Raw genomic sequence first — 57,671 nt, forward strand, 5'->3', positions numbered from 1 at the left:
GTGGAACATTCACTCTGGCAAAGTTGCTTATCTGTTCTTGAAGAAGAGCTACCTGCCCAGCAATTTAGTATGTGGATAAGACCACTACAATGTGTTGTTGATAGCAACAGTATGACTTTATATGCTCCAAACCGTTTTGTTCTAGACTGGGTTCGTGAGAAATATATGGCTAGAATTACTCAGTTAGTAGCGCTTAAAGAGTCAAACCCTCCTGAACTAAGATTTGACGTAGGTAGCAAGCCTGTTAATTCTCAAAGTGTCCAAGCCGAGGTTGCCCACAACTTTGCTGCTAGTCACAATAAAAATTACGCACAAGCGTCTGCATCTAATGATGTTGTACCTAATATTCCTAAAACTACAAACGTAAGAGATAAGTATACTTTCGATAATTTTGTAGAAGGTAAATCTAACCAGCTAGCTCGTGCTGCAGCTTCTCAAGTTGCAGATAATCCAGGACAAGCATATAACCCTTTATTTATTTATGGTGGTACCGGATTAGGTAAAACCCATTTATTACATGCGGTTGGAAATGGTATTTTATTAAAAAATCCTAAAGCTAAGATTGCCTATATGCATTCTGAACGTTTCGTACAGGATATGGTTAAAGCGCTGCAAAATAATGAGATTGAAAAGTTTAAACAGTATTATCGCAGTGTTGATGCCTTATTAATTGATGACATTCAATTTTTTGCAAATAAAGAGAGAACTCAAGAGGAGTTTTTCCACACCTTCAACGCATTATTAGAAGGTAATCAGCAAATAATATTAACTAGTGATAGATATCCAAAAGAAATTACAGGCGTAGAGGACAGATTAAAATCCCGCTTTGGCTGGGGCTTAACTCTAGCCATAGAACCTCCTGAACTCGAAACAAGGGTGGCAATATTAAAGCGTAAAGCTCAAGAGAGTAATACTAATCTAGCTGATGAAGTTGCATTTTTTATTGCCAAACGTTTACGTTCAAATGTGCGTGAATTAGAAGGGGCTTTAAATAGAGTTATTGCTAACGCTAACTTTACTGGCCGCCCAATTACCATAGATTTTGTTCGAGAAGCGCTTCGAGATCTTTTAGCACTGCAAGATAAATTGGTAACCATCGATAATATTCAAAGAACAGTAGCCGAATATTATAAAATTAAAATTGCAGATATATTGTCAAAGCGTCGCAATAGATCTGTAGCTAGGCCAAGACAAATTGCTATGGCTTTAGCAAAAGAGTTAACCAATCATAGTTTACCTGAGATTGGTGATGCATTTGGTGGTCGTGATCACACAACAGTACTGCATGCATGTCGTAAAGTTAAGTCTTTGCGCGAAGAAACACATGATATAAAAGAAGATTATTCAAATCTAATAAGAACACTATCATCGTAATAGGACATTAAAGAATGAAATTTTCATTATCTAGGGACTTACTTTTAAAACCACTTTTATTGGTTTCAGGTGCAGTTGAACGGAAAAGCACTTTACCTATATTAGGTAATATTTTACTAGAGGTTAGTGGGCAATCACTTACTATGATAGCTACTGATTTAGAGCTTGAGATGGTTTCTTCTACTGAGATAACTAATGAAGGTTCTGATGGAAAAGTTACTGTTCCGGCTCGTAAGCTGTTGGATATATGTAAGAGCTTACCTGATGATGCTTCTATTCAATTTGAGCTAACAGGTGAATCAATCAGTATCGTTTCTGGCCGTAGTCGATATTCTTTAGCAACATTGCCAGCGGATGATTTTCCTAATATTGAACAGTGGCAGGGTGATGTTGAATTTAGTCTACAAAAATCACAGCTGTTACGTTTAATTGAAAGTACTCATTTTTCAATGGCCAACCAAGATGTTCGTTATTATTTAAACGGTATGTCAATAGAAACTGAAAATAATGAAATACGTTCGGTTGCGACAGATGGTCATCGTTTAGCTATTTGTAAGATCGTTAATGAAAGTTTAACGTTACCAGCTCGTCAAGTAATTGTACCGCGTAAAGGTATTTTAGAAATAATAAGATTACTAGATCCTATTGATGAAGATGTACAAGTATATCTTGGGCCAAATCACATACGAATTATTGATAATGATTTTTCATTCACCAGTAAGCTTGTTGATGGACGTTTTCCAGATTATCGTCGAGTTCTTCCTCGAAATGGTGACAAGGTACTTACTACGAATAAAGATAAGTTAAAGCAGGTTTTATCTCGAGCTTCAATTTTATCGAATGAAAAATTTAAAGGTGTGCGGTTAAACTTTGCTCCTAACGAATTAAAAATTACTGCTAATAACCCTGAACAAGAGCAAGCTGAAGAGTATCTAGAAATTGATTTTCCTTTTGATAGTTTAGAGATTGGTTTCAATGTAAGTTACATTCTTGATGTATTAAATGCTATTAAAGAAGATGGTGTTAAGTTTACGCTATCTGATGCTAATTCTAGTGTTGTACTAGAAGGTGAAGAATCTGGCGAAGCACTATATGTGATTATGCCTATGCGCCTGTAATCCGATGTCAGTTAATGAGTATTAGCAGCTTAACAACGAGTACATTTAGAAATTTAAGTTACAGCAGTGTTAAGTTTCATCCTGAATTAAACTTAATTACTGGTGATAATGGAAGTGGCAAAAGTAGTTTATTAGAAAGTTTGTTTTTTTTGGGACACGGAAAATCTTTTAGAACGACCAAAATTGAAAATTTAATTAGCAGTGAAAGTGATCACTTTGTTGTTAGTGTTAAAGACGATAACAACCATCAGTTTGGTGTTCGTCGTGATAATAGTGGCCAATTTGACATAAAGATAAATGGAGATTCTAAATTTAGATTATCCGATTTAGCTAAAAATATAGCTGTGCAAGTTATAACACCAGAAACATTTAGACTCTTTTTTGGTGGCCCTAAAGAACGAAGAAAGTTCGTTGATTTAGGATTGTTTCACGTGGAACATCAGTATGCTGATCTTTGGCGTGATTTTAGAAAGATACTTATACAGCGTAATGCTTGCCTAAAAAAAAGAATTGGTGGTGAGCAGTTTAACTATTGGAATGATTTATTTTGTCAGTACTCTCAAAAAATAGCCGATGTCAGAGTCGCTTATGTAGAGCAACTTTCTACTGAATTAAATAAATGGCTGACTATATTATTGCCTACACTATCTGAAAATATAGTGCTGTGTTACTCCCAGGGGTGGAGTAGTAAAAGAAAACTAGTTGAAGTTTTGAGTGAAAATTCAGAACGTGAAAGAAAATATGGGCATAGTTTATTTGGAGCTCATAAGTTTGATGTAAAATTTAATTATAAAAAAACTAACATTGAGCAAGTTTTATCTCGAGGCCAGCAAAAATTATTTTTGATGGCTTTGACAATAGCTCAGGCTAATTTAATTTTTAACAGCCAACAAATAGTACCAATAATCCTTATAGATGATATTGGAGCTGAGTTAGATATAAGTTCTCGAACTGCTCTAGCTCAGGCAATTGATAAGTTAAATTGTCAATTGTTTATAACGGCAATAGACAAAAATGCACTGGAACCAATAATTCCAGAACAACAAAATTATAAAATGTTTCACGTGGAACATGGCGTGATATCAGAAATAACGCAAGGCGATTAAAATGACTGTAGAAAATGAATACGACTCGGCGAGTATCAAAGTTTTAAAAGGCTTAGATGCAGTACGTAAAAGACCTGGTATGTATATCGGCGATACTGATGATGGTACTGGTTTACATCACATGGTTTTCGAGGTACTTGATAACTCTATCGATGAAGCATTAGCAGGTCATTGTAATGACATCACGGTAACTATTCACGGTGATAACTCGGTATCAGTTAAAGATGATGGCCGTGGTATTCCAACCGATATTCATCCAGAAGAGGGTGTATCTGCTGCGGAAGTTATTATGACAGTACTTCATGCAGGTGGTAAGTTTGGTGGTGAAGATTCTGGTTATAAAGTTTCTGGTGGTTTACATGGTGTAGGTATTTCGGTAGTAAATGCCTTAAGTTCTAAATTAGAATTAACAATCCGCAGAGCTGGCACTGTTCATGAGCAAACATATAATATGGGTGTTCCAGCTGAACCATTGAAAGAAATTGGTACTACAGATAAAACAGGTACTCAAGTACGCTTTTGGCCTAGTACTGAAACGTTCACCGGAACTGTTTTCCATTACGATATATTGGCAAAGCGTATTCGCGAATTATCATTCTTAAACTCGGGTGTTTCAATTCGTCTTAAAGATGAGCGTGATGGACGTGAAGATCACTTTTTCTATGAAGGTGGTATTCAAGCATTTGTTGATTATTTAAATACCAATAAAACACCTGTAAACGACCAAATTTTCTATTTTGATCTTACTCGTGATGATGGCATTGTGGTTGAAATTGCAATGCAGTGGAACGATGGATTCCAAGAAAATATACATTGTTTTACAAACAATATTCCACAAAGAGATGGTGGTACGCATTTAAGTGGTTTTAGAACTGCTTTAACTCGAACCTTAAATAGCCATATGACAAAAGAAGGTTTAAATAAAAAGGGTAAAGGTGGTACTGAAACTACTAACGCCAGTGGTGATGATGCTCGTGAAGGATTAACAGCAGTAATATCTGTTAAAGTACCTGATCCAAAGTTCTCTTCACAAACTAAAGATAAGTTAGTTTCTTCAGAAGTTAAAACAGCCGTTGAACAAGCAATGGGCGAAAAACTAGGTGAGTACTTATTAGAAAACCCTACTATTGCTAGAACCATTATCATGAAAATTATTGATGCATCACGTGCTCGTGAAGCTGCTCGTAAAGCTCGTGAAATGACTCGTCGTAAAGGTGTATTAGATATTGCAGGCTTACCTGGTAAACTTGCTGATTGTCAGGAAAAAGATCCTGCACTATCTGAACTATATATTGTGGAAGGGGACTCTGCTGGCGGATCAGCTAAGCAGGGGCGTAACCGTAAAAATCAGGCAATACTTCCACTTAAAGGTAAAATCCTTAACGTTGAAAAAGCCCGTTTTGATAAAATGATTTCTTCACAAGAGGTTGGCACGTTAATCACAGCTTTAGGTTGTGGTATAGGTCGAGATGAATATAACCCAGATAAAATGCGTTACCATTCAATTGTTATCATGACAGATGCCGATGTCGATGGATCTCATATCCGAACTTTATTATTAACTTTCTTCTATCGTCAAATGCCAGAAGTTATTGAGCGCGGTTATATCTACATTGCCCAACCACCACTTTATAAAGTTAAAAAAGGTAAACAAGAAAGATACTTGAAAGACGATGAACAAAAAGACGAGTATTTCACTATGCTTGCCCTTGATAATTCATCTATTCACGTAAATGAAGATGCTCCAGGTTTAGGGGGTCTTGCATTAGAAGGTTTATTTAATCAGTACCGTGATACGATGAAAATTATAAAGCGTGTATCTCGTCAAATACCAGAAACTCTGTTAAATCAGTTAGTTTATGCACCAGTTATTGGTAATGGAGATTTTTCTGATAAGTCAAAAGTTGAAACTTGGACGAAGGCTTTCGTAGAAATACTAGACGAAAGTGGTGACAAAGGCTCGTTGTATAGTGCAACTGTAGAGCATGATAACGAACGTAACATTTACTTTCCGTCTGTTACCGTGCGTATGCATGGCATAGATAATGTTCACAACTTTAGTTATGAACTTATTCATTCTTCTGAATTTAAAGCTATTATGGCCCTTAATGAAGCTATTAATGGCTTAATGGAAGATGGGGCATACGTTAAGCGTGGCGATAAAGTTATGCCTGTTAATTCATTCGTAGAGGCTCGTGCTTGGTTAATGAAAGAAGCAGAACGTGGTCAATACATTCAGCGCTATAAAGGTTTGGGTGAAATGAATCCAGAACAGCTTTGGGAAACTACAATGGATCCGGAAACACGTCGTATGTTGCAAGTAACCATTGAAGATGCAGTAGGCGCTGATCAGCTATTCACTACCTTAATGGGTGACCATGTTGAACCTCGTCGTAAATTTATCGATGATAATGCACTTAACGTTGAAAACTTAGATGTGTAGTTAAAATTTAAATACAAACCAAATTAAAACCAGCTTTCGAGCTGGTTTTTTTTACGGCTATAAAACATAAGCACACTGTTAATTAAGGAGGTCCCCATTGTCGCTTAAGCTCCTTGGGGATGACGTCATAATGTTTCTAAATATGGTTGAGTAACAACCTAGCTTGTTTATTTACTCCACGTCATTGCGGCGCAGGCCGCAACCCCCAAACTTGACAGCGAGCATACCTTAATAAACACATTTTATTAAATATCTATATTACAAAGTAGCTTATTGTAAATAGGGCTAGTCGATTAACTAAACAAAAGCTATAATTAGCGCAATTTTTTCACCTAATAGCAAATACGGTATTCATGAGCACATTTGATATCAAAACATTTCAAGGGCTGATACTTAAGTTACAGCAGTATTGGTCAGAGCAGGGTTGTGTAATTGTACAACCATTAGACTTAGAAGTTGGCGCTGGAACATTCCACCCAATGACATTCTTACGTTCAATTGGTCCTGAGCCAATGAGCAGTGCTTATGTACAACCTTGTCGTAGACCTACCGATGGGCGCTATGGTGAAAACCCTAACCGTTTACAACACTATTACCAATTTCAAGTAGTGTTGAAACCATCTCCAAAAAATATTCAGCAGTTATACCTTAACTCTTTAAAAGAAATCGGCATTGATACATTAGTACATGATGTAAGATTCGTTGAAGATAACTGGGAATCTCCAACCTTAGGTGCTTGGGGATTAGGCTGGGAAATATGGCTTAATGGTATGGAGATCACACAGTTTACTTACTTCCAACAAGTAGGTGGATTGGAATGTGCGCCTGTTACTGGTGAAATCACTTACGGCTTAGAACGCTTAGCTATGTATATTCAAAATGTAGATAGTATTTATGACTTGGTTTGGGCTGATGGTCCATTGGGTAAAGTATATTACCGTGATGTCTTCCATCAAAACGAAGTAGAGCAGTCCGCTTATAACTTTGAGCATGCCAATGTTGATGCACTATTTAATCAATTTGATGTGTGTGAAGCAGAAAGTGCAAAGTTAATTGAATTAGGACTAGCACTACCAGCGTACGAACAAGTAATGAAAGCATCACATGCATTTAACTTACTTGATGCTCGTCATGCAATCTCTGTTACTGAAAGACAACGTTATATATTAAGAGTACGTACTTTAGCAAAAGCATGTGCACAAGCATACTACGCATCGCGCGAAGAATTAGGTTTTCCAATGTGTCGTCAACAAGACCAGGAGAGTAAATAATGAATACCAATACTCTTCTTATTGAATTAGGTACCGAAGAATTACCACCAAAAGCATTAAAGAAGCTAGCAACAGCATTCTTTGATTCAATTACCGAGCAATTATCTTCAGCTTCGTTAAATTACGGTGAAGCAAAGTGGTTTGCTACCCCGCGCCGTTTAGCGGTACTGGTAAAAGACTTAGAGCAACAGCAAGCAGATAAGGTTGTTGAAAAGCGTGGCCCAGCAGTGAATGTTGCTTTCGATGCTGAAGGTAATGCTACAAAAGCTGCTCAAGGCTGGGCACGATCTAATGGTATTACTGTTGAACAAGCCGATCGTTTAACAACCGATAAAGGCGAATGGTTACTCCACAAAGCAACACAAAAGGGTCGATCTGTAACAGACTTAATTGAATCTATTGTAAAGACTGCTGTAACTAAACTTCCAATACCAAAACCTATGCGTTGGGGTAGTAGTAGAATTCAATTTATCCGTCCGGTGCATACGTTAACAATGATGTATGGCGAAGAGGTTATTGCCGGAGAAGTATTAGGCATTCAATCTGATAATCAACTACAAGGTCATCGTTTTCATTTTGATGGTAATATCGAATTACAAAGCGCAGATGAATATGAAGCAACTCTAAATAAAGCATACGTAATCGCTGACTACGAAATTCGTCGTAACAAGATAGTTACCGAAGTAAATGCTGCAGCGAATGCACTAAATGCAACTGCATTACTTGATGATGAGTTAGTTGATGAAGTGACTTCAATAAATGAATGGCCATCGGTACTTGTTGGTAGCTTTGATGAAGACTTCTTACAAGTTCCAGCTGAACCTCTTATATATTCGATGAAAGATCATCAAAAATACTTCCCAGCAGTCGGGACTGATGGCGAGCTATTAGCTAAATTTATTTTTGTAACCAATATTGAATCTAAAGAACCTGAACAGGTAGTTAAGGGTAATGAGAAAGTTATTCGACCACGTTTAGCAGATGCCGAATTTTTCTTTAAAACAGATAAAAAGCAAAGCTTAGAAAGCCGTTTGACGAGCTTAGAAAATGTTTTGTTTCAAAAACAACTTGGAACATTAAAAGCTAAATCTGAACGTATTGCTGATTTAAGCAAACACATTGCTGGTTTATTAAATGAAAATTGCGATAACGCTTACCGCGCTGGATTATTAAGTAAAACAGATTTGATGAGTGATATGGTTCTTGAGTTCCCACAAGTGCAGGGCACCATGGGAAAATACTATGCTCAAAACGATGGTGAAGTTGAAGCCGTTGCACAAGCATTAGAAGACCAATACCGTCCACGTTTTGCAGGGGATACATTACCAGAAGGCGTAATAGGTGCAAGTGTTGCAATAGCAGATAAAATCGACACGTTAGTAGGTATATTTGGTATTAACCAAGCACCTAAAGGTGACAAAGACCCGTTTGCATTACGTCGCGCTGCAATTGGTTTAATTCGAATCATAATTGAAAAGCAGCTTAGTTTAGATATTACAGATTTATTATCTGTAAGTATCTCATCTTATGGCGACAAGTTATCTAATGCTAATACAGCAGAAGACGTTATCGATTTTATCATGGGTCGTTTCCGAGCTTACTATCAAGAGCAGGGTATTAGTGTTGATGTAATCCAAGCTGTTCTTGCAAATAAACCAACTGCGCCACTGGATTTTGACCAACGCGTTAAAGCTGTTAGTTTTTTCCGTACATTAGATGAAGCGCAAGCATTGGCAGCTGCGAATAAACGAGTTGGTAATATATTGGCCAAATTTGAAGGTGAGTTGTTTAGCGAGTTTAATGTTGAATTGGCGACAGAGCCGGCAGAAATTGCCTTGGCAAAAGTATACAGTGATTTGAATACTGAACTAGCACCGTTATTTGCGAATAAAGAATATCAACAAGCGTTAACAAAACTAGCGAGTTTACGTGCTCCTGTTGATGAGTTTTTTGATAATGTAATGGTGATGGCTGATGATGAAGCGGTTAAAACCAACCGTTTAACTCTACTGAGTCAACTACGTGCCAGCTTCTTTAATGTGGCAGATATTTCGTTATTACAGTAAACGAAATATATATTAAAAACTAAATAAGACGCTTACGCGTCTTTTTTTATATTTATAATTTTTAGGACTAAGGACTAAGGACTAAGGACTAAGGACTAAGGACTAAGAGTGGTTTGGCCCTAAAAAAGAGAACACTTAGCATTTTTTAATTACGTATCGATAGGGTATGGTGTTTACCTGTTTAACAACAAGTTCATGTTCCATAAATTCACAAAAGCTTGGAATATCACGAGCAGTTGATGGATCGTCAGCTATCACTAGTAACGTTTCACCAACGCTAATTTTTCGAATATTCATTCTCACCATCATCACAGGTTCTGGACAACGTAGACCTATGGCATCTAGAGTATGGTCTGCATTATTTAAATCGACTTGTTTCATCTGTTTTAATTATCTTAACTTTTGGGCTAATTTATTACATTTAAGTACGGCTATTTTATGTTTTTATGGCTAATATAAACAAGTATTAAAATATTAATTTTTTATTCCACGTTAAGGTTAAGTATGCACCTGCCTAGGTTCTTTAAAATACTACTCTGTATGAGTATGCTCTTGGTCGTAGTTGCTAAAGCAGATGAACTTGATAGCCTTAGAGCCGACTTTCTACAAGCTGAAGCTGTTAAATGGAATATCAATTCCACACCATACAAAAATAAGCTTAAACAATTTGATGGTTATCCCTTACAAGATTATTTTCAATTAGCGCAATTGAAGAAAAACTTATTAATGAAAAATGAACCACAAATTTCAGAATTTTTAAATTTATATAACAGCACGCCATTAGATTGGAGCTTACGCAAACTATGGCTATCGCATTTAATCAGATATAAATACAAAGCACGCTTTATAAAATATTATAAGCCAAGCAGTAATAAACAATTTACCTGTAACTATTATCAGTTTCAATTAGATACGGGGGTTAATAAAGGCACAGTATTACCAAATATTACTGAACTTTGGTTAACTGGTGAGTCATTGCCAAAAGAGTGTGACAGACTATTCTCACTCTGGACTAAGAAAGGCTATCGAACAAATGAGCTAATCTGGCAGCGAGTTATGTTAGCTCAAAAAAATAGAAAATATGGCTTAGTAAAATATTTATTAAAGCTACTACCACAAAAAGAGCAGTACCTAGTCGAGTTGTGGAAAAAAATTAAGCGATCGTCCAAGCAAGTAGTGCAACTACAAAAATTTAAACGTAATAACGAACAAGAAACTCTGGTCATTGTTTATGGTTTAAAACGTCTTATATGGAAAGATGAAGTGTTAGCACTATCTGTATTTGAAAAGGCAGATAAGCAAGGGCGATTTAACAGAGAACAAAAGGAAAGTATTTTAAATACCTTGGTTACAGCTGTAGCTCGTTCGGATGACCCTAAAGCGCAATTATGGTTTGCTAACTTAGAGCGAGAGTATATTCATAGTGGAGCTATCCAATGGCGTGTAGCAGCACTATTACGTAATGGAAACTATAGTGATTTAACCACAGAGCTCAAACAATTAAACGAAGAACAGCAGGCTGATAGACAATGGTTGTATTGGCTGGCTAGAGCGTTTGAGAAAACTAAACAAACAGATAAAGCTCAACAAATATATAAGCAGCTAGCCACTATACGTAGCTATTATGGTTTTTTGGCAGCAGCAAAAATTGGTGATAAATCTTTATTAAATCATCAACCTATTAATATCCCCGGGCATCTTAATGATAGTATAAGTAGCGTTAAAGCCGGACAAAGAGCTATGGAACTATACCGGTTGAATCGTCTAACCGAAGCAAGACGGGAGTGGAATTTCTGGATGACTCAGTTAGACGAAACCGAACAAATGCTAGCCGCCAAATGGGCGCATCAGCAAGGTTGGTATGATCGTGGAATTTATTCACTGTCACAAATTGGTTCATTAAACGATATGGATGTTAGATTTCCAATGCCATTTCAAAATGAATTTTCTAAAGCAGCTAAAAGGCATAATGTTAACGAGGCATGGGCCTATGCAATTGCTCGTAAAGAAAGTATTTTTATGAGTGATGCTACATCCTCTGTTGGGGCATTAGGCTTGATGCAAGTTAAACCAATTACAGCAAATTACATCAATAAATCTAAGTTGAAGCGTTGGCAAATACTTGATCCAGATACCAATATTGAACTAGGGATTAAATATTTAAGTTACTTACAGAAAAAGTTTAATAATAACATCGTACTTGCCACGGTGGCTTATAATGCCGGACCTAAAAAGGTTTATCGCTGGCTTAAAGCAGAACCAAGTTTACCCGTTGATGCTTGGATCGAGACAATTCCTTATAAAGAAACTCGCGAGTATGTTAAAAGCGTTTTAGCGTTTACTGAAATTTATCAGCAAAAGCAGGGCAGTGGCGAGTCGCCATTCATAGAGCTAATTGATATGGAGATTGAATAGCTACAAGGATTTTACTGGCTATGCTATTATCTGCCCATAATTTTTATCACTATGATCCTGATATGAAAGATTTAGCCAAACACTACCCCGCGCATATTGCCGAATTGCAACAACGCACTGAAACAATCCTTGTTCGCGAAAACATTAACACCCTAGTTATTCACGCCGGCCAAGTAGGAAAAATCTTCCTCGATGATATGTATTACCCATTTAAAACCAACCCACACTTTAAAGCCTGGCTACCTATCATTGATACGCCTAATTGTTGGTTAATAGTAAACGGTAAAGATAAGCCTGTTTTAGCATTTTATCAGCCAACTGATTTTTGGCACAAAGTGGTAAAATTGGGAGATGACTACTGGACTTCATTTTTTGATATCAAGCTGATGAGCAATGCCGAAGAGATAGCGGCAATTTTACCTAATAATAAACAAGGTATGGCTTATATCGGCGCACATCTGGATGTTGCTGAAAAGTTGGGTTTTGAATTAGTTAACCCAGAATTAGTGTTAAACTATTTTCATTTTCATCGAGCCTATAAAACTGAATATGATTTAGTTTGTATGCGAGAAGCTAATCGTATAGCTGTCATTGGTCATAATGCTGCGAAAGACGCTTTTTATGGTAGAGGCTCAGAGTTTGATATCCAATTAGCTTATTTACAAGCTACGGGCCAGGGCGAAAATGAAATGCCTTATGGGAACATTATTGCGCTTAATGAAAATGCAGCAATATTACATTACACCGTATTAGAACAAACCAAACCTAAACAACATCATTCATTTTTAATTGACGCAGGTGCTAACTTTAATGGTTATGCATCAGATATAACCCGTACTTATGCCTTTGAACAAAATGAATTTCATGAATTAATTATCGCAATGAATGAAATGCAATTAGAGCTTGGGCGAAGCTTAAAAGCGAATAGCAGTTATGTTGAATTGCACATTAGTAATCATTACAAATTAGCTGCTATTTTAAAACGCTTTGATTTAGTTAATTTAGACCCCGAAGCTATGGTCGCTAAAGGTATTACTTCTGCATTTTACCCACATGGCCTTGGCCATCACCTAGGCTTACAGGTTCATGACATGGGTGGTTTCATGGCTGATGAAACAGGTACACATGTATCAGCACCAGAACAATATCCTTTTTTACGTACAACAAGAGGAATAGAAAGTAAGCAAGTGTTTACTATTGAGCCTGGCTTGTATTTTATTGATCAATTTTTGCAAGACTTATCTAAATCTGAAAATTCGAAATACATTAACTGGGCAAAGGTTGACAGTTTCCGTAAGTTTGGCGGTATCAGAATTGAAGATAATATAATTGTTCATGAAAACCACGTTGAAAACATGACTCGAGATTTTAAGCTTGCTTAGTTTATGTCAGTGAATACCTCCCCATATTTGATTCCGGTTAACAATTTAGAGTTTGAGACTATTGTTAACCGCAGTCGTTTTATTTGTTCACTAAAGCACTGTAGTGATAACGCTCAAGTAAAAAGCTTTATAGAACAAATTAGACAAAATTACCCCGATGCTTCTCATCATTGTTATGCCTTTGTTTCGGCTAGGCCTGAAGATAGCCAAAGTTATGGATTTAGTGATGATGGTGAGCCAAGTGGCACAGCTGGTCGGCCTATGCTTGCGGTCTTGCAAGGTAGCGGTATAGGCGAAGTTTGTGCTGTTGTTACTCGATACTTTGGCGGTGTAAAACTGGGAACGGGTGGCTTACAGAGAGCTTATGGTAATAGCGTTAGACAAGCGTTGTTAGAATTACCAACAACTTTGAAAATACCAACTGAAGAAGTGTTTATTACATGCGACTATCAACAGGTTAAAGATATCGAGCATACGCTGTTAGGATTTGATGGTGTAGTTATTAACCAAGACTACGCCATAGAGGTAAACCTAATTGTGGAAATACCTATTCCTAATATCAAAAAGTTTTGTCAGCGAATTACCGAATTAACTTCTGGCCGAGTTGTACCTACTTCAAAAATATAAAATCTATTAAGCAGATTGGAAAGCGTTGAATCTTTGTTTAGATAAAAAACCATATAAGTTGGCTAACAAGCAGATTATGCTATATTCTTGGCATTAACACTCTGTAGAAAAATAAAATAATTAAAATAAACAATGCAGTATCGTAATATAACCCGAATTTTGGGCATGTTGGTAATGATCTTAAGTTCCACCATGTTACCACCAGGCCTAGTTTCTCTTATTTATCGAGACGGTGGTGGTGTTGCTTTTATGACCGCATTTTTATTATGTTTAAGTGCCGGTTTTTTTGCATGGTATCCCAATCGTGATCAAAAAGGCGATTTAAGAGCTCGAGAAGGGTTTCTTATTGTTGTGCTGTTTTGGACAGTATTAGCTAGCTTCTCCTCCGTCCCTTTAATGCTTACCGAAACCCCAAATTTATCGATAACTGATGCTTTCTTCGAATCATTCTCGGGCTTAACTACTACAGGGGCTACGATATTAACTAAGATTGACGGTTTGCCTCATGCGGTATTATGGTATCGCCAACAACTGCAATGGTTAGGCGGCATGGGTATCATCGTATTAGCTGTGGCAGTTTTGCCTATGTTAGGTGTTGGTGGTATGCAGTTATATCGCGCTGAAACACCAGGACCGGTGAAAGATTCAAAAATGACCCCGCGGATAGCGGATACCGCTAAGCACCTTTGGTATATTTATCTATCACTAACCATTACCTGTGCACTGTGTTATTGGCTTGCCGGAATGTCTGGCTTTGATGCAATATCCCATTCGTTTTCAACAATAGCGATTGGTGGATTTTCAACACACGATGCTTCTATGGGGTATTTTGATAGCACATTAATTAATATGATTTGTGTGTTTTTCTTAGTCGTTGCCGGTGTTAACTTTGCTTTGCATTATACGGCATGGGCAAGTAAGAGTTTTAGAACCTATTTGTTTGATCCTGAATTCAAAACCTTTATCTCAATTCAACTTGTACTGACACTTATTTGTTTTTTTGCGTTACTTATTTATGGGGTAGAAAGTAATTATGAACAAGCCTTTGATGATGCTATTTTCCAAGCGGTTTCAATAAGTACGACAGCCGGTTTTGCGACTACCGATTTTTCTCTTTGGCCGGCAATGTTACCAATACTACTTATCTTTGCTAGCTTTATCGGTGGATGTGCAGGTAGTACCGGTGGTGGTATGAAAGTTATGCGGGTGGTGTTGTTATACCTCCAAGGTATTCGTGAACTCAGTCGTCTAATTCACCCGAAAGCGATAATAACCATAAAGCTTGGTCGCAAAGCTCTACCTGATAAAGTTGTTGATGCTATCTGGGGTTTTTTCTCTGCGTATGCGGCAATTTTTATTATCTGTATGGTGCTTTTAATGGCATCAGGTATCGATGAAATCAGTGCATTCACTGCTGTAGCGGCTTGTTTAAATAACCTCGGACCTGGGTTGGGTGAAGTTGCGGCAAACTATTCCAGTATAAATGACTTTAGTAAATGGGTTTTAATTATTGCGATGCTGTTTGGTCGACTGGAAATATTTACCTTGTTGGTACTCTTCATGCCAGCGTTTTGGAGAAACTAGCAACTTCTCTTGCCAACTTGTTGGCGTAGAGAAATGCGTATCCCGTACTTGTTACGGGATCTAAAGGTATATTGCCAACTTGTTGGTTTAGAGAAATGCGTGTCCCGTACTTGTTACGGGATCTAAAGGTATATTGCCAACTTGTTGGCGTAGAGAAATGCGTGTCCCGTACTTGTTACGGGATCTAAACCTACTTAGCAAACGCATTAGTAAGAAAACTGAGTAAGAGCGGAAAGAATATTCTTACACACCAAACCTAATAATAGTAAGCAGTCTTCCCGTGATGCTTTTTGCACGGGATCTCCCTGAGCGTGCTGCGGGTCTAAAAGAAACAAAATCGAATTTTTATAAGCACACTTTTACTGCAGGAGGTCCCCGATGTCGCTTGAGCTCCTCGAGGATGACGTGGTTAATTGTTTCTGAATATGCTGTGATACTTAAAATTTAACGTATCTGAAGGTATGCTTTTGCCGTTCAGGTTAAGCTCACCCTTAGAAAAATATAGCACTAACCGCAAACAGCTTCTCAACCTGATGAATATATTTCTTATCCACCAAAAATAAAATTACGTGATCGTCTGATTTTATTACTGTTGTTGAATGGGCTATTAATACTTCATCACCCCTAACAATGGCACCAATAGTTGCACCAGGAGGTAATTTAATACCTTGAATTTCTCTTCCAATAACCTTCGATGACTGTTCATCACCATGAGCTACGGTTTCTACAGCTTCAGCAGCACCGCGACGCAAGCTGTAAGCGTTAACAATACCACCAGTTCTTACGTGAGTTAATAATGCAGATATAGTCGCTTGTTGTGGAGAAACGGCAATATCTAAATCAAGGATATTGCCATGAATAACATCGTGATAGGCATTACGTTGAATTAAGGCAATAGTTTTCTTAGCACCACAGCCTTTGGCTACCATTGAAGACATAATATTAGCTTCATCATCGTTAGTAACAGCAATAAATACATCTACTTGGTCTATATGCTCTTCAACCAATAGCTCTTTATCAGATGAGTCGCCGATAAACACTAACGAATTATTCAATTCATTCGATAACTTTTCAGCTCGTTTGGGATTACGCTCAATAATTTTAACTTGATAATTTTTTTCAAGAATTTTAGCTAAACCGGAACCTATATGACCACCACCGGCAATCATTATGCTTTTGTAGGGAGCTTCAAGCTTTTGCAATTCACTCATAACCGCACGAATATGCTTGGTTGCAGCAATGAAAAATACTTCATCATCAGCTTCAATAACGGTAGTGCCGAGAGGTCTGATAGGTTTACCTTTACGGTAGATTGCTGCCACTCGAGTATCTACATTCGGAATATGCTCTCGCAATGCAGAAAGGGCATGACCAACAAGTAAGCCACCATAGTAGGCACGGATACCAACTAAAGATACTTTGCCGCCGGCAAACTCTCGAACTTGTAAAGCGCCAGGGTAATCAATTAAACGGGCAATATCTTTAGTTACTAATTGCTCAGGTGCAATAACAAAGTCAACGGGAATATCTTGATTATGAAAAAGAACTTTTTCATGTTTTAAAATTTCTTCTGAACGAATACGAGCAATTTTTGTTGGCGTGCTAAATAATGAAAACGCAATTTGGCAAGCTAACATGTTAGTTGCGTCATCGCTGGTTACAGCGATTAGCATATCAGCATCTTCAGCGCCTGCTTTTGCTAACACATCAGGATGGCTACCAAAACCAGTAACCACTTGTAGATCAAACTTATCTTGCAGTTCGTGCAATTTATTGGTGTCAGTATCAACTAGAGTGATCTCGTGCTCACCCACCAGGTTTTCAGCTAGTGTTCCGCCAACTTGTCCCGCACCTAAAATGATGATCTTTTTCATTAATTTTTAACTACTTAAAACTATTATTGTTTTTATCTACGCATCGTTTGTGATGATAATTAAATCAGTTTTTATACTGCTATGTTTAACTTAGCACTTTTTACTGAGTTTGGCATAATAAAAGCCATCCATTGAATTATCGCCTGGTAATATTTGCCAATCATTGCTGTGTTCAGTTAAAGCTAAAGGTTCTAATACTGCATCAGGCGTATCAGTGATAAACTTTTCTATTTGTTGGCAATTTTCTTCTGGCAAGATTGAGCAGGTGGCATAAATCATCGTACCACCTGGTTTTAATAACGCCCAAATGGCGTTAAGTATCTGTTTTTGCAATATAACTAAGGCATCAATATCTGTTGCTCGTCTTAGCCATTTTATATCTGGATTTTTTCTGATCACACCAGTGCCTGAGCAGGGAGCATCGAGTAAAATTCGATCAAATAATTCACCATCAAACCATTGCTCTGGATTTGCCGCATCACCAGCAATGACTTTTGCATTTAAGCCCAAACGAGTTAGATTTTCATTTACCCGAACGAGTCTCGACTCTTCAACATCAATTGCTGTCATCGCTTTAATATTAGGTGCAAGCTCAAGTATGTGGCAGGTTTTACCGCCAGGTGCGGCGCAACAATCTAAAACATTATCGTCAGATTGAGCATTTAATAGCGGCGCAGCCATTTGTGCCGCACCATCTTGGACCGACACCCAGCCATCTTCAAAGTGTGGCAGCTTAGTAACATCGGTTGCTTGCTCTAATAAAATAGCCTGGCTTAATGGATCAACTTGCAGAACAACGACTTCTTGTTCTGCTAATAAACTAAGGTAATTTTCAATAGTTGATTTTTGTTGATTTACTCGAAGCCACATAGGTGGTCGTTGTAGGTTCTGCTCAAGAATATTCTGCCAATTATCTGGGTAAGCAGCTTTAATTTTGTTAATAAACCAACCCGGGTGGTTGTAACGTACAGGATCCGGTAATTGTTCAATATTTTCTAGTTCTGGATCTCGCTGGTAACTACGTAAAACAGCATTAATCATGCCTTTTAAGTGACGGTTTTTTAATATGGCGGTAGCAGCAACAGTTTCTGCTACTGCGGCATGATCAGGAATGCGGGTAAATTTTATTTGATAAATACCCACCATCATTAAAAAATGGAACACTCGTTGTTTGCCAGTTAATGGCTTCTTAACAAAGCGGCGTACATGTTGTTCAAGTTCAGGCAGATAACGCAGCACGCCATAGCAGAGCTCTTGTAGTAAGCCTTTATCTTTTCCTGACTCAATCAACAATTGTTGTTTTGGTAATTCGTCAGACAGAGAGCGACCTTGGTCAACAACAGCATAAAGACAACGGGCAGCAAGGGCTCTAACATTTTTACTCATTAGTTGTATCCACAGCATTGCCTGTTATTAGGTTGTCAACGATAAACCAATCTGCACGACCATTTAAAATATCTGCTACAGCTAAAGCTTTCTTCCCTGGTAATTGTAAGCTTGTCAGTTTCAAACAACCTTGTCCTGTTGCTACTGTTATTCCTGTTTTATCAACATGAACGATTGTGCCAGCAGGTTTGTTTGATTCTGTAGTTAAAGGCTGTGCTTGCCACACTTTAATGCGGTGTTCTTTACCGTTATCATTAAAGGTGATTTGTGCAAACGGCCAAGGTTGGTATGCACGAATTTTTCTATCTAGAATTTCTGCGCTCAATGACCAATCGAGTTCGGCTTCATCTTTACTTAACTTTTTAGCGTAGTTTGCTAAGTTGTTGTCTTGAGGTTTTGCAGTGTGGGTGCCAAGAGCCATTTGATTCATAGTTTCCAAAAGAGCTTTAGGGCCTAACAATGCAAGCTTTTCGTAAAGAGTTGCGCTGGTATCAATATTGGTAATAGGGCAGCTGGCTGTTAATAACATAGCACCTGTATCTAAACCTTTATCCATCTGCATAATGGTAACGCCAGTTTCATTGTCACCCATCTCTAGGGATCGCTGAATAGGTGCCGCACCGCGCCAACGAGGCAATAACGAACCATGCACATTAACACAGCCTAATTTAGGTGTATCCAATATTACTTGCGGTAAAAGTAACCCGTAAGCAACCACCACCATCACATCCGCTTGGTAATTATTCAAAGTAAGCTGTTCAGTTTCATTTTTAAAATTAAGTGGCTGCTCAACTGGGATGTTGTGTTCAAGAGCAAGCTGTTTGACAGCACAAGCCGTTAGCTTTTTGCCTCTACCCGCAGGTTTATCTTGTGGGCAATAAACTGCTTTAACATTATGCTTAGAATCAATTAACGCTTGTAAGTGTTCTGCAGCAAAGTGCGGTGTGCCGGCAAAAATAATATCTAATGGTTTTGACAAGGTAATTTCCTAAGCTTTCGCTTCTAAACGAGCTGCTTTTTCTAATTTAGTTTTAATTCGTTGACGCTTTAGTGGTGACAAATAGTCAATAAATAAGACACCTTGTAAATGATCTAACTCATGTTGAATACAAATAGCGAGAAGTTCACTTGCCTGTAAAGAAAACTCTTTTCCTTGAGCATCTAACGCCGTTACTGTTACTTCAGTGTTGCGATCAACTTTTGCGTAGGTACCTGGAACAGATAAACAACCTTCTTCGTTTATCATTATTTCACCACTTTTTTCAGTGATAACAGGGTTAATTAATACTAATGGTTCAGACTTATCGTCGGAAACATCGATTACTACAATACGTTGATGGATATTTACTTGTGTAGCAGCAAGCCCCACACCGTTTTCGTCGTACATGGTTTCAAACATGTCTTCGGTAATTTTTCTAATGTCATCATTGACTTCGGTTACTTCATTAGCAACCGTTTTTAGGCGTTCATCTGGAAAGCGTAGTACATTTAAAATAGTCATAATATTTGCAAAACAATTAGCGATAATTGATATAGAGTGTTATGTTTTAATTTTAGCCATTATTTTCTAGTAATAATAGGGCTTTATACTCAGCAAGTAGAATTATCTGCTTACAGAGGCAGTAAATTGCTTGAAATGGACCAATCAGCATGTATAAAAAAATACTAATAACAATATTTTGCTTGTTTACATCATTACTTGTCTTAGCTGACGAGTTGCAAATTAAAGATGATGCTCCGAAAACCTATGTAGTCAAAAAAGGCGACACTCTATGGGATATTTCTGGAATTTTCTTAAATGAACCTTGGTTATGGCCAAAGCTGTGGCGGATGAATCCTGAAATAAATAACCCCCATTTAATTTATCCAGGCGATGAATTGCGTCTTGTTTATGATGAAAATGGTCAACCAATGTTGGTTAAGGGAAAGCCTGAGTTAAAATGGTCACCAAAAGGTAGGAAAACTTTAAAAGATAGTAACCCTATTACTATTTTACCGCTTGAACACTTGGCCCCTTATTTAAACTATTCAACAGTACTTAGCCAAGCTGAAATTGACACGTCACCTTATATTTTAGGTGGTGATGAAAAATATAAATCCAACATGGAAGGCGCTAAACTTTATATTAAGGGTGAGTTAAAAGCCGGCCAGAACTACGCAATATACCATAAAGGCGATGAGATATTAGATCCTGAAAGCAAAGAGCATTTAGGTTATTACGCTATACTAGTTGGTACTGCAAAAGGAATAAGAACAGGTAATCTTGAAAACAAAGAACCTTCTACGGCATTTTTAGAGTCATCTAAACGAGAAGTTAGAGCAGGGGATATCGTTGTAGAGGTTAATGAAGGACAGCTTTTACCATCCTTTTATGCGATGCAAACAGTTAAAGATAAAGAGCTACAGGCTCGTATGATCAGTTCATATAACCTAACTCGAGAGTTTGGCAAGTTTGAAGTAGTGTTATTAAATAAAGGCGCTAACCATCAGTTGAACATGGGGGAAGTTTACGCAATTAATCGTCAAAGCCCTGATGTTATCGAAACTGCAGATGGCCCTGTTTATAAAGAAGATGCATCTTTCTGGTATCGTTTAACACGTCCAAACGATAGTGATAAACATATTAGTATGCCAATGGAGAATATTGGTCACTTAATGGTGTTTAAGGTTATGGAAAAAACCAGCTACGCTATTGTGTTATCAACAACTAAATCAGTTCGTATTGAAGATTATGTAAGCGCCCCATAATGAGGCCATAACAACAATAATACTAACCCTTTTTGTGTGGTATATTTCTTAAGGATGAGAATATGTCAGAACAATTATCTAATGCCCATTATTGGCTGGCGTGGAAATTAATCCCACGCTTAGCCAGCAATATCAAAATCAATCTGCTTAATGAATTTGGCTTGGCCAAGTTTTTTCAACTTTCAAAAAGTGCACTAACAAGCTTTGGTCTGAATCAGGCTCAAACTACAGCTATTTGCCAGCCAAACTGGTCAAGAATCAATGCTGTTATTTCCTGTTGCCAGCAATATCAAATAACAATTATTGGTATACAGAATAAATATTATCCCGAGCTGTTAAAACAAACAGAAAATCCACCTATATTGCTTTTTGGTCAAGGTAACCTCAGTCTATTAAACCAAAAACAGTTAGCCATGGTTGGCTCTCGCTCTGCTACCCTCAGCGCGCGGGAGTCAGCTAAAAAGTTTGCCTATCAACTATCTTCAGAAAACATTGTTATTACTTCAGGGTTGGCGTTAGGGATCGACTCGGCTGCACATCAAGGAGCATTACTGGCTGAAAAGTCGACCATAGCTGTCGTAGGCACTGGTTTAGATATTGTTTATCCTGCTCGTAACAAGCCATTAGCAAAAGACATACTCGCCTGTGATGGCGCTATTATAAGTGAATATTTACCTGGGACTAGGCCAAATCCAGGGTGTTTTCCAAAGCGGAATCGCATTATTACCGGTATGAGCCTCGGGGTTTTTGTCATTGAGGCGCAACTCAAAAGTGGGTCATTGATATCGGCAAGAATGGCAATAGAACAAAACCGTGAAGTCTTTGCCATGCCAGGAGCAATTAATAATCCGCAAAGTAAAGGTTGTCATAGTTTAATAAAACAAGGAGCAACTTTAGTAGATGAAGTAGAGGATATTTTATTTTTGTTAGATCTCCCCTCTACATCTGGTCTGTATAAAGGAGAGGCCAAAAGAGAACAAAAAAAACACCAAAAAAGTGACCAACAAGACTTGTTTATCGATCCATTGTTGCGTAGTGTGGATTATGAAACTACTTCCGTAGACACGGTAGTTTCTCGGAGTCAGCTTCCCACAGAGGAAGTCTTAACCCGATTGATGACGCTAGAGCTTAGAGGTCTGGTAACTGCGGTACCGGGAGGCTATATCAAATTGAACTAAAACAATAAATTGAATAAGTTCAATCACTTAAAAGGGGCTAGTTATGTTCGATATTCTTATGTACCTTTTTGAAAACTATATCCACAGCGAAGCTGAGGTAATGGTAGATCATGATCTACTTACTGATGAATTAACCCGTGCTGGTTTCCATCAAGACGAGATCTATAAAGCTCTATCATGGTTAGAAAAACTGGCTGCGCTACAAAATACAGACGCATACCCATACCTTACCCGCAGACCGGGTACATCGGTACGTATTTACACTCCTGAAGAAACTCGCTTTCTAGATGTTGAATGCCGAGGATTTCTAATGTTTTTAGAGCAGGTGAATGTACTTGATTTCACTACCCGTGAAATGGTTGTAGATCGTGTCATGGAGCTTGATACCAAAGACTTTAATATTGATGATTTAAAGTGGGTAGTGCTAATGGTGTTGTTTAATGTGCCTGGTAAAGAGTCAGCATATTCACAAATGGAAGATTTAATCTTTGATGAATGTGAAGGTCCGCTGCACTAACTAGCTTTGTTAAAATTACATTTGCTTAAAAAAATCGCTATTTTTATGTCATAATATCCGTTCTTAACGGAGTTTTTATGACTAAAGATAGCAAACCATTATTTTCTCAACACGAACACGCTCTGGAAAAAGCCTATGAGGTATGTCCAGAATGTGGCAGTGAACTTGCCGTAAAAAATTCTAAAGCTGGCGCATTTCTTGGGTGTGTAAGCTATCCAACGTGTAATTATACTCGACCGGTAGTTGAACAAGAAAAATTTGAAACACAAATGTTGGCTGGTAGCCAGTGCCCTAAATGTTCTAGCGAACTTGCTGTTAAACAAGGTCGATACGGGCTATTTATTGGTTGTAGTAACTTTCCTGAATGTCATCACATTGAAGAAATGAATCAATATGATGATCTTGATGTAAAATGTCCTGAATGTAACAAAGGGCAACTACAAGAAAAGATGAACCGACAAGGCAAAACTTTTTACAGCTGTGACAGCTATCCTAAATGTAAATATATTCTTAATTACAAACCCGTAACTGAAGCATGCCCCAAATGCGGTTGGAAGGTTATGGTGCAAAGAAAAATGTCCGGTGAAAATGTATTATTTTGTCCGCAAAAAAAGTGCAGTCACAAGATAAAATCATTATACTAGCAATCCAGTTAACTACTGCGATTAAGTAGATTGGTATAAGTATTTGATATGTAAAGGTTTAACTTTATATATCAAATATTTATTAAACTTAAACTTTGAGAGAAAACTATGTCATCAACATTCGTTGCTATTTTAATGGGCTCAGATTCTGACCTTCCTGTAATGCAGTCAACTATCGACGTATTAAAAACGTTTGAAATTGATTGTGAAGTTCGTGTGCGCTCGGCTCACCGTACTCCAGATGCTGCTAAAGCTTACGTAAAAGATGCTGAAGAGCGTGGTTGTAAGGTATTTATTTGTGCTGCAGGTTTAGCTGCTCACTTAGCAGGTGCTGTTGCCGGTATGACAACTCGCCCGGTAATTGGTGTTCCAGTAGATAATGGCCCACTACAAGGTCACGATGCATTATTATCAACCGTGATGATGCCTGGCGGTATTCCAGTAGCAACTGTTGCAATTGGTAAAGCAGGTGCTAAAAATGCGGGTTACTTAGCTGCGCAAATTTTAGGTGTAGCTGATCAAAGTATTGCCGATAAAGTTAAAGCTGAACGCGCTGCTAACGCTGTCGCACTTCTTGCAAAAGACGAAGCAATGCAAGCTAAATTAGGTTAATAATTTAACCTAAAATTAAAATTAAAATTTATGAAAGGCTCGAATTTATTCGGGCCTTTTTTTACTTCAGGGATGAAGGAATGCAAATCGCCATGGATGGCAATAGATTTGTAAACTCAGGGATGAAGGAATGCAAATCGCCATGGATGGCAATAGATTTGTAAACTCAGGGATGACCATTTTTATCACATCCATGTGAAAATGGCATACGTTACATCCTGTAAAAAAAGGAATGCAAATCGCCATGGACCGCTCCTACGCATCCATGCGTTCGCGGCATACTCAACTTCCATGTTGAAAACGGCAATAGATTTGTAAACTCACGGATTAATTAACTTAGAATTGCCAAATTGATCGCTAGACTAAGGTAGAATTGTGTAAACTTTAAATGTGGTTCATTATTTACTTAATATCGGTAATATTTTCCAGGTGGATCCATGTCAGATAAATACACTAATGGGCTAGGCAAAGCCGTAGCCAATCATCAAGCGTTAAGCCCTGTAAATTTTCTTAAACGCAGCGCAGAGTTATATCCTAATAAAACTGCAATTATTCATGGCAATGAACGATACACTTACAGCGAGTATCAACAAAATGTAAATCGTCTTGCGTCTGCATTACAACAACACGGTGTAAAAAAAGGCACAACAGTTACGGTTATGGCGGCAAATATTCCAGCGTTTTTAGATGCGCATTTCGCTGTACCGATGCTAGGGGCTGTACTTAATTCTTTAAATACTCGTTTAGATGCTGAAAACCTTGCTTTTATTCTTGATCATGCCGAGTGTGATGTTTTACTGACGGACACAGCCTACAGTGAAGTGATGAAAAAAGCCGTAGCGCTATCAAGTAGAACACCGCTTATTATCGATATAGATGACCCACAAAGCCAAGGAGGAGATCGTTTAGGTGAGCTAGAATATCAACAACTGTTAGCAACGGGCGATCCATCATTCGTGCAGCCAATTATTGAAGATGAATGGCAAGCTATGGCGTTAAACTACACTTCTGGCACTACGGGTAACCCAAAAGGTGTGGTGTATTCTCATCGTGGAGCTTATTTAAATGCGCTAGGTAATAATATGATTTGGCCATTAGATGAAAACGCTGTGTATTTATGGACTCTGCCAATGTTCCATTGTAATGGTTGGTGCTTTCCTTGGACTGTTACGGCTATGGCGGCTACCCATGTATGTCTTCGCCAAGTAGAAGTGAGCGCCATTATTAATTCTATTTCAGAACACAATATTACTCATATGTGCGGTGCACCAATTGTGTTAAATATGATTTTAAATGGTCCTGAGGAGCTTACTCAGAAATTAACCGGCAGCGTTAAAGCTATGACTGCCGGCGCTCCACCACCAGCAACAGTAATCAAAGGTATGGAAAAGCTGGGTTTTGATATCACCCAAACCTACGGTTTAACAGAAGTTTATGGGCCTTGTGTGGCAAGCTCTTGGAAACAAGAGTGGGATCACTTAACTAGCGATGAGCGTGCAGCATTAAAAGCAAGACAAGGGATCCGCTACCCAACTCAAGAAGATGTCGATGTGTTAGATCCTGAAACTATGTTGCCTGTTCCTGCTGATGCAGAAACTATTGGTGAAATCATGTTTCGCGGAAACACTACGATGAAAGGGTACTTAAAAAATGAAAGTGCCACCATCGATGCCTTTAAAGGAGGGTGGTTTCATTCTGGCGATCTAGCGGTTAAACACCCGGATGGTTATTTAGAAATACGTGATAGATCAAAAGATATTATAATTTCAGGCGGTGAAAATATTTCATCTGTTGAAGTAGAAGGGGTTTTATATCGCCACCCAGCGATAATGGAAGCTGCCGTTGTTGCTCGCAAAGATGATACTTGGGGAGAAACACCTTGTGCTTTTGTTTCTTTAAAGCCAGGTGAACATGCTACACAAAGTGAAATCATTGAATTTTGTCGTGAAAATATGGCTCGATTTAAATGTCCTAAAACAATTGTTTTTGCTGACTTACCGAAAACGTCAACAGGGAAAATTCAAAAGTTTATTTTACGAGAAAAAGTAAAGAACTTATTCGAAAACATTCCAGAAACGGCTTAATGTTAAAGAATAAACTCTACGTAAACAAATCAATGCGGTCTTTCGTTTAAAACGATATAATGATCGCATTTTTAAAATACACAAAGTATCTGCACATAGATGAGTTCGAAAATTCAATCTGATATCTATTCTTCTGCCCAAGAAGCTTTCGAAGCGGGCGGAATTATTGCCTATCCAACAGAATCAGTTTTTGGCCTAGGTTGTGATCCTGACAACCAGTTGGCAGTTGAAAAACTATTACAAATAAAACAGCGTTCGGTAAGCAAAGGTTTAATTTTACTGGCCAGTAACTATTCACAGTTATTACCTTTTATCGACGATAGTAAAATCCCACAGGATAAACGTTACACAGTATTGTCTCGTTGGCCTGATGGTATCACTCAAGTTGTTCCTGCAAATTCTTCTATTGCGAAATATTTAACCGGCGAGTTTACAACTATTGCAGTACGAGTGACTAGTCAACCAGATGTTGTTGCGCTATGTAAAGCGACGAATAAGCCAATAGTATCAACTAGCGCCAATTTAGCTGGAAAAGAGCCAGCCAAGACTTGGCTGCAAGTTGAGGCTGAGTTTGGTAATACTCTCGACTTTATTATCAAAGGCGAAACCTTAGGTTTTGCAAAACCATCAACAATAATCAATGCATTAACAGGGGAAGTATACCGCTAATGAGCCAAATTAATATTGAGCAAGTGATTGAATTTTTAAAAACGTTACAAGATCAAATTTGTTCTGCATTAGAGCAAGCCGATGGTGACGCTAAGTTTGTTGAAGATCTTTGGCAACGAGAAGAAGGTGGTGGAGGTCGTACTAGAGTAATAACTAATGGTGCGGTAATAGAACAAGGTGGAGTTAACTTTTCAACCGTTAGTGGCGATAAATTACCACCTTCAGCTACCGCGCATCGCCCAGAATTAGCCGGTCGCACTTGGCAAGCTTGTGGCGTTTCTTTGGTAATTCACCCTAAAAATCCTCATATACCAACATCTCATGCCAATGTACGCTTTTTTATTGCTGAAAAAGAAGGTGAAGAGCCTGTTTGGTGGTTTGGTGGTGGGTTTGATTTAACACCGTTTTATCCAGTAAAAGAAGATGTTATTCATTGGCATCAAACCGCTGCTGATTTATGTGCTCCGTTTGGTGATAGCATTTATGATGAGCATAAAAAATGGTGTGATGAATACTTTTATTTAAAACATAGAGATGAAACCCGTGGTGTTGGTGGTTTGTTTTTTGATGATTTAAATTGTTGGGATTTTGATACTTGCTTGAATTACATCAAGGCAGTAGGTCAAGGCTTTATCGATGCTTATGTACCAATTATTAACAAGCGTAAAGATACTCCTTTCACTGAACATCAACGCCAATTTCAATTGTACCGCCGTGGTCGTTATGTCGAGTTTAATCTGGTATTTGACCGTGGAACGTTATTCGGCTTGCAATCAGGTGGTCGTACAGAATCTATATTAATGTCTATGCCGCCACTGGCAAGATGGGAATATAACTATCAACCTGAAGCGAGTAGCCAAGAAGCTGAGCTTTATCAGCATTATTTAAAACCACAGCGTTGGCTATAAGAGACACGCACAAAAAAGAATAGACGCTCCCTTTCAAAGGGAGCTTCGTAGTTTGTTTAGTTATTAAAACGACGTAACTCTTCCATCGCTTCTAACACTACTTTCATATCCAGTTTACCGTCTCCAACTTCTTGATAATCATCATCAAAAATTGTGAAATTGCCTAAACGATCTAGCTCATTTAGTTGCTGGTTATCTTTTATTGCGTAATAACCATCACGGCCAAAAATTAACCAGCTATGCTGTTGTTTGGTAAATAATGACTGACCACTACTGTATTCATTACTATTGTTACTACAACCAAGCGCATCGGTGAGTAACGTTGGGGCAATATCATAATGGCTAGTTTGAGATTGATAAAAGCTTTTCGGAGCATCTGGCCAATGAATTATCAACGGGACCTGAGTTTGGTATCTTGAATAGTTTGAGTTGTGTCCCCAAAAACCTTTTTTACTATCATTAAATTCTTTACCGTGATCACCAGTAATAATTATGATGGTATTATTTATGTCATCACCTAATTGTTCAATTACTTGTTGAATTTGCAGATCAATAAAGTTGATCGAATTTTTATATAAGTTTAAGAATGGCCCTGAGTCATAATCATCATTCAAGGCCATATAATTAATCTCATCTAGAGAAGGCGTATATTTACGTTCAAAATCTTTAGGTATAGAAAAACCATGCGCAGCATCATAAAGCATAAAGGCAAAAAATGGTTTCGTATTACTTTTGTTTTTGTGCCATTGAATAAAATCTTTAGTGATATCCATATCCCGTTCAAACGGTTTATCTCCCTTAGAATGAGTTCGAAGATTTTCAACATTACTAAATAGTGTTTGATCAAATTCAGGGCTCGTTAATTTTGCACTGGCAAAAATACCAATATCGTAGCTTTGCTCTTTAATCACATCCATTAACACCGGAGAGTTTTGAGTATCCAGAATAGGTTGCCAGTAATGGCCAGGAATGGCGTAAAACAAGCTGAACATGCCGTGACGAGTATTATTACTGCCACTATAGTGCTGCTTAAAATGTGTTCCTTTATCAGCAATACTTTGAATAGTTGGTGTCATTTTGGCATCCATCATATCGCTACGCCAAGAATCCAATGTGATCATCAAAATGTTTTTTTGTTGTTCAACTGGTTCACACTGCATCGCACTTAACGGGTAATTAATTGCTGACTTTACCTTTTTTTGTTTCAACAAGGCCTGTTGTTTTTGTGCTTCTATATTAACCACACCAAATTTGGCCATAAAGCCTTTCGCTGTTAACGGAAATGAAATAGGTAAATAACGAGCTTGTTGGGTAATGTTTTTCTCAAATTTTGCATCTGCCCAGGTATGAATGCCATGACCTAACAATAAAAACACTAACCATACCTTTAACGGCGTTTTCAATGAAAACTGCGTTCTTACAAATTTATTACGAAGCATTTCACTTAAGAATATTTGTGCCGCAAAAAATGCCAATATAATTAAGCCAATTAAAGTCCATAATTGCCATGAAAAACTGAATATTTCAGTTCCGCCCTCAACCATTAATTCAAAAACAATACCGTTAAAATGAAAACGATATTGTTGATATACAAAGGTATCGGCAAGTAACAGTGATAATGCTAAAGATACGAGAATAATCGCGATAAATCGTATTGCTACATAGTGCTTTATTATTCTAGCTAGTAAATGTAATAGACCAGTAAGTAATAGTGCTAATAAACCTAAATGAGCAACGCTATAGGTAAATAAAAATATGGTTGAAATTACACTATCTGGATAAGGATGCGGTGCTAAATACCTTAAGGCGATGAAGAGTGTAATTATAAAGTTAACGATTAAGTATCTGTTTAACCAGCTTTTAACATTATTTGTTTGGAAATTATTCATAAATTATTTATTTTATTATCTTTTGTCTAGTATCAAAAATAATTTGTTTTAGATCAATAACCCTACTTTTTTTGTGGTTACAATTCTTTACAAATCTTAACAATATTAACATGTAAGGCAAAGGCCATGAAAAAGAATTTAATTAGTTTAGCACTCGTATCTTTATTAGCTAGTAACGCAGTAGTAGCGGCATCTTACGAAGCAGGAGACTTTGTGATCCGTGGTGGTGTAACCATGGTTAGCCCTGACGAAGGTAAGTCAGCTGTATTATTAGGAGGTGCTGATTCAACCATGTCAATCAGTGTAGATGATAACACTCAATTAGGCCTTAATTTCGTATATTTTTTTGATAGTAACTGGGCTGTTGAGGTTTTAGCTGCAACACCATTTACTCATGAAGTAACTATTCATGATCCTAATGCTGTTTTAGGTGTAGATGGCGCTACTTTAGGCGAAGTATCTCATTTGCCTCCTACTGTAAGTGCGCTTTATTACTTTGAAACCGGTACAAACTTAAAACCATATGTTGGTGCTGGTCTTAACTACACTATTTTCTTCGATGAAGAATTTAAGTCAGGCCCAGAAAGCCTTGGTTTAAGTGATCTTGAATTAGATGGTTCTTTCGGCTTTGCATTACAAGTTGGTGCAGATTACCAACTAAACGAAAAATGGCATATTAATGCATCAGCGCGTTACATTGATATTGGCACTGACGCTACTTTCGATGTTGGCGGTGACAGTATTGGTAAAGCTGAAGTTGATGTTGATCCAATGGTGTTTTCTGTAATGCTGGGTTATAAGTTTTAATGATTAAATTATTCCTGGGAGTAATTTAAAGGCTTTGCCACTTATACTTTGTGCTTCTATCAAAGTATAAGTGGCTTTTTACTTTTACCGAAAGATTGGTTAACCTAATAACAAATATCTTTGCACTGTTTCCTTATGGATAAATTTCTAGTTTATGGCAACCCAATTGCCCAATCCAAATCCCCAATCATTCATCAAATGTTTGCTCAGCAAACTAAGCAAGCCATTCATTATGATAAGTGTTTATCAACTAGCGCGGAGTTTGAAGAAAGCGTTAATAAGTTTATTCTCGCTGGAGGAAAGGGGGCCAATGTTACAGCTCCATTTAAAGAGCAAGCAATGCAGATGTGTGATCAACTCACCGAACGCGCCAAAGCAGCAGGTGCTGTTAATACTCTGATTTTTAGTGAAAGAACTATCAAAGGCGATAACACAGATGGTGTTGGCTTAGTAAATGATTTAAAAAATCATCAAGTTCAACTTACCAATAAAACCATACTATTAATGGGAGCCGGTGGTGCTGCTCGTGGCGTTATTCTTCCCTTATTAGCTGAAAATCCCAAGCAGATAGTTATTGTAAATAGAACAACAGAGAAAGCAGAACAACTTGCTGCTCGTTTTACCGATCAAAAAATAACTGCAATTAGCTATGCAGAAACTGCCAAAGCAACGTTTGATGTTGTCATAAATGCAACTTCAGCAAGCTTATCGGCAAATTTACCTGATTTAAGTTCTACATGTATTACTACTAACACTGTTTGCTATGACATGGTTTACGGTGCCAAATTAAGCCCTTTCTTAAACTGGTGCAAAAAGCATAAGGCCCGTTTAGTGATTGATGGTTTAGGTATGCTAGTAGGGCAAGCGGCAGAAAGCTTTTATATTTGGCGAAATGTAAGGCCACAACAAACTCAGGTGTTAGCTAAGTTAAGAAGTCAATTACAAGGCGCCGATAAATGAATCAAGCTATATTGTTTAATGATGATCACATTTATATAGTAGAAAAGCAGCTTTGGCGTTTTACCGGATTACTGTCTGGCAATCAGGTAAATATATACATAGCACATTCAGCTTCAGCAATAAGCCAAGCCGATAAGTTTGACTGGGAAGAACAAGTCGAAGAGTGGTTAGAAGAGAATGAGCCAGATGAGAATAATGAGATCTGGCTCTAGTAAGTTAGCTAGCAACTATTGATTTAGTTCTGCAATATACTCATCTTTTAAACGTACGTAATTAGCATTAGTTTCTCTTAAGAAAGTGAACTCGTCATCAGTGAGAGGGCGCTTTTGTTTTGCCGGATTACCAACATACAGAAATCCAGGATCTAATGTCTTATTTGGTGGTACTAGAGAACCTGCTCCTATAATACAATCATCACCTACAATCGCACCGTCCATTATAATGGCCCCCATGCCTACCAATATACGATCGCCCAAAGTACAACCATGCAGCATTACTTTATGACCTACGGTAACTTCTTCACCAATAACTAAGGGATAGCCGTCAGGAAATTTCGGGGTTTTGCGAGTGACATGCAATACACTACCATCTTGAATGTTACTATTTGCGCCGATAGTTATATGATTAACATCACCGCGTGCTACCACTAAAGGCCAGATACTGACGTTGACAGCTAAAGTTATATCACCAATTAATACACTACTCGGATCGATATATACTTTTTCAGATAATTTAGGGTATATACCTCTATAGGGTCTAAGGGAAGAAACTGTCATAAATGAAGCCTATTAATTGATTTAGTAATTACTCTATCAAAAAAACTAGAGCAAACTGATAAAAAAACACATTATCTAATATTAAATTGTATCTTTTAAATTAACTGTGACCGATAGAATGTAATTCAAATATAACTAAAAACGATCATATCGATATCACTGAGCTCAATAATAGCGCAGCTTGTACAGAATATAATCAAAATCGAGTTTATTTCAAATTAATTTCAAAAAGCAGTTGACGGCAGCGCAAAAATCTCTAAAATGCGCTTCACTTCTTCGGGACATCCCAACGAAGCGTTTTAATAAGTTAAGTAATCCAATAGGGTACTTAAACGCTGATGAAGCATTTAAAAATAAACTTTTAAATAATTCAAAAAATCGGTTGACATTAAAACTAGGGTGCTTATAATGCGCATCCACTTCAAGCAAGGCTACTAGCCGGATTGAAGCAAAGAGACTAACGAATGCGATTAGCTCTTCGTTCGAATAGAACGGTTCTTTAACAATTAGTTATCATGCAATTTGTGTGGGCACTCACATTAAGATTGATTTACAACATAGATACCTCGGTATCGAAATCACTTAATGATGAATGAACACACAAACAAATTAATTATCTTTATTTAGCGATGAAGTTAATTAGTACGTTTTAGTTTAACCAGCTCCTGGTTAGACGAAACATTCAGAATTCATTGAGTAGAAACAAGCTTGTCTTGTTTCAAATGTAACAACTTTTTAATTGAAGAGTTTGATCATGGCTCAGATTGAACGCTGGCGGCAGGCTTAACACATGCAAGTCGAGCGGAAACGAGAAGTAGCTTGCTACTTCGGCGTCGAGCGGCGGACGGGTGAGTAATGCTTGGGAATATGCCTTTGAGTGGGGGACAACAGTTGGAAACGACTGCTAATACCGCATAATGTCTACGGACCAAAGGGGGGGACGCTTCGGCACCTCTCGCTCATAGATTAGCCCAAGTGAGATTAGCTAGTTGGTAAGGTAAAGGCTTACCAAGGCGACGATCTCTAGCTGGTTTGAGAGGATGATCAGCCACACTGGGACTGAGACACGGCCCAGACTCCTACGGGAGGCAGCAGTGGGGAATATTGCACAATGGGCGAAAGCCTGATGCAGCCATGCCGCGTGTGTGAAGAAGGCCTTCGGGTTGTAAAGCACTTTCAGTTGTGAGGAAAGGTTAGTAGTTAATAACTGCTAGCTGTGACGTTAGCAACAGAAGAAGCACCGGCTAACTCCGTGCCAGCAGCCGCGGTAATACGGAGGGTGCGAGCGTTAATCGGAATTACTGGGCGTAAAGCGTGCGTAGGCGGTTTGTTAAGCAAGATGTGAAAGCCCAGGGCTCAACCTTGGAACTGCATTTTGAACTGGCAAGCTAGAGTATTGTAGAGGGTGGTGGAATTTCCAGTGTAGCGGTGAAATGCGTAGAGATTGGAAGGAACATCAGTGGCGAAGGCGGCCACCTGGACAAATACTGACGCTGAGGCACGAAAGCGTGGGGAGCAAACAGGATTAGATACCCTGGTAGTCCACGCCGTAAACGATGTCAACTAGCTGTCTGTAGACTTGATCTGTGGGTAGCGCAGCTAACGCGATAAGTTGACCGCCTGGGGAGTACGGCCGCAAGGTTAAAACTCAAATGAATTGACGGGGGCCCGCACAAGCGGTGGAGCATGTGGTTTAATTCGATGCAACGCGAAGAACCTTACCATCCCTTGACATCCAGAGAATTTTCTAGAGATAGATTAGTGCCTTCGGGAACTCTGAGACAGGTGCTGCATGGCTGTCGTCAGCTCGTGTTGTGAAATGTTGGGTTAAGTCCCGCAACGAGCGCAACCCCTATCCTTATTTGCCAGCGAGTAGTGTCGGGAACTTTAAGGAGACTGCCGGTGATAAACCGGAGGAAGGTGGGGACGACGTCAAGTCATCATGGCCCTTACGGGATGGGCTACACACGTGCTACAATGGCAAGTACAGAGGGCAGCAATACCGCGAGGTGGAGCGAATCCCACAAAGCTTGTCGTAGTCCGGATCGGAGTCTGCAACTCGACTCCGTGAAGTCGGAATCGCTAGTAATCGTGGATCAGAATGCCACGGTGAATACGTTCCCGGGCCTTGTACACACCGCCCGTCACACCATGGGAGTGGGTTGCAAAAGAAGTAGCTAGTTTAACCTTCGGGGGGACGGTTACCACTTTGTGATTCATGACTGGGGTGAAGTCGTAACAAGGTAACCCTAGGGGAACCTGGGGTTGGATCACCTCCTTACCTTAAGTAGACAACTTAATGGAAACTAACTTGTTAGTTTCGCGAGTGTTCACACAAATTGTATGATAACGAAAGATGAAGAAAATAGGTCGTAACTTAGGTTGCAGACCCATCATGATAGGTCTGTAGCTCAGCTGGTTAGAGCGCACCCCTGATAAGGGTGAGGTCGGCAGTTCAAGTCTGCCCAGACCTACCAATTTAACGTTTTTAGTGCGTTATTTCATGACTTGTGTAGGTGAACTACACGGCGTCATAAAATGCCTTCTAAAAAGAGTTAAATACCATTGGTAACACAATGGGGCTATAGCTCAGCTGGGAGAGCGCCTGCCTTGCACGCAGGAGGTCAGCAGTTCGATCCTGCTTAGCTCCACCATTTTCTTCTTAACGTAAGAAGCCAAACTTAAAACATCCCCTTTATGATAAAGGATGATGCGTTAAGTTTGGTTTTTAACCAAAATCTGCACCGAATGCGTGTGTTGATTAACTCTTTAACAATTTGGAAAGCTGATATTAAACCCGATGATTTGTGTTTATGATCTCCAATCATAAACGTCAGCAAATCATCACGATAAACAACTTGTTGTTTATCACTGAGTTGTTTTATACAACAACTCAAATTATTAATTACATATCTTATCGTTATGTAATTAGTTCTTACTCAAGGCTCACAGTTTACTGTGGGTTTGGCAACGTAGGTTGCCAACATTCTTATTGAATGCGTGAAAATGTCAGACCTATAACTTAGTTCGGATTAGTCTCCGAACATTCTTGAAGTTGCAAGACTTTTTGGGGTTGTATGGTTAAGTGACTAAGCGTATGTGGTGGATGCCTTGGCAGTTAGAGGCGATGAAGGACGTGTTAATCTGCGAAAAGCTGTGTTAAGCCGATAAAAGGCGCTATAGACACAGATGTCCGAATGGGGGAACCCACCTGTCGTAAGGCAGGTATCGTATAGTGAATACATAGCTATGCGAGGCGAACCGGGAGAACTGAAACATCTAAGTACCCCGAGGAAAAGAAATCAACCGAGATTTCGTTAGTAGCGGCGAGCGAACGCGAATCAGCCCTTAAGCTATTTGGGCGTTAGTGGAATGTTCTGGAAAGGACAGCGATACAGGGTGATAGCCCCGTACACAAAAACAACCTAATAGTGAAATCGAGTAGGTCGGGACACGAGAAATCTTGACTGAATATGGGGGGACCATCCTCCAAGGCTAAATACTCCTAACTGACCGATAGTGAACCAGTACCGTGAGGGAAAGGCGAAAAGAACCCCTGTGAGGGGAGTGAAATAGAACCTGAAACCGCATACGTACAAGCAGTGGAAGCCGGATTTAGTCCGGTGCCTGCGTACCTTTTGTATAATGGGTCAGCGACTTATGTTCTGTAGCAAGGTTAACCGAATAGGGGAGCCGTAGCGAAAGCGAGTGTTAACTGCGCGTTTAGTTGCAGGGCATAGACCCGAAACCCGGCGATCTACCCATGGGCAGGTTGAAGGTTGAGTAACATCAACTGGAGGACCGAACACACGTATGTTGAAAAATGCGGTGATGACTTGTGGGTCGGAGTGAAAGGCTAATCAAGCCGGGAGATAGCTGGTTCTCCCCGAAATCTATTTAGGTAGAGCCTCGCACGAACACCATTGGGGGTAGAGCACTGTTAAGGCTAGGGGGTCATCCCGACTTACCAACCCTTTGCAAACTCCGAATACCAATGAGTGATATGCGGGAGACACACTACGGGTGCTAACGTCCGTTGTGGAAAGGGAAACAACCCAGACCGCCAGCTAAGGTCCCAAAGTCATAGTTAAGTGGGAAACGATGTGGAAAGGCATAGACAGCTAGGAGGTTGGCTTAGAAGCAGCCATCCTTTAAAGAAAGCGTAATAGCTCACTAGTCGAGTCGGTCTGCGCGGAAGATGTAACGGGGCTAAACTATGCACCGAAGCTGCGGATTTGAACTTAGGTTCAAGTGGTAGGGGAGCGTTCTGTAAGCCGTTGAAGGTGAATCGTAAGGTTTGCTGGAGGTATCAGAAGTGCGAATGCTGACATGAGTAACGATAAGGGGAGTGAAAAACTCCCCCGCCGAAAGACCAAGGTTTCCTGTCCCATGTTAATCAGGGCAGGGTAAGTCGGCCCCTAAGGCGAGGCGGAAACGCGTAGTCGATGGGAAACAGATTAATATTTCTGTACTTCTATATATTGCGAAGGAGGGACGGAGAAGGCTAAGCAAGCATGGCGATGGTTGTCCATGTGAAAGTATGTAGGCTGAAGAATTAGGTAAATCCGGTTCTTCTTAAGGCTGAGATACGAGACGAGACTCTACGGAGTTGAAGTTGTTGATGCCATACTTCCAGGAAAAGCTTCTAAGCTTCAGATATATAGGAACCGTACCCCAAACCGACACAGGTGGTTAGGTAGAGAATACTAAGGCGCTTGAGAGAACTCGGGTGAAGGAACTAGGCAAAATAGTACCGTAACTTCGGGAGAAGGTACGCTCTCTATTGTGAACTCTTTACGAGGTAAGCAGCGGAGAGTCGAAGTAACCAGGTGGCTGGAACTGTTTATTAAAAACACAGCACTGTGCAAAATCGAAAGATGACGTATACGGTGTGACGCCTGCCCGGTGCCGGAAGGTTAATTGATTCGGTTAGCGTAAGCGAAGCTGATGATCGAAGCCCCGGTAAACGGCGGCCGTAACTATAACGGTCCTAAGGTAGCGAAATTCCTTGTCGGGTAAGTTCCGACCTGCACGAATGGCGTAATCATGGCCACACTGTCTCCACCCGAGACTCAGTGAAATTGAATTTGCGGTTAAGATGCCGTATACCCGCGGCTAGACGGAAAGACCCCGTGAACCTTTACTATAGCTTGACAGTGAACATTGCTCCTACATGTGTAGGATAGGTGGGAGGCATTGAAACCGCGTCGCTAGATGTGGTGGAGCCAATCTTGAAATACCACCCTTGTATGCGTGATGTTCTAACCTAGGGCCCTAATCGGGCTTGGGGACACTGTCTGGTGGGTAGTTTGACTGGGGCGGTCTCCTCCCAAAGAGTAACGGAGGAGCACGAAGGTTGGCTAAGTATGGTCGGACATCATACGGTTAGTGCAATGGCATAAGCCAGCTTAACTGCGAGACAGACACGTCGAGCAGGTACGAAAGTAGGTCATAGTGATCCGGTGGTTCTGTATGGAAGGGCCATCGCTCAACGGATAAAAGGTACTCCGGGGATAACAGGCTGATACCGCCCAAGAGTTCATATCGACGGCGGTGTTTGGCACCTCGATGTCGGCTCATCACATCCTGGGGCTGAAGTCGGTCCCAAGGGTATGGCTGTTCGCCATTTAAAGTGGTACGCGAGCTGGGTTTAGAACGTCGTGAGACAGTTCGGTCCCTATCTGCCGTGGGCGTTTGAGAATTGAAGAGGGCTGCTCCTAGTACGAGAGGACCGGAGTGGACGAACCTCTGGTGTTCGGGTTGTCACGCCAGTGGCATTGCCCGGTAGCTACGTTCGGAACTGATAACCGCTGAAAGCATCTAAGCGGGAAGCAGGCTTTGAGATGAGTTCTCACTGGGACTTTAAGTCCCCTAAAGGGTCGTTGGAGACTACAACGTTGATAGGTCAGGTGTGTAAGTGCTGTGAGGCATTGAGCTAACTGATACTAATTGCCCGTGAGGCTTAACCATACAACACCCAAGCAGTTTTGCTTTGAGAGATTGTATGGTCTGATACTCTTTTAAAGAGATTCACGCATTAACAAGAATACTTGAGACATGGTTTAATATCGATTTTTCCAAATTCGTTATTCGATACGTCGAATAACAGGTTCGAAAGAACCAACAGTTTTTGTCTGGCGACAATAGCACTGTGGCCCCACCTGATCCCATGCCGAACTCAGAAGTGAAACGCAGTTGCGCCGATGGTAGTGTGGGAGTTCCCATGTGAGAGTAGGTCATCGCCAGGCTCCTAATTCCGAAAAGCCCTCTGCTAATGCAGAGGGCTTTTTTCGTTTAGGATCCTGGCGTGACCTACTTCTTTGTAGGCATAGCTTTGCGTATCCAACTCAAGCACACTTCAACCGTATGAGGTCCCGGACATCGCTAAAGCTCTTCCGGGATGACGTGGTTTAAATTAATTAGCATCGCGGTTACGCAACTATAATAAGAAAAAGTACTCCGTCATTCCGCAGTGCTTTTGTGCGTAACCTCCTGAAGCGTATCGTGCTTTAAATATTTAAACTTTTATAACCACAGCACGCTCAATGAGGTCCCGGACATCGCTAAAGCTCTTCCGGGATGACGTGGTGTAAGTTAATTAGCATCGCGGTTACTCACTTATACTTTGAAAAAACACACCGTCATCCCCCACTAGTGGAACGAGATGAGGGACCCCCTTTCGGCTATAGAGAGGTTCTAAATACGCTAAAAAATGTAAATCAAAGAAAATAACATCTCCCAGGATAATAATAAACACAGTTCAATAAGCTGATATATATGTGCGACATTGACCATAGCATTAATAGACATTAACGGAAAAAGCCAACGCATCATTATATTATTACAGTAAAAACAATGCGTTATGTGGTTTGCTTGTTTTATGTTCGATTCCTTATTTTGTAACTTATTGTAATAAGGTCATGAAGGTTTAAACTTTATAACAGTTACAGGATGTAGCTTATTAGAAATCAAGAAGTGGAAATTTGGTAAGGATGCTACAGGGATATACTTAATGGATTATTAAGTTAATCAGGAAGATTATTTATCATTGGATGATTTACCCTTCGGGGGTTATGGATAGTAAATAAGGTGTCAGGAAGACCGAAAATAAAAAACAATGTATGGAAACGATTAAAATATAGGGATAGTATTTCAAGGATAGGTTCAGGGCTGGATTAACCAGAACAGTGACAAAAGTATTTGTCGAAGAGCGATAGTCATATGACTGTCGTTTTTTTTGCTCAGGAAAGAGCTATATGCAAAATTTCCAGGGATGGTAAGAATTTTGTTTTGTTCATAAAAAAAGTAATCATTAGAAATCTTGTTATAAATTGTCAGTTTATTGAACAAAAACTAACAGTTTTAGCGATAGATCGCGTAAAATAGACTTAATTACTATTTATTTAAGAACATTATGAGCAGAACTAAAAAATCTCGCAAGCCAGGTCGCGCTAGAAGTATAAGCGAACCAAACAAGAATATTATCGAAGAGAAAGAGCCAAGAACGCGTAAAACCTCGGGCAACAAAGCAGGAACACGTCAACAAGTCGCTTTTGTTAAAACTAGCCAACCAGATGATGTGAAGGATAAAGATCCACGTATTGGCAGTAAAAAACCTATTGATCTTGGTGTAGCCTCTACGCCAGTTAAACAAACTAAGCCTAAAACCAAAGCTGTTCAGCAACCAATTGCAGCTATCAAAGACGTTGAAGTTGATAACACTGAAATAGAAGCATTAGAAAAAGAATTATTTGCTATTGAAGACAATGAAGAATTGCAAATATTAGCCGCTAGAGCGGAAGCTGGTGAAGAATTAACGGAACAAGAGGCACAAACCTTATCTGCTAGTTTTGATCGCTACGAAGAGCTTTTAGCTGCTTTGGGCATAGAAACAGAAGATGATGATGAAGAATATGAAGACGAAGATTCTGAAGATAAACTTTGGGATAAATTAGACGAAACTGATTTTTCTGAGTTTAAAGAGTAAGTTTTATAGTGTCTGTTAGTGCCATATTATTGCTGATTTTTGCTTCTTTAGTGCTTTTAGCTTTAGCGAGTTATGCTGCGTTTTTAATGTTTAAATTACGCAGTCAAACGTTAAATACCAAGCTAATTGAGGCAGATCACAAGCAAAAACAAATTATCCGGGATTTGAAAGCTGTTGACTCTATAGTTCTGATAACAAAGGCTATTTCTGAAAAACAATGTGAAATATCTGAAGGCTGTTGGCGTCTCTCTGTATTGATGGAATCATTACCTCAATACAGTGAAGAGTTAAAATCAAAATTTCCTGCTATATTTAAGTTATACAGCCAAATTAGTCATATGCCGATCCTTGATGCGCGCAAACAACTATCAAAGAAAGATAGGTTAGCGTTAGATCTTGAACGTATGGGAATTGAACAAGAATTAGAGCCTGCTGTATATACCGATGTAGCAGATTTACTACCCTATGTTAAATCACTGCAAAAAGAGCTAAACCAACAAAAAAAATAGAAGCGAGGCAGAATTATGTCTGAACAGCTAAAAGCAGACTTTACTCAACGCATTATTGCCTTACAGGCACGTGTAAATTCAATTCATGGTGATTTTGCCGACGGGCGCGCAGCTGACTGGGCTGAGCAAGCTTGTGAACGTGAAAATGATGAAGTACTTAATGCACTAGAGTCGGAAGCAAAAATTGAAATTCAGCAACTCTCAAATGCAATTACCCGTATAGAAGACGGCTCATATGGAGTTTGTGCCCAATGCGGTGATGACATAGCTATTGGTCGCTTAAAAGTTCAACCTGCAGCGACTAAATGCATTCAATGTGCAGATTAGTATAAACCAATTGCTTAGCATTCAATTGTTAATTGAATGCTAAAACATTGCGCTTGATCAATACCTGTTAATTAGATCTTTCTATACTAATCAGCATTAGTATAGAAAGGTTGTTGTAATGTCATCTCAAATGTTTTCCCCAGAATTGTTAGCCAAATATAATGTAAGCGGACCACGTTATACATCGTACCCTACAGCATTAGAGTTTAACGAAGAGTTTACTGATGGTGATTTAGTTGAAGCTGTAAGTAATTCAGCTACAAATGACCTGTCTCTGTATGTCCACATTCCTTTTTGCCATAGCCTTTGTTACTACTGTGGTTGTAATAAAATTGTCACTCGTCATCGTGGAAAAGCAGACGAATACCTTAACTATTTGTTCAAAGAGATCGATTCTCGCGCCAAATTATTTGAAGACCATCAAGTTAAGCAATTACACTGGGGTGGCGGTACACCAACATTTTTAACCAAAACTCAAATTAGTCGATTAGTAAACAAGCTTAAATCATCGTTTAACTTTACCGATACGGCAGAACTAGGAATAGAAGTTGATCCTAGAGAAATTGATTTAGACATAGTAGACCACTTATACGCTGAAGGCTTTAATCGTTTAAGCATTGGTGTTCAAGATGTTGATCCAAAAGTTCAAAAAGCAATAAACAGAGAGCAGAGTACAGAGTTTGTGACGGACTTAATACATCACGCAAAAGCGATTGGTTTTAATTCAGTAAACATTGACTTGATATATGGCCTGCCGCACCAGAGTCCTGAAACGTTCGCTAATACTATTGCTGCGGTAAAAATTATGGATCCAGATAGAATTTCCTTATTTAGTTATGCGCATATGCCAAGTCGTTTTGCCGCACAACGAAAAATAAGAGACGAATGGATGCCTAATGCAGATCAAAAATTTGCCATTATGCAGTTCGCAATAGAATCTTTAATAGATCTTGGTTATGACTTTATTGGAATGGATCACTTTGCCAAACCAACTGATGAATTATCTATAGCGCAAAAAGCAGGTAAACTGCACCGTAATTTCCAAGGTTATACTACATTAGGAGACTGCGATTTACTTGCCATGGGTGTATCTTCTATAAGTGCTATAGGCCAAAGTTTTAGCCAAAATAGTAAAACTTTAAAAGAATATTACCAAGCTGTTGATGAAAAGGGTCATGCACTAGAAAAAGGCATTGTGACTACAAAAGACGATGTGATCAGAGCTACAGTGATTAAAGAACTGATGTGTAACTTTAGCTTGTCAAAAAATCTAATTGAACAGCAATTTGAAATTAACTTTAATGAATACTTTGCTGAAGATTTACAGAGCTTACAGACGTTTATTAATGATGATTTATTAACTAATAGTGTTGATGAAATTGTTGTAGCCGAGAAAGGACGCTTGTTAATTCGTAATATTTGTATGTCTTTTGATGCGTATTTAAAATCAAAAATACATCAGCAACGTTTTTCTCGAGTAATTTAACCTAAGTTAAATACTTCCTAATATGTGATTAATGCCAGCACTGTTTATAACAAGATGCTGGTTTTTTTTATCTTTTACCGTTTCAGCTAGCTCAGCCCATTGATAAAATACATTACGATGAATCGAAGCATATAGATTTCTTCTTACTCGTACCTTTAATTCTCCATCTTTATTAATTTCCAGCTGGTGCTCACCGTCGAGTAATAGCTTATCGCCAATATTAGTGGTTAATTCGATTGTTGCCGGACTAACATCATCTAGCCAATGCCAATGAGTGATCACAAAAGGCTCGTTGATTACTGTGAGTTTAATTTTTTCTACCGGAGTTACTAAGAAATAATCATCATTTTCCTTTTTTAATACTGTAGAAAATAGTTTTACTAGTCGCTCTCTATTAATTACGGTACCCATATAGAACCAACTACCATCGGCTTTTATTTCCATAGGCATTTCTCCGCAATATGGAGGATCCCATAGTTCTACAGGAGGTAACTTACCTTCAAGATCAGTTAGTTGTTGTGATATGTGTTCTAGTGACATGTAAGGACTTTTTAATTAGGAGTTAGACTTATTATAAGTATAGCAGCTGGCAACATATGACATTGTATTGCCAGGGAACAAAAGGTTAGGCTGCGTAATGAGATACTTTGTTTTTTCCATCAGCTTTAGATAAATACATGGCTTCATCAGCCTTTTTGATCACAGTTTCTAAGGTATCATCTTCTTCAACTTGTGCTAATCCTAAACTTACTGTTGTAGAAAACTCTAAACCATCAAATTTTATTACACAATTTTCTATCGCTTTTCTAATACGTTCGGCTAAATTATAGGCATCGCCTAACGTATTATTATGACAGCCGATCATAAATTCTTCACCACCAATTCGTCCACAAAAATCGCTCGCTCGAATTATGCTGCGAGTTAGGTCGCCTACTTCTTTTAATGTTTGGTCCCCTGCAGGGTGCCCGTATTGGTCATTAATCAGTTTAAAATTGTCAATATCAAAAGCAATAAACGCTAATGGCTTTTCTTGCCTATTAGCCTGAGCAATAGCCATTTTTGCTAAATTCATAAATGCACGACGGTTTGGTAATTGAGTTAGCATATCGGTTCTAGCTTCAAACTCAGCTTGCTCTTTGGCTGCTTTAAGCATTTGATTTTGTTGTTTAACCTGCTCTTGTAAAGCATAAGCTTTTTCATAAGCATTACTCACAGTATCTAAATCTTCGGACGAGCCAAAGTTATAATGTGCTGTTGCTTTGCCATACATAGCCCAAATAAGACAAATAAGTTGAGCAAGCATACCTATAGTAGGCAAAAAGACTAAACCATAAGAAGGAGACACCCAGCCCCAAGCTTGTAAATTAGTGCTTAGCAAAATGATAAAGAATAAAGTCTTAGCCAATACCATAGTAGTAATTTTTTTCTCACCTAAACTGCCACAATATATAGCTGCAATAATTGCTGCCGGGAAGGTGAAAATAGCAAGTTGTTGGATTTGCATAGCCAACTCATGAAAACCAATAATTGCTATGGGTAATGCAATTAGCACTAACGTTAATGTTAAATGCATTACTTTATCGGCAATTATAGAATGGTATGAGGCATTACTGTATACCCGCATAAACTGTATGCCAGCAGCCATCATAATAACCATTGATATGGTACCAAGAGGGTGATAACCAAGGTTTGGCACATACAAGTTTAAAATGCCTGTGGTTAAGCCAAGCACAGGTAAAGAACTTATGGCAAATAAGCTATACCACAAAAAGAATTTTTCTTTTAAAAAGTTAAATAAAGCAAAACTGATAAGCGCTGAAATAATAATAAAGCTAACTACAATTGCAAAAATTACGTGCTCAATATTAGATGCTTTCACAATTGATTTAGTTGACCAAATTCTAAATTCTGCAAATCTAGGGCTAGCAACATCACTGAATGTTTCTAACAATACTTCGATACTTTGTTGCGGTTGTAATTCGAGCGGCAGAGCAACTCGCGGAAATGCAATTGAGCGATCAGATGCACTTTCAAAAAGACTATCTTTGGTTGAACTGAAACCTTGCTCACTTCCAAGCGTGCGTTGATAAAGCACTACGGTAGAAGGTTGATGATATGGATATTCTATATGAATAACAATTGGTGAATTACCATCATTTTTAATGATGAATTTATTCCAAACTGAGCCTGCAATGTTGCCTAACCAAGAATTGTCTTCATTGCTTTCTTTAAAAAAGCTTTCTTTTTGCCATACTTGTTCAGCGGTTAAGCTAGATTGTTCATCAAGTAAATATTTTATTGAGCCCTTAATCGAAGTGCCATCTTCTAAACCATCGACTAATAATACTTTCTGTGCTTCAGCGCTAAAACTAGGCAAAGTAGTGAGGCAAATAATTCCCAAAAGCATTATTTTTAGTAGGTTATTGAAAACTTTAATATTCAAGTAAATATATTTCCATCAAGGCAAAATCAATTTGCTGTTATTGCTTATTTTATGAAGATAAATAGCAATACATCCATGTTCAATTTTTTATTATTAATATTGTTTTAAGTTAATCTATCAGACTTTTGTGATAAATGTAAATTTAGGGTTAATTTGGTGGCGAGTTATTTGAATTTTAGGGTAAAAACTTACAAAAATACTTGCAAAAAATCAGCTATCTAATATACAATCCGCGCACTGTTTCAAACCTTGAAGCAGTTCATAAGCAACACCTCAGTGGTGGCTATAGCTCAGTTGGTAGAGCCCCGGATTGTGATTCCGGTTGTCGTGGGTTCAAATCCCATTAGCCACCCCATTCTTATTCTCAAGTTTCAAATTTACCACGCTAGTATTATTAAGCTCTAAAGCCAAGTTCATTTTTTCTAAACATCCGATAAAACCTAATCAAAATTAACAACCATAATTTGCTCCTATATATCCTGTACGCCTGTAAAATCAAGTTAAACTCTTAATACATCAGCACTATTTTTTAAACATATATTAATTCCTTAGGTTAACCTCTAGGGAATTAATATCATGAAAACATCAGCTATAACTAAACGATTCAAATTTATAGGAAAAGCATTCGTGCACCAACCTAACAATAATTCTGTATAAAAATTAGACATCAACACTAAATAGTGTTTAATATGATTATCCAATCACCTGGTGATAAGTACATTTTTTTATGGACAAAGAAGTGAAACTCTCCGATATATTTATGGGGTATCGCGGGAGAATTCGTCAAATAATCAGTAGAATTGTGAAGCGTGATGATATTGATGATATTGTTCAAGAAACCTTTATACGCACTTATCAGGCCGATCTTAAGAAAGAAATAAAATATGTACGCAGTTACATGTTAACTACTGCCAAGAACCTAGCACTTAATCATATTGCAAAATGGGATAATAAATTTAACGATTCATTAGAGGATTTTACTGAGTCACCTGTTGAATTAAATAGTCGGCCCTTTGAAGAAAATTTCGAAAGTAAAGAAAGGTTTCTATTATTCTGTCGTGCAATTGAGCAATTACCCAGTTCGGTACGTAAGTGTTTTGTCTTAAAGAAAGTTTATGGTTTTAGTCAAAAAGAAATTGCCCTATATTTGCAATTGAGTGAAAGCACCGTTGAAAAGCATATAGCGAAAGGCTTATTAAAAAGTGTGCAATTTATGGAACGAATGGACCTTATTAGTGGTCGAAGCACAGAGGAAAAGGATTTAAGCAAAGCCAGTAAAGGTAAAAAGAAAAGAGTTATTAAGTAAATGAGTAATGTCAGTCAGTTTTACAGTAAAGAACATATACAAGAACAAGCCTGTTTGTGGATCAGTCGAATCGATCGCGGTTTATCGTCTAAAGAAAAGCTAGCCCTAGTTACTTGGTGCCAGCACAATAACAAACACTATACTACATTACTTGAAATGGCTTCATATTGGGATAATTTGACCGTGCTCAATGAATTAAGTGGCCTGTTTCCGTTAGGAAGAAGCCAGCCAAAATCAAAAAAATTAACAACTTTAGCGATGGCAGCAAGTATTATGTTGGTCTCATTGCTAAGTGTTAATACATTTTTGGATGAATCGTTTATACCTTTTCTGCCATCGCACAACGAGTACAGGTTAACCCAAGTACAAACCTTTTCTACCCAAGTAGGTGAACAAGCAAGTTTTACTTTATCTGATGGTAGTCATATTCAATTAAATACTAATACTGAAGTTCGAATCAATTACAGCACTAGACAAAGACAGCTTACTTTATTACAAGGTGAGGCGCAGTTTGACGTTATTAAAGATAACAGTAGGCCTTTTACCGTTGTTGCCGGGGAAAAGTCTTTTACTGCTTTAGGAACTATTTTTAATGTTCAAAAGAATGACGAGCAGGGGTTAGAGTTAGTCGTCACTGAAGGGCGAGTACTTATTGCTAAAGCTAATGAAACCATTGAAGATATTAAACAGTCGTTTGATCAGCCCAAAACTAACTTGCTACCTGGTATATTAGTTAAATCGGGTGAAAAAGTGACAATTGCAGAGTATGTTGATGCTCCAGTGAAAGAAGTTTCTTTAATCCAGATGCAACGAGATTTAGCTTGGCAACAAGGAATGCTTATTTTTGAAGGTGAATCTCTATCAACAGCCTTAGCCGATATCAGTCGATACACTAACGTTAACTTTGAAATTATTGATCCACAAATAGCTGATTTAAAAGTCGCGGGTTACTTTAGAGCGGATGATATTGATGGCTTAATAGCTTCATTAGAAATTAACCTCAATATTACTTCTAGCAAAGCGCCTAATAACACCATTTTACTCTCCTCAGCAAAGTAAGTACTTTTATAAAAATTTAAGAAACTTAAATAGTTAACATCTATTTTCGCGAATATCTCTTTCTTATTCTCGCCGAGTATAAAGTTTTCCCATTGTATGATTAATGCACTAACTTTGGCTGGTATTTTGTTGATATTTATAGGAAACTAAAAAAGATAAAAATAATATAGAGGAAATCCTCTGCTGGTCTGTTTATTAATATTGCACAGTTGGCGAAATATTTTTCGTCTGTTTCATGTCACGACAAAGCTAAGGCTTAAACCTTATATCATCGCGTCAGCGTTGATCACTATTGTGTCGCCAATTGCGTTTGCCGATGATCTGATTCGCTTTGATATTGATAAACAACGAGCTGATAAAGCCATTATTGCATTTGCCAAAAAAACAGATCGAACCGTTATTTTTTCGTTTGATTTGGCAAAGAAACATCAAGCAAATGCATTAAAAGGTTATTATTCAGTCACCTATGGCCTAGAAAAACTATTAAACGGTTCGGGTTTAATCGCTGTTGTTAATAACTCTGGTCAACTGAGCATTCAAGTTGATACTAATAAAGAGAGAATAACAACAATGAAAAATAAAACTATGAAAGCGGCTTTAGTACCGATTGTTATCGGTGCAGCAAGCCAAACCGCGTTAGCCCAAGAACCCGCCCAAGAGCAAGAAATTGAACAGATATCTGTTATAGGTAGTCGAGTATCAAGTCGCTCTGCCGATGAATTACCTGTACCTGTTGATATATTATCAGCTGAGGCGTTAGCCAATACCGGTCAAACTGAAGTTGGCAGAATGTTGCAAGCCATTGCGCCATCCTTCAACTTTTCAAGTTCATCAATCAGTGATGGAACTGATGCATTGCGCCCGGCAACATTACGTGGTTTAGGCCCAGATCAAACATTAGTACTTATCAATGGTAAACGTCGACATCAAGCGAGTTTAATTCACATAAATACCTCTGTTGGTCGCGGTACTGCAGGCACAGATATGAATGCAATTCCTGCATCATCAATCAAACGAATCGAAGTGTTACGTGATGGCGCGGCAGCACAGTATGGCTCTGATGCCATTGCTGGCGTTATTAATATTGTACTTAATGACGCTAGTGAAGGTGGCAAGGTTGCAGTGTCTTATGGTGAATATTCTGAGGGTGATGGTGAAACTACTAATGTTGATATATCGAAAGGGTTTGCGTTAGGTGAGAACGGCTATCTAAACGCGACTGTAAATTTCCGTGATCGTGGTGTTACCAATAGAGCTGGTTTACATGGTTCGTGCCAATTCTCTGGTTGTACCGAGCTTGCTGATGGCAACATGCTGCTAGGTGACCCGCGAGAAGCAACTGCGCCCAGGACCACATTTCGTATAGGTGACGCAGATTCACAACAGGTTGGTTTGACCGTCAATACGGGGTATCAACTAGGTGAAGGCGAACTTTATGGTTTCATTACCTACTCTAAACGCGATAATCAGTCTGCTGCTTTTTTCCGCCATAACGCAAACGATGGTGGTAATGCACCATTGCAAGATGGCGATGCAACTATCCCCGCTGGTTTCTTACCAAAAATCAATTCAGATATTAAAGATGTTTCATACAACTTTGGTTATCAAGTCGATTTTAATAATGACGCCAGTTTAGATTTTTCATACACATACGGTCAAAATAATATTGACTACACCACTAGTGATACTATCAACTCTTCATTTGCTAATTCTTTACAATACACCACTGCAATGACAGCCAGTGAAATTCGTAGTTCAGTACCTCGTGAAGCATTTGCTTACGGCTTAGAGTTATCGTTGCAAACCTTAAATCTTGATTATACACAAGAGTTTGATTTGTTTTCATTGGCTTTAGGTGCTGAAATTCGTACTGATGAATACCGTGTCACGCCTGGCGATGAATACTCTTATCGCGATTATGATACTGAAATGGGGGTTAGCTTATTTGCAACCGATAGAAGCGCAGGTAGTCAAGGTTTTGGTGGAATTGGCCCAGTTTCTGAAGTTGATGAAACACGCGATGTAATTTCTTTCTATGCAGATGCTGAAACCGAAGTTACTGACGATTTAATTGTCAGTGGTGCTGTGCGTTATGATGACTATGATGGTTTTGGGGATAGCACCAATTTTAAGCTAGCGGCAAACTGGTCGATAACTGAAGATATTGCTATTCGTGGTGCAACCAGTACTGGTTTTCGAGCTCCGTCAATGCAACAACTCTACTTCAATAACATCAGTACCCAGTTTATTACCGATCCAAATAACCCCGCGGGCGATCAAATAGCAGTTCAAGTTGGTACGTTCCGCAATGATAGTGTTTTAGCGCAAGCCATTGGTATTCCAGAACTAAAAGAAGAAGAAGCGACAAACTTTAGTTTAGGTACTGTGATTCAAGTTACTGATAGTATTAACCTAACCGTTGATTGGTATTCTATTGATATTGATGACCGTATTGTTATTAGTAATAAATTAGGGGCCGGATTATCGCCAGCTTTAGATGCAGCATTATTAGCATCTGGTGCAGGTGCGGGTCAATTTTTCTTAAATGGCGCTGATACTGAAACAACCGGTGTTGATATTATTGCAACTTGGAATACTGATGTAATGGGCGGTGATTTAGATTTAACCTTTGCCGCCAACTTTACTGAAACAGAAGTCGTTAATATTTTCACACCACAAGACAGTGGGTTAGGAGACATTCCGCCGGAAGATATTTTTTCCGAACAGGATATTTCTATTATTGAAGAGTGGCAACCGGAAGATAGAATTAGCTTGATTGGTTTATACAAATTGGGCGACTTTACTGTTAATTTAGCTTTTAATCGTTATGGTGAATATACTATCACCGATGGTGACAGCCAAACTTATGGTGCAGAAGTATTAACTGATTTACGCATTAATTACCAACTAACAGAAAACGTATCATTTAATATAGGTGGTAATAACCTGTTTGATGTTTACCCTGATAAAAATGAAATTGGTAACTCTCGCACTGGAACTATAGTAGATGCAAATGGCAATGTTATTGTCAGCAGTCCAGGTGTATTTACATATTCTCGTCGATCAGCACCGTTTGGATTTAACGGGGCTTTTTACTACGCAGGTGCAGAATATAAGTTCTAGTAATTAATATAATTTAAAAACAACACCTAGATAAATGGGTGGCTATAGCTCAGTTGGTAGAGCCCCGGATTGTGATTCCGATTGTCGTGGGTTCAAATCCCATTAGCCACCCCATTTTTATATTTCGTCTTGCTGACGATAATCAGTATATTCTTTAATGTCACGACAGAATCACAAACGATTCCACTTTCGATCACCGTGAGGTTCAAATCCCATTAGCCACCCCATTTTTCTATTTTCGTCTTGCTGACGATAATCAGTATATTCTTTAATGTCACGACAGAATCACCATCGATTCCACTTTCGATCACCGTGAGGTTCAAATCCCATTAGCCACCCCATTTTTATATTTTCGTCTTGCTGACGATAATCAGTATATTCTTTAATGTCACGACAGAATCACCATCGATTCCATTTTCGATCGCCGTGAGGTTCAAATCCCATTAGCCACCCCATTGTAGTTTTCCATGTTTCGTATCAAGTTCCCAGAGCTCTTCAGCATAAAAGCTAAGTTCACTATTTCATAATTTCCGATAAAATTCTTATCAACAATAACAGTCAAAATTTGTTCCTATGCAGATTTTGTATGTATGTAAAATCAAGCTGTTCCTAATGTATTAAAGTGATCTATTTTCTTGTAATGGAATGGATTAAGACAATACATTTAATTTGTAAGTATCTGTTATACATATTAAATTAATAAATAATTAGTTATTAGTATTAACCATTAAAAATGAGCAGATATCCAATGAATTAACGTTAAATGATAATTCATTGCTAGCGGCTTGTTAATGATTGTTGTATTATTGTGCAATAATAAAAGCACTTATACAAAGGATTGTCATGTCTAAAAATTCTCTTCTTAAACACATTTTACTCTGCTCCTTAATTTTCTTCGTTACTGCTTGTGGTGGCTCTGGAGGTTCTGATTCCACTGAACTTAAAGTACAACAACTAGATACCGATAATGATGGTATATCAGATGATGCTGATACAGATATTGATGGTGATGGGACTTTAAACACAGAAGACGCATTTCCCTTAGATGCAAGTGAATCTGTAGATATGGATGGTGATGGGATTGGTAATAATGCCGATACAGATATTGATGGTGATGGCACTTTAAACACAGAAGACGCATTTCCCTTAGATGCAAGTGAATCTGTAGATATAGATGGTGATGGGGTTGGTAATAATGCCGATACAGATATTGATGGTGATGGCACTTTAAACACAAAAGACGCATTTCCCTTAGATGCAAGTGAATCTGTAGATATAGATGGTGATGGGATTGGTAATAATGCCGATACAGATATTGATGGCGATGGCACTTTAAACACAGAAGACGCATTTCCCTTAGATGCAAGTGAATCTGTAGATATAGATGGTGATGGGATTGGTAATAATACCGATACTGATATTGATGGTGATGGGACTTTAAACACAGAAGACGCATTTCCCTTAGATGCAAGTGAATCTGTAGATATGGATGGTGATGGGATTGGTAATAATGCCGATACAGATATTGATGGCGATGGCACTTTAAACACAGAAGATGCATTTCCTCTAGATGTTACCATTATATTTGAGGATAAAGAATTAGGGGTAGGAAGCAGTGTAGAGCTAATTTTATACCAACCACATTATGAAATTTCTAATATAAAATGGCGTCAAACATCTGGCACGCCAGTTGAATTTTTCAGTTCAAATACAAAAGTAATTGCGTTCACTATTCCGGACAATGATGATTATGGTTTTGCAGTTAGTTATTATGCAGATGGTAAACTGGTTGAAGAGTCTTTTACTTTTTCTAATAAACAATATATGAAAAGTAATAAGTTGGTGGCTCGTTTAGGCCATAGTGTTATCGAAGGTGGAGATGTTTCATTGCGCGCTTGGTTAACAGCTGACATCAATACTGAAAGTGTTACTTGGCAACAACTGTCAGGCCCAGAAGTTGTATTTAATACAGATAATATAAATCAATTAATTGCTATATTTACAGTCCCTGAGGTGATTGTTGACAGTATCATTGAGTTAGAAGTTAGTGCTAAAGATATTAATAATAACCTTTTTACAGATACAGTTTCTCTTTTGGTTGAAAACGCTAGTTCTAATAATTCTGAAGCCTATTTCTCAGGTGATATTTTAGCCAAGATCCATCCTTATAACGCCAACTCAGCATATAAAGACAGTTTAGTTGATTGTGTCTATTCCAGTAAATTAACCAGTTCATGCCAGTTGGGTATTTTACCTCTAATTGCAGGTGAAACAAACGGTGAAACTCCTACTATTGAGCAAATAATGGATCGTGTCGTTGTTTCTCATGATTGGATGGGGCAGCGTTTTCGTGAATATTTAGAAGGTTTTGATGAGTTTGATGATTTTAAAAACTTATTGCGAGCTACCACCGCAATAGTAATATCTTACGATATACGACCTTCATTTTATTGGGCAGCTACAGGTGCAATTTATTTAGACCCTAATAACCTTTGGTTAACGCCTGATGAGAGGGATACTATTAATGAAGCTCCTGATTATAGAGCTGGTTTCGGTTCAGAATTACAATTTGTAATGCCATGGCGATATGTAAAAAATAATGATTATGTAAATTATTATTTTCCTCTTGATCAACGTTTAACTAGGCAGCTATCACATGTTAAATATGATCTGGCTAATTTGCTTTATCATGAACTGGCGCATGCAAATGACTTCTTTCCTCCTGCTGAATGGGGGGCTTATGATGATAATGTTAGATTTTTAGATGCCGCTTTAACTAAAGCTGAAATATCAGATGGTTTAACTACTTTATACCCTTTACAGAGTCAGGAAATGAAAGATCTAGCTGCGGTTAGATTTATGGGGGAGTCGGTAAGTGCTATTCAAAAATCTTATTTACCTGCAGATGTTGCTAATTTTTATAAGGATGATATTGCCAATGGCTTTTATAACTACACCACTGACAGGGAAGATTTAAGTATATTGTTTGAAGAATTAATGATGTCAATTCGCTATGGAGTTCAGCGAGATACAGCTGTTACTTCAGGTAGTGACACCGGATATATTGTTACTTGGGGGCAAAGGGGGCGAGTAGGCAAACAAGGTATTAAAGAAAGGGCATCTTATGTTGCCGGGCACTTAATGCCAGAGCTTAATAGTTCTTTAATTGATGTATTACCTAACCCTAAACTAATGACGTCAGGACTAGATTGGTGGGATAATTTATCTATCAGCACAGATATTCCTACTCCATTACTTTCTCCTAAGACGGGAGACCTTCATCGCAATATGGAAGCTTCTACCTTTAAGCATGAAAACCATATAAGAAAACTACCCTTACATTAAGGTTAATTTGAGTGCCTATACCGCACTTTTAATGGATAAATAGACTCTATTTTAATTATAAATGATTGTAGTTAAATTGCGGGAACACCCAATTGTGTTCCTGCTTTACTCTTCACTAACCACTCTGTTTTGAAGCATATTGTAATATGCAGTCATCCAGCCAAATAACCCGATAGATAACACAGATTATAATTTCGATATTGATATGAGCGAAATAGTTATTACATTCGAGCGTCCAACTCCCCCTGTATTTTTTTTAGGTTAACTAGCAGAGCCAAATTTATTGGCTATGTTGAATAAATTAAGATCAAATAAGCGGAGTTTTAAATGATGCTTTAAATTAAATGGTTTTAAAGCATCATGTTAAATATACATGCACTGTACCTCGAATATAAAATATCAGCATAATTTCACATAGCTCCGCTATTAACGTAAACGTGAAGTCGAATCCCAATAGCCCACAATTCTTTCCTGTAAGCTAACATCCAAAACATAAATTTAGACGTTTGTCTAAACTACCCTTTAAGGTAATTTAAATATAGGGTATAAAATAATACCCTGATAATAGAAAACCTTTTAAAGCATAAGTTTAACAATGAGCAAAATAACGAGAAGAGATTTTATTAATGGTGCCTTAATGGTCGCGGGAGCTTCTATGCTACCGTTTTCACGTCAAAGCAATGCTGATTTTTCTTCACTTACTCCCTCGAATTATCCACCAGCTCTTACTGGGCTTAGAGGCAGTCACCCTGGTTCTAACCCCCACGCACATGCTAGGGCATGGTCTGGAAAATCAGATTGGGGTCCAACCACTCAATCTAGTGATGTCTATGATCTTATAGTTGTTGGCGGCGGGATCAGTGGCTTAGCTGCGGCGTATTTTTACCAGCAAAAACACGGTAAAGATAAAAAGGTGCTTATCCTCGATAATCATGATGATTTTGGCGGCCACGCTAAACGTAATGAACATACCGTTGATGGTAAGTTACGCTTAGGCTACGGTGGCTCTCAATCTATCGTAGAGCCAAAACATGGCAGCAAAGCGGTGCATGGTTTACTACAAGATATTGGTGTAGACGTATCGCGCTTTGATAATGCCTACGACAAAGACTTTTATAAAAGAAACAACCTTGGGGCTGTAACTTACTTTAATAAAGCAGTATTTGGCCAAGACAAAATAGTTAAGCATCCTTATTGTAATTATCCGAATTATATCGAAGGGTTGATACAGCGCAGTAAATTATCGAACAAAGCAGCTGCACAACAAGCGCCACTTAGTGAGAAAGGTAAGCAACAATTACTTCGAGTGTTAGAAGGGGGCTTGCATGCTATAGACGTTCCTAAAGAACAATTGAACGATTACATTCATGCTAACTCCTATTTCGATTATTTAAAAAACACTTTAGGTGTTGATGATCCAAGTATATTGAAGATGGCTAGAAACTCCGCTTTAGACTGGGCGTCTACAGGTACCGACATTATGTCTATTGCAAAAGCTAAAAGCGCTGGAGCCATGGGGTTTACACCTAAAGCCGTCTATGATGAAAGCACCCCTTACATTTATCATTTTCCCGACGGTAATGCCGGCGTTGCCCGTGCCTTAGTTAAAAAGATGATCCCCAAAGTAGCGGTAGGACGCAATGCTGAAGAGCTTGTATTGTCAAAATTTAATTACGAAGAGTTAGACAAATCAAGCAACGCTGTTCGTATCAGATTAAGCAGCACTGTTGTTAATGTAAAGCATGGTAGTAAGCCAGAAAATTCGAGTGAAGTTTTTGTCAATTATATCAACGACAACAAGTCTTTTCAGGTCAAAGGTAAAAATGTAGTGATGGCCTGTTACAACATGATGATCCCGCATATCGTCTCTGATCTTCCTGCAGAACAATATGCAGCATTAAGGCTACAAACCAAATCGCCATTGCAATATACCAGTGTAGGCTTGAGGAACTGGCGAGCAATGAAAGAAATGGAAATTGGCCTAGCGATGTCTCCTGGAAACATGCACCAAGCTGTTATGATGGACTTTCCTGTGACAATGGGCGGTTATGAATACACCAAAACCCCAGATGACCCCTGTGTAATTCAAATGATAGGTTGTCCTTATGGTGAAGTTGGCGCCTCGCGGAGTGATCAATATCGTGATGCACGATACAAAATGTTAGGGTTGCAATTTAAAGATTATGAAGAAGAAATTAGAGCTCATTTAGGCGGCATGCTACCGAAGGAATTGTTTAACTTTGACCGAGATGTTGAGAGCATTACGGTAAATCGTTGGGGGCACGGTTATACGGTCGCTGGCCCAGGAGATTCAGTCATAGTAGGACGACAACCTTTTGGTAGAATCGCCATTGCTAATACTGACTCTGGCGCCGAAAGTGATGCAAAAACAGCCATCGACATGGCGTCCAGAGCTGTGAACGAATTGGGCTAAACACTTTGTTGCGAACACTATGATAGGAATGAGTGTTAATAATTATAAACACTCAACCTAGCAAGTTAACTTGAGATAAATAATAGATAAAAACAGATAAAAGAGGTTGGCCGTGAAAAATAAAACGAAAGTTGTGATCGTTGGTGGTGGCGCAATGGGGTGTGGTTTGGCATACCATTTAGCGGAAGAGGGCTGGACTGATATTATGCTTATTGAGAAAGCGGAATTAACTTCTGGCTCAACCTGGCATGCCGCTGGACAATGTCCTAGTTTTACAGGTAGTTATAATTTAGCCAAATTGCATGAATACAGTAATACCTTATATCCGAAGTTAGAAGAATTAACCGGGCAATATGTAGGGTGGCATGAATGTGGTGGGATCAGACTTGCCTTTACCGATGAAGAGGTTGATTGGTTTAAACGCGTTGCGGGTTTCTCTCATAATGTCGGCTTTCATATGGAAGTTATTAGTCCCGAAAGAATCAAAGAATTAGTACCTCACCTTAATGTTGATGGCGTTAAAGCCGGTGCATATACCGCATCTGACGGTCATGTAGACCCAGCTGGTATCGCAAATGCCATGGCGATAGGCGCGAGAAAAAAAGGCGCAGAAATTGTTCGGCATAATCTTGTTTTAGATATTAACCAATTGCCATCGGGTGAATGGGAAGTGGTTACCGAGAAAGGAAATATTATTTGTGAGCATGTGGTTAATGCTGCTGGTTGTTATGCGCGTCAAGTAGCGCAAATGGTCGGTTGTGATGTGCCGATGACTAATATGTTACATCAATATTTTGTCACTGATTCAGTCAAAGAATTTGAAGGAAGTGATGCTGAAATGCCGGTAATTAGGGATCCTTCGGCATCGGCTTATTATCGTCAAGAACAAAAATCAGCTTTAATGGGAATTTATGAAACAGATCCGCAATGGGCAGAAGAGGCTTGGGCTCCTAAAGGGCATCCTGAGTGGGAATCTGAAAGCGAACTGTTTACCGGAAGTTTTGATAAATCGCTCACTCATTTAGAAAAAGTTTTAGAACGCATGCCTATTTGGGCAGAATCAGGTTTTAAACGTATTGTTCATGGTGCTATTCCGCATACTCCTGATGCCAACCCATTATTGGGGCCCGCACCAGGTTTAAAAAATTACTGGATGTGTAATGGCTCTGCAATCGGTATAGCCCAAGGTGCAGGAGCTGGTAAATATTTAGCAC

40 protein-coding genes, 4 tRNA genes and 3 rRNA genes (1 of these 47 running past the window's edge) are annotated in these 57,671 nt (G+C 38.6%); 38 read left to right on the forward strand and 9 right to left on the reverse strand.

Annotated elements, in window-relative coordinates; all coding sequences use genetic code 11:
* From dnaA to glyS, 6 genes are all read left to right on the forward strand, one after another.
* The gene (dnaA, locus tag RGQ13_RS00005; RefSeq protein WP_348391516.1) at positions 1-1,374 is read left to right on the forward strand and encodes a chromosomal replication initiator protein DnaA; all 1,374 of its coding nucleotides are present in this window, start codon (positions 1-3) and stop codon (positions 1,372-1,374) included.
* Positions 1,375-1,388: 14 nt separating this feature from the next.
* A complete protein-coding gene (gene dnaN / locus RGQ13_RS00010; protein WP_348391517.1) occupies positions 1,389-2,492 on the forward strand; it encodes a DNA polymerase III subunit beta in 1,104 nt (367 codons plus the stop codon).
* 14 nt (positions 2,493-2,506) lie between these two features.
* A complete protein-coding gene (gene recF / locus RGQ13_RS00015) occupies positions 2,507-3,598 on the forward strand; it encodes a DNA replication/repair protein RecF (RefSeq protein ID WP_348391518.1) in 1,092 nt (363 codons plus the stop codon).
* 1 nt (position 3,599) lies between these two features.
* Complete coding sequence (gyrB, locus tag RGQ13_RS00020) at positions 3,600-6,041, forward strand: DNA topoisomerase (ATP-hydrolyzing) subunit B (protein ID WP_348391519.1); 2,442 nt, start codon at positions 3,600-3,602, stop codon at positions 6,039-6,041.
* 353 nt (positions 6,042-6,394) lie between these two features.
* The gene (glyQ, locus tag RGQ13_RS00025; protein WP_348391520.1) at positions 6,395-7,312 is read left to right on the forward strand and encodes a glycine--tRNA ligase subunit alpha; all 918 of its coding nucleotides are present in this window, start codon (positions 6,395-6,397) and stop codon (positions 7,310-7,312) included.
* A complete protein-coding gene (glyS, locus tag RGQ13_RS00030) occupies positions 7,312-9,378 on the forward strand; it encodes a glycine--tRNA ligase subunit beta (RefSeq protein WP_348391521.1) in 2,067 nt (688 codons plus the stop codon). The genes glyQ and glyS overlap by 1 nt, the downstream gene beginning before the upstream one ends.
* 135 nt (positions 9,379-9,513) lie before the next feature.
* On the opposite strand, the gene tusA is transcribed toward glyS, so the two are convergent.
* Positions 9,514-9,759: a sulfurtransferase TusA gene (gene tusA, locus RGQ13_RS00035; protein WP_348391522.1), complete on the reverse strand. Its 246-nt coding sequence runs from the start codon at positions 9,757-9,759 to the stop codon at positions 9,514-9,516.
* A 159-nt stretch (positions 9,760-9,918) separates the two neighbouring features.
* Between tusA and RGQ13_RS00040 the strand changes: the two genes are divergently transcribed.
* The 4 genes from RGQ13_RS00040 (at position 9,919) to RGQ13_RS00055 (ending at position 15,386) form a co-directional block, all read left to right on the forward strand.
* Positions 9,919-11,793 (forward strand): transglycosylase SLT domain-containing protein, encoded by a 1,875-nt coding sequence (locus tag RGQ13_RS00040; RefSeq protein ID WP_348391523.1) that lies wholly within the window; start codon positions 9,919-9,921, stop codon positions 11,791-11,793.
* 62 nt (positions 11,794-11,855) lie between these two features.
* Positions 11,856-13,175, forward strand: coding sequence for a Xaa-Pro dipeptidase (pepQ, locus tag RGQ13_RS00045; RefSeq protein ID WP_348393444.1), 1,320 nt, complete (start codon positions 11,856-11,858; stop codon positions 13,173-13,175).
* Positions 13,176-13,178: 3 nt separating this feature from the next.
* Positions 13,179-13,802, forward strand: coding sequence for a YigZ family protein (locus RGQ13_RS00050; protein ID WP_348391524.1), 624 nt, complete (start codon positions 13,179-13,181; stop codon positions 13,800-13,802).
* A 132-nt stretch (positions 13,803-13,934) separates the two neighbouring features.
* On the forward strand, positions 13,935-15,386 hold the full coding sequence (locus RGQ13_RS00055) for a TrkH family potassium uptake protein (protein ID WP_348391525.1): 1,452 nt from the start codon (positions 13,935-13,937) through the stop codon (positions 15,384-15,386).
* Positions 15,387-15,877: 491 nt separating this feature from the next.
* On the opposite strand, the gene trkA is transcribed toward RGQ13_RS00055, so the two are convergent.
* From trkA to def, 4 genes are all read right to left on the reverse strand, one after another.
* On the reverse strand, positions 15,878-17,260 hold the full coding sequence (trkA, locus tag RGQ13_RS00060; RefSeq protein ID WP_348391526.1) for a Trk system potassium transporter TrkA: 1,383 nt from the start codon (positions 17,258-17,260) through the stop codon (positions 15,878-15,880).
* Between the two features lie 90 nt (positions 17,261-17,350).
* The gene (rsmB, locus tag RGQ13_RS00065; protein ID WP_348391527.1) at positions 17,351-18,646 is read right to left on the reverse strand and encodes a 16S rRNA (cytosine(967)-C(5))-methyltransferase RsmB; all 1,296 of its coding nucleotides are present in this window, start codon (positions 18,644-18,646) and stop codon (positions 17,351-17,353) included.
* Positions 18,639-19,625: a methionyl-tRNA formyltransferase gene (gene fmt, locus RGQ13_RS00070; RefSeq protein ID WP_348391528.1), complete on the reverse strand. Its 987-nt coding sequence runs from the start codon at positions 19,623-19,625 to the stop codon at positions 18,639-18,641. The genes rsmB and fmt overlap by 8 nt, the downstream gene beginning before the upstream one ends.
* A 9-nt stretch (positions 19,626-19,634) precedes the next feature.
* Positions 19,635-20,147, reverse strand: coding sequence for a peptide deformylase (def, locus tag RGQ13_RS00075; RefSeq protein WP_348391529.1), 513 nt, complete (start codon positions 20,145-20,147; stop codon positions 19,635-19,637).
* 149 nt (positions 20,148-20,296) lie between these two features.
* On the opposite strand from def, the gene RGQ13_RS00080 reads away from it, so the two are divergent.
* From RGQ13_RS00080 to hemF, 8 genes are all read left to right on the forward strand, one after another.
* Positions 20,297-21,394 carry a LysM peptidoglycan-binding domain-containing protein gene (locus RGQ13_RS00080; RefSeq protein WP_348391530.1) on the forward strand — a complete coding sequence of 366 codons (1,098 nt, stop codon included), beginning with the start codon at positions 20,297-20,299 and terminating at the stop codon, positions 21,392-21,394.
* 62 nt (positions 21,395-21,456) lie between these two features.
* Positions 21,457-22,572, forward strand: a complete 1,116-nt coding sequence (gene dprA, locus RGQ13_RS00085; RefSeq protein ID WP_348391531.1) for a DNA-processing protein DprA — start codon at positions 21,457-21,459, stop codon at positions 22,570-22,572.
* 43 nt (positions 22,573-22,615) lie between these two features.
* Positions 22,616-23,089, forward strand: a complete 474-nt coding sequence (locus RGQ13_RS00090; protein ID WP_348391532.1) for a DUF494 family protein — start codon at positions 22,616-22,618, stop codon at positions 23,087-23,089.
* Between the two features lie 77 nt (positions 23,090-23,166).
* Positions 23,167-23,733: a DNA topoisomerase family protein gene (locus RGQ13_RS00095; RefSeq protein ID WP_348391533.1), complete on the forward strand. Its 567-nt coding sequence runs from the start codon at positions 23,167-23,169 to the stop codon at positions 23,731-23,733.
* Between the two features lie 108 nt (positions 23,734-23,841).
* Positions 23,842-24,345: a 5-(carboxyamino)imidazole ribonucleotide mutase gene (purE, locus tag RGQ13_RS00100; protein ID WP_348391534.1), complete on the forward strand. Its 504-nt coding sequence runs from the start codon at positions 23,842-23,844 to the stop codon at positions 24,343-24,345.
* Positions 24,346-24,782: 437 nt separating this feature from the next.
* Positions 24,783-26,429 carry an acyl-CoA synthetase gene (locus RGQ13_RS00105; protein WP_348391535.1) on the forward strand — a complete coding sequence of 549 codons (1,647 nt, stop codon included), beginning with the start codon at positions 24,783-24,785 and terminating at the stop codon, positions 26,427-26,429.
* A gap of 99 nt (positions 26,430-26,528) precedes the next feature.
* A complete protein-coding gene (locus RGQ13_RS00110) occupies positions 26,529-27,098 on the forward strand; it encodes a Sua5/YciO/YrdC/YwlC family protein (RefSeq protein WP_348391536.1) in 570 nt (189 codons plus the stop codon).
* Positions 27,098-28,006, forward strand: coding sequence for an oxygen-dependent coproporphyrinogen oxidase (hemF, locus tag RGQ13_RS00115; protein ID WP_348391537.1), 909 nt, complete (start codon positions 27,098-27,100; stop codon positions 28,004-28,006). Before RGQ13_RS00110 ends, hemF begins: the two co-directional genes overlap by 1 nt.
* Before the next feature lie 56 nt (positions 28,007-28,062).
* On the opposite strand, the gene RGQ13_RS00120 is transcribed toward hemF, so the two are convergent.
* Positions 28,063-29,895, reverse strand: a complete 1,833-nt coding sequence (locus tag RGQ13_RS00120; RefSeq protein WP_348391538.1) for a DUF3413 domain-containing protein — start codon at positions 29,893-29,895, stop codon at positions 28,063-28,065.
* Between the two features lie 126 nt (positions 29,896-30,021).
* Between RGQ13_RS00120 and RGQ13_RS00125 the strand changes: the two genes are divergently transcribed.
* From RGQ13_RS00125 to RGQ13_RS00135, 3 genes are all read left to right on the forward strand, one after another.
* Entirely contained in the window at positions 30,022-30,702 is a 681-nt protein-coding gene (locus tag RGQ13_RS00125) for an OmpW/AlkL family protein (RefSeq protein WP_348391539.1), read from the forward strand.
* A gap of 135 nt (positions 30,703-30,837) precedes the next feature.
* Positions 30,838-31,662 carry a shikimate dehydrogenase gene (gene aroE, locus RGQ13_RS00130; protein WP_348391540.1) on the forward strand — a complete coding sequence of 275 codons (825 nt, stop codon included), beginning with the start codon at positions 30,838-30,840 and terminating at the stop codon, positions 31,660-31,662.
* Entirely contained in the window at positions 31,659-31,874 is a 216-nt protein-coding gene (locus RGQ13_RS00135) for a hypothetical protein (protein WP_348391541.1), read from the forward strand. The genes aroE and RGQ13_RS00135 overlap by 4 nt, the downstream gene beginning before the upstream one ends.
* Before the next feature lie 15 nt (positions 31,875-31,889).
* Here RGQ13_RS00135 and RGQ13_RS00140 read toward each other — a convergent pair whose 3' ends face one another.
* Positions 31,890-32,438: a gamma carbonic anhydrase family protein gene (locus tag RGQ13_RS00140; RefSeq protein ID WP_348391542.1), complete on the reverse strand. Its 549-nt coding sequence runs from the start codon at positions 32,436-32,438 to the stop codon at positions 31,890-31,892.
* Between the two features lie 736 nt (positions 32,439-33,174).
* Here RGQ13_RS00140 and RGQ13_RS00145 point away from each other — a divergent pair.
* The 9 genes from RGQ13_RS00145 (at position 33,175) to hemN (ending at position 42,747) form a co-directional block, all read left to right on the forward strand.
* Positions 33,175-34,719: ribosomal RNA gene (locus tag RGQ13_RS00145) — 16S ribosomal RNA — on the forward strand.
* A 119-nt stretch (positions 34,720-34,838) separates the two neighbouring features.
* Positions 34,839-34,915 (forward strand) — tRNA-Ile (locus tag RGQ13_RS00150).
* A 101-nt stretch (positions 34,916-35,016) separates the two neighbouring features.
* Positions 35,017-35,092, forward strand: a tRNA-Ala gene (locus tag RGQ13_RS00155).
* 425 nt (positions 35,093-35,517) lie between these two features.
* Positions 35,518-38,408, forward strand: a 23S ribosomal RNA gene (locus tag RGQ13_RS00160).
* A gap of 163 nt (positions 38,409-38,571) precedes the next feature.
* Positions 38,572-38,686 (forward strand): 5S ribosomal RNA (gene rrf / locus RGQ13_RS00165).
* Together the 16S, 23S and 5S rRNA genes with 2 tRNA genes alongside form the textbook arrangement of a ribosomal RNA operon.
* A gap of 1,166 nt (positions 38,687-39,852) precedes the next feature.
* Positions 39,853-40,425, forward strand: a complete 573-nt coding sequence (gene yihI / locus RGQ13_RS00170; protein WP_348391543.1) for a Der GTPase-activating protein YihI — start codon at positions 39,853-39,855, stop codon at positions 40,423-40,425.
* 8 nt (positions 40,426-40,433) lie between these two features.
* Entirely contained in the window at positions 40,434-40,934 is a 501-nt protein-coding gene (locus tag RGQ13_RS00175; protein ID WP_348391544.1) for a DUF2489 domain-containing protein, read from the forward strand.
* A gap of 15 nt (positions 40,935-40,949) precedes the next feature.
* A complete protein-coding gene (locus RGQ13_RS00180; RefSeq protein WP_348391545.1) occupies positions 40,950-41,261 on the forward strand; it encodes a TraR/DksA family transcriptional regulator in 312 nt (103 codons plus the stop codon).
* Positions 41,262-41,406: 145 nt separating this feature from the next.
* Positions 41,407-42,747 carry an oxygen-independent coproporphyrinogen III oxidase gene (hemN, locus tag RGQ13_RS00185; RefSeq protein ID WP_348393357.1) on the forward strand — a complete coding sequence of 447 codons (1,341 nt, stop codon included), beginning with the start codon at positions 41,407-41,409 and terminating at the stop codon, positions 42,745-42,747.
* 6 nt (positions 42,748-42,753) lie between these two features.
* Here hemN and RGQ13_RS00190 read toward each other — a convergent pair whose 3' ends face one another.
* Positions 42,754-43,287 carry a DUF1285 domain-containing protein gene (locus RGQ13_RS00190; RefSeq protein ID WP_348391546.1) on the reverse strand — a complete coding sequence of 178 codons (534 nt, stop codon included), beginning with the start codon at positions 43,285-43,287 and terminating at the stop codon, positions 42,754-42,756.
* An 85-nt stretch (positions 43,288-43,372) separates the two neighbouring features.
* A complete protein-coding gene (locus RGQ13_RS00195) occupies positions 43,373-45,190 on the reverse strand; it encodes a sensor domain-containing diguanylate cyclase (protein WP_348391547.1) in 1,818 nt (605 codons plus the stop codon).
* Between the two features lie 279 nt (positions 45,191-45,469).
* On the opposite strand from RGQ13_RS00195, the gene RGQ13_RS00200 reads away from it, so the two are divergent.
* The 8 genes from RGQ13_RS00200 to RGQ13_RS00235 all read left to right on the forward strand — a co-directional run.
* A tRNA-His gene (locus tag RGQ13_RS00200) sits at positions 45,470-45,545 on the forward strand.
* 372 nt (positions 45,546-45,917) lie between these two features.
* Positions 45,918-46,496 carry an RNA polymerase sigma factor gene (locus RGQ13_RS00205; RefSeq protein WP_348391548.1) on the forward strand — a complete coding sequence of 193 codons (579 nt, stop codon included), beginning with the start codon at positions 45,918-45,920 and terminating at the stop codon, positions 46,494-46,496.
* Complete coding sequence (locus tag RGQ13_RS00210) at positions 46,497-47,555, forward strand: FecR family protein (protein ID WP_348391549.1); 1,059 nt, start codon at positions 46,497-46,499, stop codon at positions 47,553-47,555. It begins immediately after the preceding gene.
* 267 nt (positions 47,556-47,822) lie between these two features.
* Entirely contained in the window at positions 47,823-50,678 is a 2,856-nt protein-coding gene (locus tag RGQ13_RS00215; protein ID WP_405054187.1) for a TonB-dependent receptor domain-containing protein, read from the forward strand.
* A 38-nt stretch (positions 50,679-50,716) separates the two neighbouring features.
* Positions 50,717-50,792 (forward strand) — tRNA-His (locus tag RGQ13_RS00220).
* 729 nt (positions 50,793-51,521) lie between these two features.
* Positions 51,522-54,023 (forward strand): hypothetical protein, encoded by a 2,502-nt coding sequence (locus tag RGQ13_RS00225; RefSeq protein ID WP_348391550.1) that lies wholly within the window; start codon positions 51,522-51,524, stop codon positions 54,021-54,023.
* 595 nt (positions 54,024-54,618) lie between these two features.
* Positions 54,619-56,457: an NAD(P)-binding protein gene (locus RGQ13_RS00230; protein ID WP_348391551.1), complete on the forward strand. Its 1,839-nt coding sequence runs from the start codon at positions 54,619-54,621 to the stop codon at positions 56,455-56,457.
* Between the two features lie 112 nt (positions 56,458-56,569).
* Positions 56,570-57,671: the 5' end (the start) of a GcvT family protein gene (locus RGQ13_RS00235; RefSeq protein ID WP_348391552.1), read on the forward strand. 1,352 nt of this gene lie beyond the right edge of the window; only the first 1,102 of its 2,454 coding nucleotides appear in the window; the start codon lies at positions 56,570-56,572; its stop codon lies off the right edge, out of view.

Source organism: Thalassotalea psychrophila (assembly GCF_031583595.1).
Classification (GTDB): Bacteria; Pseudomonadota; Gammaproteobacteria; order Enterobacterales; family Alteromonadaceae; genus Thalassotalea_A; species Thalassotalea_A psychrophila.

Coding starts and splice junctions, on each gene's coding strand:
- dnaN (WP_348391517.1), top strand. CDS start 1,389: ATGAAATTTTCATTATCTAGGGACTTACTTTTAAAACCACTTTTATTG.
- recF (WP_348391518.1), top strand. CDS start 2,507: ATGAGTATTAGCAGCTTAACAACGAGTACATTTAGAAATTTAAGTTAC.
- gyrB (WP_348391519.1), top strand. CDS start 3,600: ATGACTGTAGAAAATGAATACGACTCGGCGAGTATCAAAGTTTTAAAA.
- glyQ (WP_348391520.1), top strand. CDS start 6,395: ATGAGCACATTTGATATCAAAACATTTCAAGGGCTGATACTTAAGTTA.
- glyS (WP_348391521.1), top strand. CDS start 7,312: ATGAATACCAATACTCTTCTTATTGAATTAGGTACCGAAGAATTACCA.
- tusA (WP_348391522.1), bottom strand. CDS start 9,759: ATGAAACAAGTCGATTTAAATAATGCAGACCATACTCTAGATGCCATA.
- RGQ13_RS00040 (WP_348391523.1), top strand. CDS start 9,919: ATGAGTATGCTCTTGGTCGTAGTTGCTAAAGCAGATGAACTTGATAGC.
- pepQ (WP_348393444.1), top strand. CDS start 11,856: ATGAAAGATTTAGCCAAACACTACCCCGCGCATATTGCCGAATTGCAA.
- RGQ13_RS00050 (WP_348391524.1), top strand. CDS start 13,179: ATGTCAGTGAATACCTCCCCATATTTGATTCCGGTTAACAATTTAGAG.
- RGQ13_RS00055 (WP_348391525.1), top strand. CDS start 13,935: ATGCAGTATCGTAATATAACCCGAATTTTGGGCATGTTGGTAATGATC.
- trkA (WP_348391526.1), bottom strand. CDS start 17,260: ATGAAAAAGATCATCATTTTAGGTGCGGGACAAGTTGGCGGAACACTA.
- rsmB (WP_348391527.1), bottom strand. CDS start 18,646: ATGAGTAAAAATGTTAGAGCCCTTGCTGCCCGTTGTCTTTATGCTGTT.
- def (WP_348391529.1), bottom strand. CDS start 20,147: ATGACTATTTTAAATGTACTACGCTTTCCAGATGAACGCCTAAAAACG.
- RGQ13_RS00080 (WP_348391530.1), top strand. CDS start 20,297: ATGTATAAAAAAATACTAATAACAATATTTTGCTTGTTTACATCATTA.
- dprA (WP_348391531.1), top strand. CDS start 21,457: ATGTCAGAACAATTATCTAATGCCCATTATTGGCTGGCGTGGAAATTA.
- RGQ13_RS00090 (WP_348391532.1), top strand. CDS start 22,616: ATGTTCGATATTCTTATGTACCTTTTTGAAAACTATATCCACAGCGAA.
- RGQ13_RS00095 (WP_348391533.1), top strand. CDS start 23,167: ATGACTAAAGATAGCAAACCATTATTTTCTCAACACGAACACGCTCTG.
- purE (WP_348391534.1), top strand. CDS start 23,842: ATGTCATCAACATTCGTTGCTATTTTAATGGGCTCAGATTCTGACCTT.
- RGQ13_RS00105 (WP_348391535.1), top strand. CDS start 24,783: ATGTCAGATAAATACACTAATGGGCTAGGCAAAGCCGTAGCCAATCAT.
- RGQ13_RS00110 (WP_348391536.1), top strand. CDS start 26,529: ATGAGTTCGAAAATTCAATCTGATATCTATTCTTCTGCCCAAGAAGCT.
- hemF (WP_348391537.1), top strand. CDS start 27,098: ATGAGCCAAATTAATATTGAGCAAGTGATTGAATTTTTAAAAACGTTA.
- RGQ13_RS00120 (WP_348391538.1), bottom strand. CDS start 29,895: ATGAATAATTTCCAAACAAATAATGTTAAAAGCTGGTTAAACAGATAC.
- RGQ13_RS00125 (WP_348391539.1), top strand. CDS start 30,022: ATGAAAAAGAATTTAATTAGTTTAGCACTCGTATCTTTATTAGCTAGT.
- aroE (WP_348391540.1), top strand. CDS start 30,838: ATGGATAAATTTCTAGTTTATGGCAACCCAATTGCCCAATCCAAATCC.
- RGQ13_RS00135 (WP_348391541.1), top strand. CDS start 31,659: ATGAATCAAGCTATATTGTTTAATGATGATCACATTTATATAGTAGAA.
- RGQ13_RS00140 (WP_348391542.1), bottom strand. CDS start 32,438: ATGACAGTTTCTTCCCTTAGACCCTATAGAGGTATATACCCTAAATTA.
- yihI (WP_348391543.1), top strand. CDS start 39,853: ATGAGCAGAACTAAAAAATCTCGCAAGCCAGGTCGCGCTAGAAGTATA.
- RGQ13_RS00180 (WP_348391545.1), top strand. CDS start 40,950: ATGTCTGAACAGCTAAAAGCAGACTTTACTCAACGCATTATTGCCTTA.
- RGQ13_RS00190 (WP_348391546.1), bottom strand. CDS start 43,287: ATGTCACTAGAACACATATCACAACAACTAACTGATCTTGAAGGTAAG.
- RGQ13_RS00205 (WP_348391548.1), top strand. CDS start 45,918: ATGGACAAAGAAGTGAAACTCTCCGATATATTTATGGGGTATCGCGGG.
- RGQ13_RS00210 (WP_348391549.1), top strand. CDS start 46,497: ATGAGTAATGTCAGTCAGTTTTACAGTAAAGAACATATACAAGAACAA.
- RGQ13_RS00225 (WP_348391550.1), top strand. CDS start 51,522: ATGTCTAAAAATTCTCTTCTTAAACACATTTTACTCTGCTCCTTAATT.
- RGQ13_RS00230 (WP_348391551.1), top strand. CDS start 54,619: ATGAGCAAAATAACGAGAAGAGATTTTATTAATGGTGCCTTAATGGTC.